58 protein-coding genes, 3 tRNA genes and 2 pseudogenes (2 of these 63 cut by a window edge) are annotated in these 54833 nt (G+C 73.8%); 33 read left to right on the plus strand and 30 right to left on the minus strand.

The annotated features are described in order from the left end of the window. Positions 1–226, plus strand: a pseudogene (locus DFQ13_RS25795) (Bcr/CflA family multidrug efflux MFS transporter); its annotated part reaches 929 nt to the left of the window's first position; the annotation flags it as partial. Positions 227–331: 105 nt separating this feature from the next. On the opposite strand, the gene DFQ13_RS25800 reads toward DFQ13_RS25795, so the two are convergent. Then, positions 332–2251, minus strand: coding sequence for an SDR family oxidoreductase (locus tag DFQ13_RS25800; protein WP_110081668.1), 1920 nt, complete (start codon positions 2249–2251; stop codon positions 332–334). Between the two features lie 53 nt (positions 2252–2304). Continuing rightward, positions 2305–2508, minus strand: a complete 204-nt coding sequence (locus DFQ13_RS25805; protein ID WP_110081669.1) for a hypothetical protein — start codon at positions 2506–2508, stop codon at positions 2305–2307. Between the two features lie 186 nt (positions 2509–2694). Between DFQ13_RS25805 and DFQ13_RS25810 the strand changes: the two genes are divergently transcribed. From DFQ13_RS25810 to DFQ13_RS25820, 3 genes are all read left to right on the plus strand, one after another. Then, positions 2695–3204, plus strand: a complete 510-nt coding sequence (locus DFQ13_RS25810; protein ID WP_110081670.1) for a PH domain-containing protein — start codon at positions 2695–2697, stop codon at positions 3202–3204. Next, positions 3201–4733 (plus strand): PH domain-containing protein, encoded by a 1533-nt coding sequence (locus DFQ13_RS25815; RefSeq protein WP_325050955.1) that lies wholly within the window; start codon positions 3201–3203, stop codon positions 4731–4733. Before DFQ13_RS25810 ends, DFQ13_RS25815 begins: the two co-directional genes overlap by 4 nt. A gap of 78 nt (positions 4734–4811) precedes the next feature. Then, the gene (locus tag DFQ13_RS25820) at positions 4812–5549 is read left to right on the plus strand and encodes a VOC family protein (protein WP_052020672.1); all 738 of its coding nucleotides are present in this window, start codon (positions 4812–4814) and stop codon (positions 5547–5549) included. Positions 5550–5601: 52 nt separating this feature from the next. Here DFQ13_RS25820 and DFQ13_RS25825 read toward each other — a convergent pair whose 3' ends face one another. Beyond that, positions 5602–7080: a glutamate--cysteine ligase family protein gene (locus DFQ13_RS25825; protein WP_035278938.1), complete on the minus strand. Its 1479-nt coding sequence runs from the start codon at positions 7078–7080 to the stop codon at positions 5602–5604. 125 nt (positions 7081–7205) lie between these two features. Between DFQ13_RS25825 and orn the strand changes: the two genes are divergently transcribed. The 3 genes from orn (at position 7206) to DFQ13_RS25840 (ending at position 8230) form a co-directional block, all read left to right on the plus strand. Beyond that, positions 7206–7811, plus strand: coding sequence for an oligoribonuclease (orn, locus tag DFQ13_RS25830; RefSeq protein WP_035278940.1), 606 nt, complete (start codon positions 7206–7208; stop codon positions 7809–7811). 67 nt (positions 7812–7878) lie between these two features. Next, positions 7879–7951, plus strand: a tRNA-His gene (locus DFQ13_RS25835). 63 nt (positions 7952–8014) lie between these two features. Continuing rightward, complete coding sequence (locus tag DFQ13_RS25840; protein WP_084175297.1) at positions 8015–8230, plus strand: RNA-binding S4 domain-containing protein; 216 nt, start codon at positions 8015–8017, stop codon at positions 8228–8230. A gap of 6 nt (positions 8231–8236) precedes the next feature. Here the strand turns inward: DFQ13_RS25840 and DFQ13_RS25845 are convergent, their stop codons facing one another. After that, on the minus strand, positions 8237–9436 hold the full coding sequence (locus DFQ13_RS25845; protein WP_084175298.1) for a L,D-transpeptidase: 1200 nt from the start codon (positions 9434–9436) through the stop codon (positions 8237–8239). 168 nt (positions 9437–9604) lie between these two features. Here DFQ13_RS25845 and DFQ13_RS25850 point away from each other — a divergent pair. Next, positions 9605–9680: transfer RNA gene (locus DFQ13_RS25850), tRNA-Lys, on the plus strand. A gap of 67 nt (positions 9681–9747) precedes the next feature. Here DFQ13_RS25850 and DFQ13_RS25855 read toward each other — a convergent pair. Further along, the gene (locus DFQ13_RS25855) at positions 9748–10842 is read right to left on the minus strand and encodes a glycoside hydrolase family 3 N-terminal domain-containing protein (RefSeq protein ID WP_110081722.1); all 1095 of its coding nucleotides are present in this window, start codon (positions 10840–10842) and stop codon (positions 9748–9750) included. A gap of 322 nt (positions 10843–11164) precedes the next feature. Here DFQ13_RS25855 and DFQ13_RS25860 point away from each other — a divergent pair, with 322 nt between their 5' ends. The 3 genes and pseudogenes from DFQ13_RS25860 to DFQ13_RS35290 all read left to right on the plus strand — a co-directional run bounded on the left by DFQ13_RS25860 (position 11165) and on the right by DFQ13_RS35290 (position 12071). Then, entirely contained in the window at positions 11165–11362 is a 198-nt protein-coding gene (locus DFQ13_RS25860) for a hypothetical protein (protein ID WP_035278943.1), read from the plus strand. 77 nt (positions 11363–11439) lie between these two features. Beyond that, positions 11440–11601 (plus strand): annotated as a pseudogene (locus tag DFQ13_RS36020) (DUF4184 family protein); the annotation flags it as partial. A 26-nt stretch (positions 11602–11627) separates the two neighbouring features. After that, the gene (locus tag DFQ13_RS35290) at positions 11628–12071 is read left to right on the plus strand and encodes a DUF4184 family protein (protein ID WP_084175299.1); all 444 of its coding nucleotides are present in this window, start codon (positions 11628–11630) and stop codon (positions 12069–12071) included. Here the strand turns inward: DFQ13_RS35290 and DFQ13_RS25875 are convergent. The 5 genes from DFQ13_RS25875 to DFQ13_RS25895 form a co-directional block, all read right to left on the minus strand. Beyond that, positions 12055–12273 (minus strand): hypothetical protein, encoded by a 219-nt coding sequence (locus DFQ13_RS25875; protein WP_035278945.1) that lies wholly within the window; start codon positions 12271–12273, stop codon positions 12055–12057. The two genes, DFQ13_RS35290 and DFQ13_RS25875, sit on opposite strands and share 17 nt — an antisense overlap. Continuing rightward, positions 12270–13418, minus strand: coding sequence for an inorganic phosphate transporter (locus DFQ13_RS25880; protein ID WP_035278948.1), 1149 nt, complete (start codon positions 13416–13418; stop codon positions 12270–12272). The genes DFQ13_RS25875 and DFQ13_RS25880 overlap by 4 nt, the downstream gene beginning before the upstream one ends. A gap of 111 nt (positions 13419–13529) precedes the next feature. Then, positions 13530–14768, minus strand: coding sequence for a GGDEF domain-containing protein (locus DFQ13_RS25885; protein WP_084175300.1), 1239 nt, complete (start codon positions 14766–14768; stop codon positions 13530–13532). Positions 14769–15016: 248 nt separating this feature from the next. Further along, positions 15017–15928 carry an SDR family NAD(P)-dependent oxidoreductase gene (locus DFQ13_RS25890; RefSeq protein ID WP_110081673.1) on the minus strand — a complete coding sequence of 304 codons (912 nt, stop codon included), beginning with the start codon at positions 15926–15928 and terminating at the stop codon, positions 15017–15019. 250 nt (positions 15929–16178) lie between these two features. Continuing rightward, positions 16179–19640, minus strand: a complete 3462-nt coding sequence (locus DFQ13_RS25895) for a tetratricopeptide repeat protein (protein ID WP_110081674.1) — start codon at positions 19638–19640, stop codon at positions 16179–16181. 388 nt (positions 19641–20028) lie between these two features. On the opposite strand from DFQ13_RS25895, the gene DFQ13_RS35690 reads away from it, so the two are divergent. The 3 genes from DFQ13_RS35690 (at position 20029) to DFQ13_RS25910 (ending at position 24828) form a co-directional block, all read left to right on the plus strand. Beyond that, positions 20029–22221: a phospholipase A2 gene (locus DFQ13_RS35690; RefSeq protein WP_110081675.1), complete on the plus strand. Its 2193-nt coding sequence runs from the start codon at positions 20029–20031 to the stop codon at positions 22219–22221. A 114-nt stretch (positions 22222–22335) separates the two neighbouring features. Then, the gene (locus tag DFQ13_RS25905) at positions 22336–24234 is read left to right on the plus strand and encodes an LCP family protein (protein WP_110081676.1); all 1899 of its coding nucleotides are present in this window, start codon (positions 22336–22338) and stop codon (positions 24232–24234) included. Between the two features lie 108 nt (positions 24235–24342). Further along, entirely contained in the window at positions 24343–24828 is a 486-nt protein-coding gene (locus DFQ13_RS25910) for a helix-turn-helix domain-containing protein (RefSeq protein ID WP_035278950.1), read from the plus strand. Positions 24829–24877: 49 nt separating this feature from the next. On the opposite strand, the gene DFQ13_RS25915 is transcribed toward DFQ13_RS25910, so the two are convergent. Continuing rightward, positions 24878–26377, minus strand: coding sequence for a flavin-containing monooxygenase (locus DFQ13_RS25915; RefSeq protein WP_035278952.1), 1500 nt, complete (start codon positions 26375–26377; stop codon positions 24878–24880). Positions 26378–26467: 90 nt separating this feature from the next. Between DFQ13_RS25915 and DFQ13_RS25920 the strand changes: the two genes are divergently transcribed. Further along, the gene (locus DFQ13_RS25920; protein WP_035278953.1) at positions 26468–27082 is read left to right on the plus strand and encodes a TetR/AcrR family transcriptional regulator; all 615 of its coding nucleotides are present in this window, start codon (positions 26468–26470) and stop codon (positions 27080–27082) included. Between the two features lie 62 nt (positions 27083–27144). Next, positions 27145–27429 (plus strand): hypothetical protein, encoded by a 285-nt coding sequence (locus DFQ13_RS25925; protein WP_052020689.1) that lies wholly within the window; start codon positions 27145–27147, stop codon positions 27427–27429. Between the two features lie 555 nt (positions 27430–27984). Here DFQ13_RS25925 and DFQ13_RS25930 read toward each other — a convergent pair. Then, a complete protein-coding gene (locus DFQ13_RS25930) occupies positions 27985–28206 on the minus strand; it encodes a DUF3618 domain-containing protein (RefSeq protein WP_035289431.1) in 222 nt (73 codons plus the stop codon). 113 nt (positions 28207–28319) lie between these two features. Here DFQ13_RS25930 and DFQ13_RS25935 point away from each other — a divergent pair. The 9 genes from DFQ13_RS25935 to DFQ13_RS25975 all read left to right on the plus strand — a co-directional run bounded on the left by DFQ13_RS25935 (position 28320) and on the right by DFQ13_RS25975 (position 33334). Continuing rightward, positions 28320–28393: transfer RNA gene (locus tag DFQ13_RS25935), tRNA-Leu, on the plus strand. 167 nt (positions 28394–28560) lie between these two features. Further along, positions 28561–29049, plus strand: coding sequence for a hypothetical protein (locus DFQ13_RS25940; RefSeq protein ID WP_035289434.1), 489 nt, complete (start codon positions 28561–28563; stop codon positions 29047–29049). Continuing rightward, on the plus strand, positions 29046–29402 hold the full coding sequence (locus DFQ13_RS25945; protein ID WP_035289437.1) for a hypothetical protein: 357 nt from the start codon (positions 29046–29048) through the stop codon (positions 29400–29402). The genes DFQ13_RS25940 and DFQ13_RS25945 overlap by 4 nt, the downstream gene beginning before the upstream one ends. A gap of 127 nt (positions 29403–29529) precedes the next feature. After that, complete coding sequence (gene smpB, locus DFQ13_RS25950; RefSeq protein WP_035289440.1) at positions 29530–30009, plus strand: SsrA-binding protein SmpB; 480 nt, start codon at positions 29530–29532, stop codon at positions 30007–30009. Positions 30010–30031: 22 nt separating this feature from the next. Next, positions 30032–30217, plus strand: a complete 186-nt coding sequence (locus tag DFQ13_RS25955) for a hypothetical protein (RefSeq protein WP_035289442.1) — start codon at positions 30032–30034, stop codon at positions 30215–30217. Positions 30218–30404: 187 nt separating this feature from the next. Further along, positions 30405–30938, plus strand: coding sequence for a hypothetical protein (locus tag DFQ13_RS25960; RefSeq protein WP_052022007.1), 534 nt, complete (start codon positions 30405–30407; stop codon positions 30936–30938). A 24-nt stretch (positions 30939–30962) separates the two neighbouring features. Continuing rightward, positions 30963–31451 carry a thioredoxin-dependent thiol peroxidase gene (gene bcp / locus DFQ13_RS25965; protein ID WP_110081678.1) on the plus strand — a complete coding sequence of 163 codons (489 nt, stop codon included), beginning with the start codon at positions 30963–30965 and terminating at the stop codon, positions 31449–31451. A 105-nt stretch (positions 31452–31556) separates the two neighbouring features. Next, complete coding sequence (locus tag DFQ13_RS25970) at positions 31557–32456, plus strand: serine hydrolase (RefSeq protein WP_110081679.1); 900 nt, start codon at positions 31557–31559, stop codon at positions 32454–32456. Between the two features lie 47 nt (positions 32457–32503). Beyond that, positions 32504–33334 carry a serine hydrolase gene (locus DFQ13_RS25975; RefSeq protein ID WP_110081680.1) on the plus strand — a complete coding sequence of 277 codons (831 nt, stop codon included), beginning with the start codon at positions 32504–32506 and terminating at the stop codon, positions 33332–33334. 7 nt (positions 33335–33341) lie between these two features. Here the strand turns inward: DFQ13_RS25975 and rdgB are convergent, their stop codons facing one another. From rdgB to DFQ13_RS26005, 6 genes are all read right to left on the minus strand, one after another. Further along, entirely contained in the window at positions 33342–33947 is a 606-nt protein-coding gene (gene rdgB / locus DFQ13_RS25980; RefSeq protein ID WP_035289448.1) for an RdgB/HAM1 family non-canonical purine NTP pyrophosphatase, read from the minus strand. Beyond that, the gene (rph, locus tag DFQ13_RS25985) at positions 33944–34729 is read right to left on the minus strand and encodes a ribonuclease PH (protein ID WP_035289450.1); all 786 of its coding nucleotides are present in this window, start codon (positions 34727–34729) and stop codon (positions 33944–33946) included. The genes rdgB and rph overlap by 4 nt, the downstream gene beginning before the upstream one ends. Before the next feature lie 23 nt (positions 34730–34752). Next, positions 34753–35523 carry an MBL fold metallo-hydrolase gene (locus DFQ13_RS25990; RefSeq protein ID WP_110081681.1) on the minus strand — a complete coding sequence of 257 codons (771 nt, stop codon included), beginning with the start codon at positions 35521–35523 and terminating at the stop codon, positions 34753–34755. Positions 35524–35560: 37 nt separating this feature from the next. Further along, positions 35561–36355: a glutamate racemase gene (gene murI / locus DFQ13_RS25995; RefSeq protein WP_035289455.1), complete on the minus strand. Its 795-nt coding sequence runs from the start codon at positions 36353–36355 to the stop codon at positions 35561–35563. Then, positions 36352–36987, minus strand: coding sequence for a rhomboid family intramembrane serine protease (locus DFQ13_RS26000; RefSeq protein ID WP_110081682.1), 636 nt, complete (start codon positions 36985–36987; stop codon positions 36352–36354). The genes murI and DFQ13_RS26000 overlap by 4 nt, the downstream gene beginning before the upstream one ends. Before the next feature lie 83 nt (positions 36988–37070). Then, positions 37071–37715: a response regulator transcription factor gene (locus DFQ13_RS26005; RefSeq protein WP_110081683.1), complete on the minus strand. Its 645-nt coding sequence runs from the start codon at positions 37713–37715 to the stop codon at positions 37071–37073. A 92-nt stretch (positions 37716–37807) separates the two neighbouring features. Here DFQ13_RS26005 and DFQ13_RS26010 point away from each other — a divergent pair, with 92 nt between their 5' ends. After that, positions 37808–38659 carry an oxidoreductase gene (locus DFQ13_RS26010; RefSeq protein WP_110081684.1) on the plus strand — a complete coding sequence of 284 codons (852 nt, stop codon included), beginning with the start codon at positions 37808–37810 and terminating at the stop codon, positions 38657–38659. Here the strand turns inward: DFQ13_RS26010 and DFQ13_RS26015 are convergent. From DFQ13_RS26015 to clpS, 8 genes are all read right to left on the minus strand, one after another. Continuing rightward, positions 38649–39374, minus strand: coding sequence for an aspartate/glutamate racemase family protein (locus tag DFQ13_RS26015; RefSeq protein WP_110081723.1), 726 nt, complete (start codon positions 39372–39374; stop codon positions 38649–38651). The two genes, DFQ13_RS26010 and DFQ13_RS26015, sit on opposite strands and share 11 nt — an antisense overlap. A 20-nt stretch (positions 39375–39394) precedes the next feature. Continuing rightward, positions 39395–39853 carry an SRPBCC family protein gene (locus DFQ13_RS26020; RefSeq protein ID WP_110081685.1) on the minus strand — a complete coding sequence of 153 codons (459 nt, stop codon included), beginning with the start codon at positions 39851–39853 and terminating at the stop codon, positions 39395–39397. Between the two features lie 45 nt (positions 39854–39898). Beyond that, a complete protein-coding gene (locus DFQ13_RS26025) occupies positions 39899–40849 on the minus strand; it encodes a PLP-dependent cysteine synthase family protein (RefSeq protein ID WP_110081686.1) in 951 nt (316 codons plus the stop codon). 22 nt (positions 40850–40871) lie between these two features. Continuing rightward, entirely contained in the window at positions 40872–41150 is a 279-nt protein-coding gene (locus DFQ13_RS26030) for a MoaD/ThiS family protein (protein ID WP_110081687.1), read from the minus strand. A gap of 94 nt (positions 41151–41244) precedes the next feature. Then, positions 41245–41709 carry a Mov34/MPN/PAD-1 family protein gene (locus DFQ13_RS26035; RefSeq protein ID WP_110081688.1) on the minus strand — a complete coding sequence of 155 codons (465 nt, stop codon included), beginning with the start codon at positions 41707–41709 and terminating at the stop codon, positions 41245–41247. Positions 41710–41765: 56 nt separating this feature from the next. Beyond that, entirely contained in the window at positions 41766–42377 is a 612-nt protein-coding gene (locus tag DFQ13_RS26040; protein WP_110081689.1) for a P1 family peptidase, read from the minus strand. 4 nt (positions 42378–42381) lie between these two features. Further along, positions 42382–42942 carry a DUF2017 domain-containing protein gene (locus DFQ13_RS26045; RefSeq protein ID WP_110081690.1) on the minus strand — a complete coding sequence of 187 codons (561 nt, stop codon included), beginning with the start codon at positions 42940–42942 and terminating at the stop codon, positions 42382–42384. Further along, positions 42939–43238: an ATP-dependent Clp protease adapter ClpS gene (gene clpS, locus DFQ13_RS26050; RefSeq protein ID WP_035289478.1), complete on the minus strand. Its 300-nt coding sequence runs from the start codon at positions 43236–43238 to the stop codon at positions 42939–42941. The genes DFQ13_RS26045 and clpS overlap by 4 nt, the downstream gene beginning before the upstream one ends. 127 nt (positions 43239–43365) lie before the next feature. Between clpS and DFQ13_RS26055 the strand changes: the two genes are divergently transcribed. Together DFQ13_RS26055 and DFQ13_RS26060 are read left to right on the plus strand one after the other, a co-directional pair. Beyond that, complete coding sequence (locus tag DFQ13_RS26055) at positions 43366–44664, plus strand: nicotinate phosphoribosyltransferase (RefSeq protein ID WP_035289481.1); 1299 nt, start codon at positions 43366–43368, stop codon at positions 44662–44664. Then, positions 44661–45236 (plus strand): isochorismatase family protein, encoded by a 576-nt coding sequence (locus DFQ13_RS26060; protein ID WP_110081691.1) that lies wholly within the window; start codon positions 44661–44663, stop codon positions 45234–45236. Before DFQ13_RS26055 ends, DFQ13_RS26060 begins: the two co-directional genes overlap by 4 nt. 10 nt (positions 45237–45246) lie before the next feature. Here the strand turns inward: DFQ13_RS26060 and wecB are convergent, their stop codons facing one another. Continuing rightward, the gene (gene wecB / locus DFQ13_RS26065; protein WP_110081692.1) at positions 45247–46365 is read right to left on the minus strand and encodes a non-hydrolyzing UDP-N-acetylglucosamine 2-epimerase; all 1119 of its coding nucleotides are present in this window, start codon (positions 46363–46365) and stop codon (positions 45247–45249) included. A gap of 463 nt (positions 46366–46828) precedes the next feature. Between wecB and DFQ13_RS26070 the strand changes: the two genes are divergently transcribed. Continuing rightward, positions 46829–48175: a glycosyltransferase gene (locus tag DFQ13_RS26070; protein ID WP_181400152.1), complete on the plus strand. Its 1347-nt coding sequence runs from the start codon at positions 46829–46831 to the stop codon at positions 48173–48175. Between the two features lie 14 nt (positions 48176–48189). Here the strand turns inward: DFQ13_RS26070 and DFQ13_RS26075 are convergent, their stop codons facing one another. Beyond that, positions 48190–48906, minus strand: a complete 717-nt coding sequence (locus DFQ13_RS26075; RefSeq protein ID WP_146241363.1) for a hypothetical protein — start codon at positions 48904–48906, stop codon at positions 48190–48192. Positions 48907–49038: 132 nt separating this feature from the next. On the opposite strand from DFQ13_RS26075, the gene DFQ13_RS26080 reads away from it, so the two are divergent. Together DFQ13_RS26080 and DFQ13_RS26085 are read left to right on the plus strand one after the other, a co-directional pair. Continuing rightward, complete coding sequence (locus DFQ13_RS26080; RefSeq protein ID WP_110081695.1) at positions 49039–51081, plus strand: ATP-dependent DNA helicase; 2043 nt, start codon at positions 49039–49041, stop codon at positions 51079–51081. Positions 51082–51116: 35 nt separating this feature from the next. Beyond that, positions 51117–51437: a hypothetical protein gene (locus tag DFQ13_RS26085; protein WP_035289494.1), complete on the plus strand. Its 321-nt coding sequence runs from the start codon at positions 51117–51119 to the stop codon at positions 51435–51437. Between the two features lie 25 nt (positions 51438–51462). On the opposite strand, the gene DFQ13_RS26090 is transcribed toward DFQ13_RS26085, so the two are convergent. After that, positions 51463–52056: an HdeD family acid-resistance protein gene (locus tag DFQ13_RS26090; protein WP_035289497.1), complete on the minus strand. Its 594-nt coding sequence runs from the start codon at positions 52054–52056 to the stop codon at positions 51463–51465. A 116-nt stretch (positions 52057–52172) separates the two neighbouring features. On the opposite strand from DFQ13_RS26090, the gene DFQ13_RS26095 reads away from it, so the two are divergent. Both DFQ13_RS26095 and dhaL read left to right on the plus strand, forming a co-directional pair. Then, complete coding sequence (locus DFQ13_RS26095; RefSeq protein WP_110081696.1) at positions 52173–53171, plus strand: dihydroxyacetone kinase subunit DhaK; 999 nt, start codon at positions 52173–52175, stop codon at positions 53169–53171. Positions 53172–53185: 14 nt separating this feature from the next. Next, positions 53186–53797 (plus strand): dihydroxyacetone kinase subunit DhaL, encoded by a 612-nt coding sequence (gene dhaL / locus DFQ13_RS26100; protein WP_110081697.1) that lies wholly within the window; start codon positions 53186–53188, stop codon positions 53795–53797. A 524-nt stretch (positions 53798–54321) separates the two neighbouring features. Here the strand turns inward: dhaL and DFQ13_RS26105 are convergent. Next, a protein-coding gene (locus DFQ13_RS26105) for an aminoacyl-tRNA hydrolase (RefSeq protein WP_110081698.1) crosses the window boundary here: on the minus strand, positions 54322–54833 show its 3' portion. Its footprint extends 256 nt past the window's final position; only the last 512 of its 768 coding nucleotides appear in the window; the start codon falls outside the window, past its right edge; the stop codon is at positions 54322–54324.

Raw genomic sequence — 54833 nt, forward strand, 5'->3', positions numbered from 1 at the left:
GCTGCCGGGGCTGTTCGTGGTGGTGGCCAGCGTGGGCATGGTGACGCCGAACTCGACCGCGCTGGCCCTGGCCGACCACGCGGGCCGGGCCGGGACCGCGGCGGCGCTGCTGGGCGTGCTCCAGTTCGTCATCGGCGGGCTGGCCGCGCCGCTGGTCGGCATCGGGCACGGGTCCGCGCTGCCGATGGCCCTGGTGATCGCCGCGCTGTCGGTGGGCGGGCTGGCGGCGTTCGCGCTGACCCGACCGACCCGGCGCAGGCCGGGCCGGTACGCGGCCTTCCGCGAGGCGCGCACGATGGAGATCGAGATCCCACTCGGCGCGCTCGTGCCCTCAGCGCAGGGCGCGCCACAGCGGTCGGACGATGGTCGAGGTGAGGACGGCCAGCGGCGGCTCGGCCCGGCGCCGGGCTTCCGGGGCCGATTCCGGGGAGAGTCGGTACGCGACGCCGAGAAGCTGCCGGGCCAGGCCGGGGGCGACGACGCGTAGCAGCTCCAGCGCGAACCCCTCCGGCCGCTGGACCACGTCGCCGCCTCGGGTGAGCGCGCGCAGGACCATCGCCGCGCCCTTCTCCGGGGTGGCCGCGGGCACGCCGCGGTAGACGCCGGTGGCTCCGATCATCGGGGTGCGCACCAGCGGCATCCGCACCGAGGTGACGGTGACCCCGTCGGCGACCAGCTCGCGCCCGGCCGCCCGGCCGAACGCCTCCAGCGCCCCCTTGGACGCCAGGTACGCGGAGAAGCGCGGCGTGTCCGACTGCAGGCCCATGGTGGTGACGTTGACGATCCGGCCGAAGCCGCGGGCCCGCATCCCGGGCAGCAGCCCGAGGGTCAGCCGCAGCGGGGCGAAGTAGTTCAGCGACATGGTGCGCTCGAAGTCGTGCAGCCGGTCGACCGACAGGTGCACCGCGCGGCGGATCGACCGGCCCGCGTTGTTGACCAGCATGTCGACCACGCCCAGCTCCTTGACCAGGGCGTCGACCGCGTCGCCGTCGGTCAGGTCGCACGGGTGCACCGAGGCCCGGCCGCCCAGCGCCTCGACCTCCCCGCGCACCTCCTCCAGCTCCGCGCGCCTGCGCGCGACCAGCAGCACGGTCGCCCCGCGCCGCCCGGCGGCGAGCGCGGTGGCCCGGCCGATGCCGGAGGACGCGCCGGTGACCACGACCCGCCGCCCGCGCAGCGACCCGGAGTCGACCCAGGCCCGGTCCGGGTCCAGGTGCTCGGCCCAGTACTCGACCAGGACCCGGGCGTAGTCGGCGAACCGGGGCAGGTCCACGCCGCTGCCCGCCAGTGCCACGGCGGTGGCGCCGGTCTCGAACTCGGTCGGCAGGTCCAGGTGCGGCAGCACCTCGGCCGGGATGCCCAGCTCGGTGAGCACCGCGGCGGCCGGGACGGGCACGGTGCGCACCGCGGGCAGCCGCACCGGCAGGGTGGCCGCGATCCGGGGGGCGCCGACGACCGCGGCCAGGGCGTTGTAGACCTCGCGCACGGGCTGCCCGCCCGGTTCGGTGAGGTGGTAGGTGGTGCCGGTGGGCGCTTCGAGGTGCATCAGGTGCGCCATGGCGTCGACCACGTAGTCGACCGGGACGACGTTGGTGCGGCCCAGCTCGGGCAGCACCAGCGGCAGCGCCCTGGGCAGCCGGGCGAGGCGGACCAGCGCGGGCAGGAAGAAGTAGGGGCCGTCGACCTTGTCCATCTCGCCGGTGGTGGAGTCGCCGACCACGGCGGCCGGGCGGTAGACCCGGAACGAGACCTCGTCCTGGTCGCGGACCAGCTCCTCGGCGGCGAACTTGGTCGCGTGGTACGGGCTGTGGTGGCGCTGGCCGAGGTCGAAGTCGGACTCGGCGAAGCGGCCCCGGTGGTCACCCGCGACCGCGATGGACGACACGTGGTGCAGCAGGCCCGCGCCGGTGGCGGCGGCGAACGCGAGCACGTTCGCGGTGCCGGTCACGTTCGCGGCGTGGTTGGCCTCGGCGGGGGCGGTGAAGTCGTAGACCGCGGCCAGGTGCACGACGTGGTCGACCGGTCCGGGCAGCGCGGCGGGGTCCACGCCCAGGCCGGGTTCGGTGAGGTCACCGGCGACCGGGACGACCAGGTCGGGCCGGGACCAGTGCGCCGAGGCGGCGGTGAAGCGGGCGGTCGACTCGGGGCGGACCAGGGCGTACACCCGGTCGCAGTCCGGACGGGCGACCAGCCGCTCGACGAGCCTGCGCCCCAGGAACCCGGTCGCGCCGGTGATGAAGTAGGTGGCCATGCCGTGCCTCCGTGCGGATTCCGCCAGTATCTACTCCACAGTAGTACCGTCGGTCAGTTCTCGGGCTCGATCGACGCGTCCACCACCGCGTCCCGCAGCGCCGCCCGCAGCCTGCCCACGTCCAGCGGGGTGAAGATGGCCGTCTCCCCCGGCGGGGACACCAGCATCACCCGCCCCGCCCGCACGAACACGGTCACCTCGCGCTTGCGCCCCGCCAGGTCACGACAGCTCACACTCCACTCCCTGTGGCTGGTCACTGCGGCCCACCTCTCATCCCCCGACTGTCCCCTCACCACTTCCGACGCGTGCCGCAACGAGACGTGACGCCGCAAGTCACGAGATAACGGAACTTCCCCGGGAGGGGTCCCGGGAGGGGGAACCCCGACCACCCCGTCCGACCCCGGGATGACGCCCGGTGACCTGCGAACCGGCAGACTGACCCGGTGAGTGAGACCACCAGCGGCGCGGGCCCCCGGCTGCGCGCACCCGTGAACCTGGTCAGCCGCCGCGCCATCGGCCACTGGGCGCTGCGCGCCGGTCTCGGCTGGCTGGTGGTCCTGCTGGCGCAGGCCGTCCCGGTCGTGCTCGCCGCGGGCGCGCCGACCTGGTTGCGGGTGACGCTGCTGGTGAGCGCGCTGGTCGCGGTGGCGCACGTGGTGGTCATGCCGCGGTGGCGCTACCGGGTGCACCGCTGGGAGACCACCCCGGACGCCGTGTTCACCCGCGGCGGCTGGGTCAACCAGGAGTGGCGGCTGGCCCCGATCTCGCGAATCCAGACCGTCGACACCGCCCGCGGCCCGTTGCAGCAGCTACTGGGGCTGGCGACCGTCACCGTCACCACCGCCTCGGCGCAGGGGCCGGTGACCATCGAGGGCCTCGACGCGGAGGTGGCCGCCCGGATCGTCGACGAGCTGACCGCCACCACCCAGGCCACCCCCGGGGACGCCACGTGACCCCGCCCCTGCCCGCCGCCCCGGAGTACGTCGAACCCGCCCCGGAGTGGGGTCGGCTGGACCCCAGGATGATCGTGGTGCGGCCGCTCAACGAGCTGGTCGGGCTGCTGCTGCCGCTGTTCGCGCTGGTCTTCGTCGGTGACGTCAACCTGGTGCGCACGCTGTTCGGCGCGGGCACGGTGGCCTTCGTGGTGCTCTACGGCCTGCTGTCCTGGCTGACCACCAAGTACCGGATCACCGACACCCAGGTGGAGCTGCACAAGGGCGTGCTGTTCCGCCAGCGGCTGGCCATCCCGCGCGACCGGATTCGCACCGTCGACCTGACCGCCAAGCTCGGGCACCGGCTGTTCGGCCTGGCCGCGGTCCGGGTCGGCACCGGCAAGCAGGAGCGCGGCGGCGGCGAGGGCGTGGCGCTCGACGCGGTCACCGCCGCGGAGGCCGACCGGCTGCGCCAGGTGTTCCTGCACCGCCGCGCGGGCGCCCCCGAGGACGGTGCGGGCGGGACCGCCGAGAACACCGCCGCCGACGACGGTGCGCCGATCGCGGCGCTGTCGGGCTCCTGGTACCGGTACGCGCCGCTGTCGCTGTCGGGGTTGATCGGTGTCGGCGCCTCGGTCGGTTTCCTGATGAACCTGGCCAACGAGCTGGACCTGGAGTTCTCCGAGTTCGGCGTGCTGCGGTCGGTCTACACGTGGTTCGCCGAGTCCGGCCCGGGAACGATCGTGCCGGTGACCGCGGTGGCCACCGTGGTGCTCGCGGCCCTGGCCTCGCTGCTGGGTTACCTGCTGCAGAACCACCGCTACCGGTTGACCCGCCAGGCCGACCGGACCCTGCGGGTGCGCCGCGGGCTGCTGACGACCCGGTCGGTGTCCATCGAGGAGGACCGGCTGCGCGGGGTGGACGTGCACGAACCGCTGCTGCTGCGCGCGGGCCGGGGCGCGCGGCTCAGCGCGGTGACGACCGGTCTGGGCCGGATGAGCGGCAGCGCGCTGCTGCTGCCGCCCGCGCCACGCGCGGAGGCGCACCGGGTGGCGGTGGAGGTCCTGGGCGAGCGGGTCGACGTGCCGCTGCGCCCGCACCCGCCCCGCGCGCTGGTGCGGCGACTGGTCCGGGCGGTGGCGCCCGCGGTGGCGGTCGCGGTGGTGCTGCTGGGGTTGGCGCTGCTCGTCGACTGGCCGCACTGGCCGTGGGTCGTGGCGGTGTTCCTGGTGCCGGTGGCCGCGCTGGTCGGGTACGACCGCTACCGGGGGTTGGGGCACGCGCTGACCGAGCGGTACCTGGTGAGCCGGTCGGGTTCGCTGGACCGGTCGACGGTGGCGTTGCGGCGCACCGGGATCGTGGGGTGGAAGATCAGCCGCACCCTGTTCCAGCGGCGCGCGGGCGTGCTGACGATCACCGCCGTCACCGCGGCCGGGTCCGGCGGCTACCGGGTCCTCGACGTCGGCGAGGCGCAGGGCCTCGCCCTCGCCGACGCGGCCGTGCCGGACCTGCTGGCCCAGTTCCTGGAGCACCGGGCACCCGAAAGTTGATCTTGGTCATGTGCGCCGACGCGCGCGCTGTGACAGCATCCGGCGTCGTCGACCGGAACGATCACTGGGGGACCGAGGATGCTGGACGAGACCGTACGACCCGATGAGACCGTGGTGCCGCTGCTGCACTGCACGGCACCGGAGGAGACGCTGGAGTTCTGGCGGGCGCTGGGGTTCACCGTCACCTACGAGCAGAAGAAGCCCTACCTGTACCTGGCGTTCCAGTGGAGCGGCTTCGCCCTGCACTACGGGCGCGCGGCGGCGTCGGTGGACCCTGCGCGGGAGGAGACCGGCGGCTGCCTGGTGATGGTCGGCTCCGTCGCCGCCTACCACGCGGCGTTCACCGAGGGGATGCGCCGCGCGTACGGCAAGGTGCTGTCCACGGGGCTGCCGAGGATCACCCGCCACCGTCCCGGCGCCTCGCGGTTCACGGTCATGGACCCCTCCGGCAACTCGATCATCTTCATCAACCGCGAGGAGCCGGAGGAGGTCGAGTACGGGGGCTCGAAGAAGCTGGACGGCCTCGCCAGGGTCCTGGACAACGCCCGCATCCTCCGCGACTTCAAGAACGACGACCGGGCCGCCTACCGCGCCCTCGACTCGGGCCTGCGCCGCCACGGCGAAGCGGCCCCGGCCGTGGAGCGGGCCGTCGCGCTGGCGGGCCTCGTCGAACTCGCGACGGCTCTGGGCAAGAACGACCAGGTGCCGGTCTGGGGTGCCCGCCTCCGCGAACTCGTCCTGACCCCTGAGGACCACCACCGCGTCGAGGAGTCGGTCGCCGACCCGGACCTCCTGGCCCCCTGGTTGCGCCCCTAGACCGCGTCCGGGTTCGCGGCGGCCCCCGGGGGCCGCCGCGAACCCGACCGGGTCAGTCGACCGGCCAGGTGTGCACGGGTTCGTTGCTGTGCATGAACTCCGCGTACCGGCGCACCATCTCCCGCAGCGCCTGCTCCCGGCTCACCGACCCCGCCGCCTCCAGCGACTTCACCGTCTCCACCTGCCAGGTGGCGCCGTTGCGCCCGGTGATGCAGCGCTGTTCGATGACGCCGAGCAACCGGTCCCGGTCGGCCGGGTCCACCCCCCACGCGTCCAGGCCCCGGTGGGCCATCGGCAGCAGGCGGCGCAGCACCAGCTCGGTGACCGGGACCTCGCCGACGTTGGGCCAGTACACCCGGGCGTCGATGCCGTTGCGGGCCGCGGCGTGGAAGTTGTCCTCGGCGGCGGCGAAGCTCATCTGCGTCCACACCGGACGGTCCTGGTCGGCCAGCGCGCGCACCAGGCCGAAGTACAGCGCGCCGTTGGCCATGGTGTCCACCACGGACGGTCCGGCGGGCAGCACCCGGTTCTCCACCCGCAGGTGCGGGCGGCCGTGCACCACGTCGTAGATCGGGCGGTTCCAGCGGTAGACCGTGCCGTTGTGCAGGCGCAGCTCGTGCAGCTCCGGGGTGTCGCCGCGGGCGAGGACCTCCACCGGGTCCTCCTCGTCGGTCAGCGGCAGCAGGGCGGGGAAGTACTGCGCGTTCTCCTCGAACAGGTCGAAGATCGAGGTGATCCACCGGTCGCCGAACCACACCCTGGGGCGCACGCCCTGGGCCTTGAGCTCGTCCGGGCGGGTGTCGGTGGCCTGCTCGAACAGCGCGATCCTGGTCTCGGCCCAGAGCTGCTTGCCGAACAGGTACGGCGCGTTCGCCCCGAGCGCCACCTGGATGCCCGCGGCGACCTGGCTGGCGTTCCAGTACTTGGCGAAGTCCTCCGGCGCGGTCTGCAGGTGGTACTGCACGCTGGTGCACGCGCTCTCCGGGGCGATCGAGTCGGCGTGCGCGACCAGCCGCTCCCGCCCGCCGATGTTGATCTCCAGGTCCTCGCCGCGGGCGGCGAACACCTGCTCGTTGAGCAGCTTGTAGCGCGGGTTCGTGCTGAGCACGTCGAGGCTGATGTGCTTTCGCTGCAACGTGGGCAGGATGCCCACCATCACGATCCGCGAACCGGCCCTGCGCGCCTTCTGCTCGGCCTCGTTGAGGTCGTCGCGCACCAGCTCCTCGAACGCGCGCAGGCCGTGCGGGCCCAGCGGCTGCGGCGGCAGGTTGATCTCGATGTTGAACCGCCCCAGCTCGGTCTGGAAGGCCGGGTCCGAGATCGCCGCCAGCACCTCGGCGTTGCGCATCGACGGGTCCCCGTCCCCGTCGACCAGGTTCAGCTCGATCTCCAGCCCCGCCATGGGGCGGCCCGCGTCGAACCGGGACTCGGCCAGCATCTGCGCGAACACGTCCAGGCAGCGCCGCACCTTCTGCCGGAACCGCTGGCGATCGGCCCGGGTGAACTCCGTCGACTCGACATCCTTGCCCATGCCCCCAAGCGTGATCCATCGCGGCGCCCGCCGCCACACGCTGGGCCATCCGGACGCGCCCACCGGAACCCGACACGGGCGCGCGGCGCTCGGGCGCGGCGGCGGCCCCGGCTAAGCTGCCACGCGTGACGGACCGCCTGGTATGGATCGACTGCGAGATGACAGGGCTCGACCTGGGCAAGGACGCCCTGATCGAGATCGCCGCCCTGGTCACCGACTCCGAGCTGAACGTCCTCGGGGACGGCGTGGACCTGGTGATCCACACCGATGACGACACCCTGGCGGGCATGCCCGACGTGGTGCGGGAGATGCACGCCCGCTCCGGGCTCACCGAGGAGGTCCGCGCCTCCACCCTGACCCTGGCCGAGGCCGAGCGGCAGGTGCTCGACTACGTCCGCGAGTGGGTCCCCGAGGTCCGCACGGCTCCGCTGTGCGGCAACTCCATCGCCACCGACCGCGGCTACATCACCCGCGACATGCCCGCCCTCGACGCGCATCTGCACTACCGGATGGTCGACGTGTCCTCCATCAAGGAGCTGTGCAGGCGCTGGTACCCGCGCATCTACTACGCGCAGCCGGACAAGGGCCTGGCGCACCGGGCGCTGGCCGACATCCGCGAGTCGATCCGCGAGCTGCGCTACTACCGCGGCACCGCCTTCGTCGCCCAGCCCGGCCCCTCCACCGAGGAGGCCAAGGCGGTCGCCGAGGCCGTCCTCGCCGCGGATGCCTAACCCGGTATGAAGCCCGCGCACGGGCACGCTATGCTGTGCGCGCACGGTGCTGAGAAGCGCCGCTGTGGTGGGTGTAGCTCAGTTGGTAGAGCACCTGGTTGTGGTCCAGGAAGTCGCGGGTTCAAGTCCCGTCACTCACCCGTACGAAGGCCGATCCCCGCTCCGCGGGGGTCGGCCTTTTCGGTTGCCACGGGAGGCGTGCGGTGCGCGAGGTCGAGATCCGGGACGACATGATCCGGCTGGGTCAGTTGCTCAAGCTGGCGGGCGCCGCCGAGGACGGCGCGCACGCCAAGGACCTCATCGACGGCGACGAGGTCACGGTGAACGGCGAGGTCGAGATCCGCCGGGGCAGGCAGGTGCGCCCCGGCGACGTGGTCGGGGTGGGCGGCGAGTCCTTCCGGGTCACCGCCCGCCCCTGAGCGCGGTCAGCGCTTGCCGCCCGCCTTCCACGTCTCCCACGGGATCTGCCAGTCGCTCTGGCCGTCCCAGGCTTCGAGCACCGGGCCGCCGGAGTTCTGCACCACGATCACGTCGCCCTTGTTGGAGATGCTCTGCAGCCAAGCGGCGTTCTCGGTCGACATGTTGATGCACCCGTGGCTGACGTTGCGCACCCCCTGGTCGCGCACCGACCACGGCGCGGAGTGGAAGAAGATGCCGCTGTTGGACATGCGGCTCGCCACCTCCACCTCCGTCCGGTAGCCCGCCGCCGAGTCCGTGGGCACGCCGTAGGTGGAGGAGTCCATCGTGTAGTCGGTGTGCTCGCTCATCACCGTGTAGGTGCCGACCGGGGTCTCGTGGGCCTTCTTGCCCAGGGAGATCGGGATGGTGCGGGCGGGGGTCCCGTTGACGGTCACCGTCATCTGGTGGGTGGTCCCGTCGGCGACGGCGATCACCGAGTCGCCCACCGTGACGGTGGCGGTGCGGTCGGCGCGGCCGTAGACGCCGTTGCCCAGGTCCTTGCCGTAGATGGCGGCGTTGATCGTGACGGTGCTGTGCGCCTTCAGGTACTCCTTGGGCCGCCAGTGCACCTCTTTGTCGCTGAACCAGTAGAAGGCCCCCTCGGCCGCGGGGGTCGGGGTGACCGTGATCGCCTTCTCGGCGGCGGCCTTGTCGGCCACGGCGGCGTCGAAGTAGAACGCGAACGGCTGGCCCACGCCCACGACCTGCCCGTCGAGCGGGTTCATCGACAGCGCGGTCTGACGGGCGGGCTTGACGGTGGTGAACGTCGAGGTCGACGTGGCCGTCCTGCCCGCGGGGTCGGCGGCGGTGGCCGTGGCGGTGTAGGTCTTGCCGTAGCCCAGCGCCTCGGTGGTCGTCCAGCTCGTGCCGTCGGCCGACAGCGCGCCCGCGACGACCTTGCCGTCGGCACCGGTGACCGCGGCCTCGGTGATCTTCCCGCCCGCGGCCGTGACCGTCACCGGGGCGCCCGGCGCGACCCCGGCGGCCTGGTCGGCCGGGGCGAGCGCCAGTGCCAGCGGAACGGGCGGCGCGGTGGACCGCGCACCGGCCGCCACCGCCTCCGGCGGCGTCCCACCCGGTGTGGCCGATCCCTCGGCGGTGCACGCCGCCACCGCGACCACCCCGACACAGGCGAGCACCGCCCGCGCCCACCGACCCCTCGTCATGTCCTACCCCCAAAAGCTTGACCGTCACCCGGGTGACCAGTGTGCCCGACAATCACCCGAAAGGGTGGGGGACCTCCGAAAACAGACAGGGGTACCCCCCGATTTTGGGCCTCCCGGGGGCCTGTGCTAACTTTTTCCCTGTCAGCGGGAGAGACACCCTCCCGGCGAGCGCCGCTAGCTCAACTGGCAGAGCAGCTGGCTCTTAACCAGCGGGTTCGGGGTTCGAGTCCCTGGCGGCGCACCACAAGACAGCGGAAGACCCGTCCACACCGGACGGATCTTCCGCTTTCACCGTCCTTTCGCGAGCGGGTTCAGCAGGCCGCCTTGGCGCGCAGCACGCGGCCCAGCGCCTCGGTCACCCGCGCGGGGTCGAGTTCCCCGGTGCCCAGCGCCGCCGTGAGCCGGTCGAGCACCTGGGGCAGGCGGGCGCCGGAGGACCAGAACGGGACGTCGGCCCCGGCCCGGAGCGCGGCGAGGACCGCCTCGGGCAGGTCGTGGCGGTCGGAGACGGCGCGCATGGAGCCCAGGTCGTCGGTCACCGTGAGGCCGGTGAACCCCAGTTCCCCGCGCAGCAACCGGTAGGCGGCGGGTGAGAGCGAGGCGGGGACGCCGTCGGTGAGGCCGGGGACGGTCAGGTGGCCGAGCATCACCGCGACCCGTCCTTCCCGGGGCAGGTCGCGGTAGGGGGCGAGGTCGACGGCGCGCAACTGCTCCAGCGGCGGCGTGGTGACGGCGGTGACGTGGGAGTCGCCGGTGGCGCGGCCGTGCCCGGGGAAGTGCTTGAGCACCGGCAGCAGGCCCGCGTCCCGCAGCCCGGCGGCGAAGGCACCGGCGTACCGGGTGGCGACGGCGGGGTCCGGGCTGAACGACCGGTCCCCGATCACCGCCGCGTCCGGCTGGTCGCCCACGTCGACCACCGGGGCGAAATCCAGCGTCACACCGCGCGCCCGCAGCCGGTCCCCCCGGGTGCGGGCGAGGTCGCGCACCTGCCGCTCGGAGAGGGTCGCGGCCATCGTCCGCGCGCTGGGCAGGTCCCCGTCGAGCGCGTCGACCCGCTGGACCCGCCCGCCCTCGTCGTCGACGGCCACGGTCAGCGGGAGCGCGGACGCGTCCCGCACCGGGGCCAGTCCCCCGTCCACCAGCAACGCGGTGGCCTTCCCGCCGAGGAAGATCCCCCCGACCTGCTCCTGCCCGACGGCCGCCAACGCGGCGGCCGGGCCCTTCGGGTCGACGCCGACGATCAGCAACTGGGCGAGCTGCCGCCGGGGAGGCAGGCTCGCGATCACCCCCGCGCACGGGTCGGTGGGGACCGCACCGCTCGCGGGCGACGGCCCGCCCCGGTCGCTCCGCGCCACCGGTGTGCCGGAGATCACCTGGTCGGGGACCAGCAGGGACGCGCCCAGCATGCCGCCGACGCCGATGGCGGCCAGCAACCCGCGCGCCCGACGCCGCCCGCGCACCACTCGGCGCGCCCGCGCGCGGCACGTCGACCCGCGCGCACCCTGCACCGGCAAGCCCGTCCCCTCCCGCTCGGAGGTGGGGTGCCCAACCGAGCAGCCCCCGAATCAATCCTCCTCGCCCGCACCGACACTTCCCGCCGACGAACGGGCATCCCTGTGGACAACCACCACGCGGGCGAACCGGGGCAAATCGGGTGGCGGTGGGATGGCCGTGCGGACGGCGCGCGCGGTGGGTGCGAGGATCGAGAACCCCAGGCGAGGAGTGCGGATGAACGAGGGCGAGGAGTCGGAGCTGGAGGTTCCGGCCGAGGTGCACACGGTGTGCCAGTACTGCGGTGGCGGCGGCATGATCGCCGACCCGAAGCTGGCAATCATCGGGGGCACCCCCCGGACCGTCGACAACGGGCGGCCGTGCGCGCACTGCGAGACGGTGGGGCACTTCGCGGGCATCGTGCCGCCGGTCTGACCCGCCGCGGGCCCGATCTCCACCAGGGCTTCACCCGCAGGGCGCGCGGTCCACACCGCGCGGGGACCGTCGGGGGCATGCCGTTCACGCTCGCGCACCCCGCCGCTGTGCTGCCGCAGGCCAGGACGCCGCTGGTGGCCTCGGGGCTGGTGGTGGGGTCCCTGTCGCCGGACCTGACGTACTTCGTGGCGCTGCGACCGCTCGGCGGGGACTTCACGCACAGCCCGCTCGGGTCGGTGGTCGTCGACCTGCGCCGGCGCAGGCGCTGCTCGCGCTGGTCCACGGGTTCGCCGCCCCCGCGCTGGTGTCGCAGGCGCCGCGGTGGGTCCGGGAGCGGGTCGTCGCGGTCGCCCGGCCGCCGCGGCCGGGCCCGCTGCCGGTGGTGTCGGTCCTCGTCGGCGAGGCGCCGCACCTGGTGTGGGACGCGTTCACCCACCACGACGGGTTCGCCGTGACGCGGTTGCCGTGGCCTGCCGGTTCGCTGTGGACGGACATGCCGGTCCACCAGTTCCTGCAACCGGGCAGCAGCGTCGTCGGGCCGGCCGTCGTGCCCTGGTGGTGCGCCCACTACCCGCGCGGCGCCGAGCCCACGCCGGCGCCCGCCCGCTTCGCGCCTGCCCGCCGCCCGTGGCTGCCGGTGACCGGGGCTTTCCTCGGGCTGCTCGCCCACGGCGTGGTCCGCCGCCGCAGGCTCACTTCGCCACGATGACCCAGATGCCGACGCCGACCAGGGCCACGCACAACGCGAAGCTCACCACCGCCAGGCCCAGCCCCATCGCGCTGGCGCCACCCGCCTGCCGGGCGTCGGCGTGGTCGGACCAGCCGCGCACCCCCAGCGCGAACAGCACCACGGCACCGATCCCGGTGCTCAGCGCGGCGACGACAACCTCGCCGAGAGATCCCCAGTTCACCGGTGGCCCCCCGCGACGGGGGCGGCGGATTCGGTGACCGGTTCCACCGGGATGTCGTTGACGTTGTGCGCGCTGACCGCGTTGCGGCGCGACAGCAGGAAGACCGCGCCGCCGAACACCGCCCCCAGCACGGCGACCGCGATCGTGCCGACCGTCCCGGACTCCGCGACCGCGCCCGCGAGCGCGCCCGCGACCCCGGCGGCGGGCAGGGTGATCAGCCAGGCCAGCACCATCCGCCCGGCCGTGCCCCACCGCACCACCGCCTGCGGGGTGCCCAGCCCGGCGCCGAGGATGCCGCCGGAGCAGACGTGCGTGGTCGACAGCGCGATCCCCAGGTGCGAGGAGGTCAGGATCACCGCGGTCGCGCTGGTCTGCGCGGCGAAGCCCTGCGGGGCGCCGATGTCGGTGATGCCGCGGCCCAGGGTGCGGATGATCCGCCACCCGCCCAGGTAGGTGCCCGCGGCGATGGCGAGCCCGGCGCTGACGATCACCCAGGTGGGCGGCCCGGAGCCGGTCGGCAGGCTGCCCGCGCTGATCAGCGTCAGCGTGATGATCCCCATGGTCTTCTGCGCGTCGTTCGTGCCGTGCGCCAGCGACAGCAGGGAGGCCGAGGCGATCTGCCCGATCCGGAACCCCCTGGGCGTGCGGCTCGCGGTGGCCCGGCGGGTGATCCGGAAGGCCAGGTAGGTGGCGATGCCGCCCGCGACCCCGGCGACCACCGGCGCCGCCACGGCGGGCACCAGCACCTTCTCCACCAGCTTGGCGAAGTGCACCGCGTCGCTGCCCGCCGCCACCCACGTCGCCCCGACCAACCCGCCGAACAGGGCGTGCGAAGAACTCGACGGCAGGCCGACGTACCAGGTCAGCAGGTTCCACACGATGGCGCCGATCAGGCCGCCGAACACCACCTCGGGGGTGATCGCGGCGTCGTCGACCAACCCCCCGGAGATCGTCTTGGCCACCTCGACCGACAGGAACGCCCCCACCAGGTTGAGGACCGCGGACAGCGCCACCGCCACCTTCGGCCGCAGCGCCCCGGTGGCGATGGACGTGGCCATGGCGTTCGCGGTGTCGTGGAAGCCGTTGGTGAAGTCGAAGACGAGGGCCGTGACGACGACGAGCGGGACCAGCACGGTCAGGTCCACCGAGAGACTCCCTCCCCGAAGGGTGCTCCGTTCGGAAACCGGAAAAGCAGGTGACGCCTACGTTAACGTCCGATGACCGCGACCCGCCCGCGCGGCGGTGTGCCGGGCCGGTCAGGGGGCGACGCGGATCTGGTTGCGGCCGGTGCTCTTCGCCTCGTAGACCGCCGCGTCGGCCTGGCGGAGCAGCGCTTCCAGGGTGGCGGTGGGGGCGGGGGCCGCCGCCACGCCGATCGAGGTCGTGCGGGCGGTGATGGTGACCGGGTTGCCGCGCTTGTCCTTGGCCGGGACGTGCATGGCGGCCACCCCCCGGCGGACGCGTTCGGCCACGTGGACGGCCTGGGCGGCGTCGGTGTCGGGCAGGAGCAGGACGAACTCCTCGCCGCCGAAGCGGCCGACGACGTCGCCCTGGCGGGTGGTCTCGTGCAGGACCGCGCCGACCGCGCGCAGGACCGCGTCGCCCGCCGGGTGGCCCCACGTGTCGTTCACCTGCTTGAAGTGGTCCAGGTCGAGGACCGCCACCGCCACGGGGGTGCCCCGGCGGCGGGCCCGGACGAGTTCGCGGTCGACCTGCTCGTGCCAGCCCCGCGAGTTCAGCAGGTCCGTCTTGTCGTCGGTGCGGGAGTCGCCGCGCAGGTTCTCCAGTTGCAACGCCCCCCAGTCGAGGGCGCAGAGGAGGGGGACGACCAGCAGGGGCGCCACCCAGGCGTGCGCCACCGCCAGGGCGACGAGGACGCCCAGGTTGACCGCGAGGGCGGCCATGGCGTTGTCGCGGCGGGTGCCGGTGACCCGGGCGCGGGTGGGGTGGGGGGTGGACAGGGCGATCACGCCCGCGATGGCGGCCGCGTTGAGTGCGAAGTAGACCGCCGCCGCGGTCAGCAGGACCAGGAACCCGCCCGGGGAGAAGCGGTGCAGCACGTCCAGGCCGGACACCCGGACCACAGACAGCGCCGCCAGCGCGGGCAGCAGGGTGCCCGCGCTGCCGAAGGTGAACCGGTGGAGGGGGCGGCGGGCGACCGGGTAGAGCTGCAGGCGCAGCAGCAGCATCGACAGCACCGCCATCCACGCGGGCAGCAGGACCGCGGCGGGCAGAATCCACACGACCGAGGTGTCGACGTGCGGGCCGCCGCGGTTGTCCCGGCGGGCCTCCTCGGTGCGCCGGGACAGCCACAGGTGCGCCGCCCCGGCGAGCACCAGCGCGCCGAAGCGGCGCCAGTCCGCCGCGGCCGCCGACCGGTCGGCGAGCAGCGCCGCCACCAGCGCCGCCGCGGTGAGGAGTTCGAACAGCAGGATGTAGGCGATCGCGGGTCGCGGCAGCGACCACAACCCGGTCGGCGGTTCGACGCCGGTCACCCCGGTGCCCGGAGCCGCGGTCCGGCTCCCCGGCGCCGCCGGGGCGTGGTCGTCGACCCCCTCGGGCGCCGGGCCCGGTGGGTGACCCGTGGGAGGTGGGGCCGATGCGCAGCCGTGACCGGTGATCGGACCCCGCGGCCCGCGTGCGTGCCGGACCAACGCCGCCGCCCCCCTTCTCCCCTCGGAACGGTGTCCTCAGGGGAAGGATACGTCGCGACCGGCAAGATATTTACTCTTCAACAACTCGATCAGGCGGGCGTGAGCCACTTGCGCAGCCTGGGCGGCAGCCGCTGCTCCAGCCCGTAGGGCTCCAGGTGGCCGCCGAGCACCTCGGTGAACGCCCGGTCGACGCTGTCGAGGTCCCACTCGTCGCGGCGCAGGATCGGGGCCTTGAAGTGCGGCCTGCCCACCACGTGCAGCTCCGTGCCGGTGCAGCGCACCACCTGCCCGGTGATGCCCGCGGAGCGGTCGTCGAGCAGGAAGTGGACCAGCGGCGCGACCAGGTCCGGTGTGCTGTCCGGACCGGTCACCCGCGAGGCGCGCTCGGAGGTCCACACCATCCTGGTGTAGGCGAGCGGGCAGACCGCGTTGACCCGGATGCCGCACTCCTCCAGGTCGAGCGCCCACGAGTAGGTCAGCGAGGAGACCGCGCCCTTGCTCGCCGCGTACGCCCCCAGGGTCCGCTGGCCCAGCGAGGCGCCGGAGGAGATGTTGACGATCGCCCCGCCGCGGCTCGCGGCGCGCATCCGGCGGATGGCGGCCATGCCGGTGTAGAGCACGCCGAGGACGTTGACCTCGACCAGGGCGCGGACCCGCGCCGGGTCGTCGTCCCAGGGCAGGGCCTCGTGGTTGAGGCCCGCGTTGTTGACCAGCCCGTCGACCGCGCCGAACTCGCGGGCGCACAGGTCCACGATCGCCTCGGCCTGCTCCGGGTCGGCGACCGAGTGGCCGCTGGCCACCACCGCCCCGCCGTCCGCGCGGATGTCGGCGGCCACCCGCCGGGCCGCCTCGTGGTCGACGTCGTTGACCACGACCGCGGCGCCCGCCCCGGCCAGGTGCGCGGCGAACGCCGCCCCCAGTCCCCGGCCCGCCCCGGTCACCACGACCGCCTTGCCGTCGAGAGTGCTGCCGCCGAGAATGCCGCCGTCCAGAGTGCTCATCGTCGTGCTCCCCTTCGCAGGCCCCGAATCCGCGCCGGGGGCTCCCGGCGGCCGCGGCGGTCGAGCGACCGCCACCTGCGGGGTCAGTCTCGGTGAGCGCGACCGCGGGAGCAGCCCGGTCGCGCCGAGCGGCGCGGCCGGTGCGCCGAACGCGGGGTCGGCCGTTCGGCCCAGCGGAACCACGAACTGGTCGCCCGCTCTGCGCCGAGCGGTGCCCGCCCGCACCCGGTCCGGGGGCGGGCGGAGCCGGTCAGTCGGCGGCGAACGCGGCCAGCAGCGCCCGGACGTGGTCGGCCTCGGGGACCGCGAGGCCCTCGAACACCGGCAGCGCCGCCCGCCAGTCGACCACCGCGCCCCGGCGGTCGCCGCCGTGCTGGCGGATCAGCGCGCGCACGTGCCTGGCCCGCGCCTCGGCCAGCCGCTGCCCGGAGCGCGCCGCCACCGACAGGCCGCGCTCGACGTGGTCGCCCGCGGAGTCCGGCTCGCCCGCGTCGAGGTGGGCGTGCGCCAGCTCGGTGAGGGCACGGGCCTCCAGCAGCCGCATCCCGGTGTCGCGCATCAGGGCCAGGGCGCCGAAGCCGTGGTGGATGGCGGCGCGGGGGTCGCCGGTGCGGCGGGCCAGCGCGCACAGGCCGGTGAGCACCGAGGCCTCGCCGTAGCCGAAGCGGATCTCCCGGGCCAGGTCCAGCGCCCTGGCGTAGTGGTCCGCCGCGGCCGACCACTCGCCGGTGCGCTGGGCGATGGTGCCCAGGATGTCCAGGCAGCTCACCTCGTGCCGCCGCTCCCCCAGTTGCCGGTTGGCCTCCATCGCGTGCCGGACCTGGGCCGCGGCCGCGGCGTGGTCGCCCGCGTCGCAGCCGGTCTCGGCCAGGCAGACCAGCATGCTGACCTCGCCGTGGCGGTAGCCGTAGCGCCTGCACACCGACAGCGCGTGCCGGTAGCGCTCGGTGGCCCTGGGCAGGTCGCCCATCGCCCAGTGCGCCAGGCCCAGCCCCTGGCAGGCGGCGGCCTGCACGTGCCGGTGCCCGACCCGGGTGCTCAGCTCCAGCGCCTCGGTGTGCCGGGCCAGGGCCTCCTCCGGCCTGCCCAGCGACAGCGCGGCGACCCCCAGGTAGTGCAGGGCGCCCGCCTCGCCGAACCGGTTGCCGATGGCCCGGTTGAGCTCCAGCGACCGCTCGTAGAACGCCGAGGCCTGCGCGGGCTGCCCGAGCTGGGAGTGCGCGCGGCCCAGGTTGTGCAGGGCGCCCGCCTCGACCACCCGGTTGCCGGTGCCCTGGCTCAACTCCAGCGCCCACCCGTGGTGCTCGATGGCGGCGGCGTAGTCGCTGAGGTTGCAGTGGACCAGCCCGAGCAGGTCGTGCACGGAGGCCTCGGCGTCGACGTCGGCGCAGGAGCGGGCGGCGGCCAGGGCGGCGCGGCCCACGGCGAGCCCGTCGGCGCCGTGGCCGCGGTTGAAGAAGAACGCCCGCAGCGCCTCGGCGAAGCGCCACGCGTACCGGGGCAGGCCCAGGCCGGTGGCCTCGGTGGCGGCGGCGACCAGGTTGCCCAGTTCGGCGTCGAGCCAGGCCAGGGCGGTGTCCTCGGCGCCCGCGGGGCGGGGCAGCCCGACCCGCCACAGCACGGCGCTGTGGGTCTCGACCTCGCGCAGGTAGTGGTCGAACAGCGCCACGAGGGCGGCGGTGTGCTCCCCTGCGCCCGCACCGCCTTCAGTGCTGCCTGCCGCGTCGCCTTCGGCGCGGTCCTTGGCGTAGTCGCGCAGCAGGTCGTGCAGGGCGTAGCGGCCCCGGCTCTGCTCGCGGATCAGGTTGCCGTGGTGCAGCACCCGCAGCAGCCGCGCCGCCTCGGGCACCGCCAGGCCGCCCAGGGCCGCCGCGGCGGCGGGGGTCAGGTCGGCGCCGGGCACCAGCCCGAGCAGGCGGAACAGCCTGCGCGCGCCCGGGGTGAGCTTGGCGTAGGACAGGTCGAACGCGGCGCGCACGGCGGCGGAGTCGTCGCCGGTGACCGCCAGCCCGCTGAGCCTGCCGCGGTCGCGCAGCTCGCGGGTGTAGTCGGCGATGCTCACCAGCGGCCGCACGGCCAGGTTCGCGCCCGCGATGCGCAGCGCCAGCGGCAGGTGCCCGCACACCCCGGCCATCTCGGCGGTCGCCTCGGGCTCGCGGCGCAGCCGGGCCGAGCCGACCATCCGCCCCAGTAGCTGCACCGCCTCGGCCGGGCCGAGCACGTCCAGCGGGAGCTGGTGCGCGCCGTCCTGGGCGGTGAGGCCGGTGAGCCGGTCGCGGCTGGTGACCAGGACCAGGCAGCCGGGCGAGCCGGGCAGCAGCGGGCGGACCTGCTCGGCGGTGGCGGCGTTGTCGAGCACGACCAGGACCCGCCTGCCGGTGAGCAGGGTGCGGTACAGGCCCGCCGCCTCGTCGGTGTCGACCGGGACCCGCTCCGGCGGCACGCCCAGCGCGTGCAGGAACCGGACGAGGACCTGGTGGGTGCTCAGCGGGGTGCCCTTGGCGTACCCGAGCAGGTTGACGCAGAGCTGCCCGTCGGGGAAGCGGCCGCGGGCGCGGTGCGCCCAGCGCAGCGCCAGCGCGGTCTTGCCGACCCCGGCGGTGCCGGACACCACGACCGGGACCACCCCGGTGTCGACCCGGCCGAGCAGGGCGTCGAGGTCGGCCAGCGGGGTGTCGCGGCCGACGAACCCCGGCGACTCGGCGGGGAGCTGCGCCGGGACCGGCGGCCCCGGCGGGGTCCGCGGGTCGGGCCGCGGCGGCTGGGCGCGCAGCACCCGCAGGTGCGCCTCCCGCACCTCCCGACCCGGTTCGACGCCGAGGTCCTCGTCGAGGCGGGCGCGCAGGTCGGTGAACACCCGCAGCGCCTCGGCCTGCTCGCCGGTGCCCGCCAGGCCCAGCATCAGCCGGGCGTGCAGGCCCTCGTGCAGCGGCTCGTCGGGGACCAGCGCGCGCAGGGCGCCGACCACGCCCGCGTGCTCGCCCAGCGGCAGCGCCAGGTCGGCGTAGGTGAGCGCGGTCGCCTTGCGGCACACCCCGAGCGCCACCGCGGTCGGGTGCCCGCGCAGGCGCTCGGGCAGGTCGGCCAGCACCGGGCCGCGCCAGCAGGCCAGCGCCTCGGCGTGCAGTTGCGCGGCGGTGGCGCCGTCGGCGGTGCGGGCGCGGGCGACCAACTCCTCGAAGCGCAGCAGGTCGAGCTGCTCGGGGGTGGCGCCGAGCCGGTAGCCGCCGGGGACCGAGGCGATCGAGCGGCCCCCGGGGTCCAGGGTGCGGCGCAGCCGGGAGACGTAGGTGTGGACCAGGCCGAGGCAGCTCGCGGGCGGGTCCTCGCCCCAGAGCACGTCGACGACCTCCTCGTGCGAGACCCGGTGGTTGGCGTTGAGCGCCAGCAGGGCCAGCAGGGACCGCTGCTTGACCGCGCCCGGCCGCAACTGCTGCCCGCCGTGGGCGACGCTGAACGCGCCGAGCACCCCCAGCCGCAGCGGCGGGGCCGCGTCGGCGTGGGTGTCGAGGGCGTCCGGGGCGACCCCGACGGCGGCGGCGAGCCTGCGCACCGATTCCACCCTCGGCCTGCCGACGCCGCCGCGCTCGATGTAGCGCAGGGCGCGCACGCTGAGCCCGGACCGGGCGGCCAGCTCGCCCTGGGTCAGCCCGGCGCGCAGCCGGTGCGCGCGCACCGCCGCGCCGAACGAGCCGGGGGCACCGGGGTCCATCGCGTCCTTTCCGCCTGCGCGGGGGCCTCTTGCCGCCACCGGCGGCCGAAGTTGCCGCCCGCACCGAAGGTAGCGCACCAAAAAACGTTGTCGTCCCAGGTGGAGGCCATGATCACAAACCGGCCCCGGTCGTCGCGGCAGTACAGATCCGTTGCCAAGTGCGAACACTAGCGTGTGTCGTCGGGTCCGGTCCGCGCTTTCGCGCGCGTGGGCGGACCCGTTTCGTGGCGCGGCGTTCTGGGGGTGCGCCGCGCCACGCGGGCCGTGGGGTTCCCGCCGCGGGTTGCCGCCCGCGGTCCGCGCGGGGGCGAACTCGGCAGGAGTCGGGAACCGGCCACCGGTAGCCTCCCGGAGGTGGGGGCGGCACTCGACACATGACCATCCGGCGATGAGCGGCGGCGCGCCGCCCGAGCGCGATCCGGCTGGGCGCCGGGTCCGGTCCCGGCTGGGCTGGCTGGTGCTGGTCGTGCTGGCCGCCGCCGGGTTCGCGGTGGTCGCCTCCCGCTCCCCGGCCCCGGCGGAGCACCCGCCCACCGGCGACGTGGCCCGCGCGGCGACCGCGGTGGACGCCCTGCTGCACCCCGGTTCCGGCCGCGACCCGCTGGCCGAACTGCCCGCCGACTTCACCGCCGAGGTGGGCGTGGTGCCCGACCGGCTCCCCGCCCCCGACGGCACCACCCGGTCGGTGCACGTCGACGGCGGCTGCTCGACCCCGTGGGGCGACGACGACACCCGGTGGGACTTCTCGGTCGGCTGCAAGGCCCACGACCTGGGCTACGACCTGCTGCGCTACGCCGCGGCGAAGGGGCAGCCGCTGCCCCCGGACGCGCGCCGCGACCTCGACGCGCGGCTGTCGGCGGACATGCACCGGCAGTGCGAGCTGAACCCGCGCGGCTCCGGCGGCACCTGCCGGGTGGTCGCCTCGCTGTACTCGGCGGGCCTGGTGGCCAACTCCTGGCACCAGCGCTGGGGTCCGCCGGTGAGCGAGCCGATGGGCGGGTGGGCGATGGCGGCGCTGGTGGTGGTCGTGCTGCTGGCGGTGCGGGTGCCCGCGTTCGCCCGGCGCCGGGTGCCGCGCGAGGACGCGCACCGGTTGACCGAGGCCGAGGGCGACCGGGCCGCCTACCTGGGCCTGGTGCGGCTGCTGAGCCTGGGCGGGATCGTGCTGGCGGAGTCGGTGCTGGCGTTCGGCCCGCTGCTGTCGGTGCCGGTGGCCGACCTGTGGCCGGTGACCTGGCTGCTGCAACTGGTGCCGCTGTTCTTCTTCGCGGGCGGCAACTCCAACCTGCTGGCCTGGCGCGCGGCGCGGGCGGCGGGCACCGGCTACGGCGGGTACCTGGCGCGGCGGGTGTCCTGGCTGATCCGGCCGGTGCTGGCGTTCGTCACCGCGTGGCTGGTGGTGCCGCTGTCGCTGGACCTGCTCGACGCCCCGGACGCGGTGGTGGCCGCCTTCGGCAGGCTCGTCGCGCAGCCGCTGTGGCTGCTCGGGCTGTACCTGCTGGTGGTCGGCGCGGCCCCGGTCGCGCAGTGGGCGCACGAGCGGGCGCCGCTGCTCACCCCGGCCGCCCTGGCCGCGGGCGTGGTCGGGCTCGCGGTCGCCGGGTCCGGCTCGGTCGCCGCGCACCTCGGCGGGATCGTGCTGGCGCTGTTCTTCGGGCAGCTTTCGTTCCTCTACGCCGACGGCACGCTGTGGCGGCCGCGCAGGCGGGTGCCCGCGGTGGTCGCCGCGGCCGCGCTGCTCGGGCTGGTGCTGCTGACCACGCTCTTCGGCTCCTCCCCCGGCCTGATCGCCGAACCCGCCGAGACGGCCAGCTTCGTGCCGTCGGCGCCCGCGGTGCTGCTGCTCGGGCTGGCCCAGGTGTGCCTGGTGGTGGCGCCGGGCCCGGCCGGGGTGCGGGCGGTGGCGCGCGGGGCGGCGGTGCGGGCGGTGCGCTTCGCCCGGTCGGCGCCGATGACGGTCTACCTGGTGTACCTGTGCGCGCTGCTGCTGCTGGCCGGGGTGGTCGGCGCGCTGCGCTGGACCAGGGCCGCCGGGTGGGTGCCCTCCCCGCGCACGCTGGCCGCGATCGGGCTGCTGGCGGTGCCGACGGCGCTGGCGTTCCTGCTGTTCGAGCGGCACCGGCACACCCCGGAGCCGGTGGCGGAGCACCCGCGCCCGGGCAGCCGCTGGGAGGTGGTGGCCGCGACGCTGGGCACCGCCTACGGCGCGCTGGGCATCGTCGGGTTCGCGGTGACCGGGCTGACCGGCACCGGGCACGGCGCGGTGGTGCTGGGGATGCCGATGGACCCGATGGCGGGGGTGATCCACCTGCTGCTGGGCTGGTACCTGCTGCACTCGGTGCGGGTGGGCACCGGCGCGACGCCGTGGCCGTGGCTGCTGGCGGCGGTGGCCTGCGTGCCGCCGATGGTCACCACGGTCAGCGACACCGGCGACGCTGTGCACTCGATCACCATCGGCGTGGCGCTGCTGGCGGCCGTGGCCACCGCGTGGCCGCGGCGCGGACCGGGGCGTCCGGGCAGCTCGGAGCCGGTGTCGCGGCGACCGGCACGGGTGAACGGGGGTTCCGGGGTGCCCGGCTGAGCCCGTGCCGTGGCAAGCTCCCCGGAATCGTATGTCACAGTACGGACAACCTGGGCGGCCCTGTTCGCGTCTGTTCCGAAGACGGGGCAGAACGGCCGCCGCTTTCGACACGACGTGCGCGACGGCGTGCCGCGCGCCGCCGACGGGGAGGAGCAGGGCGTGGAGTACCGGCCGCCTGGGTCAGGCAGCGCCGCGGGCCGGGAGCGGTCCGCCCAGGCACGTGCCGACCGCGGGAGAGGCGCCGAGCCCGGCGCCGCCCGGTCGGGGCGCCCGGCCGACCGCGTGCGCCAGTCCGCCGACCGCACCCGCCAGCCCGGGGACCGGGGCCGCCAGCCGGGCGAGCCCGCCGACCGCCGCCAGCCCCCGCCGGACCGCCGCGGTCGCGCCGCCGAGCCCGCCCGCGAACCCCGGGAGCGCCGCGGCGCCGCGGCGCGCGGCCGGGCGCCCGAGCGCGCAGCCCGCCCCACGGCCGCCCGCGCCAACGCCGCGGCGCCCACCGAGAAGATCGCCCCGCGCGCCCGACCCGCCGCCGCACCGGTCGCCGACCGGCGCCCCCGGTACGTCGCGGGCAAGTCCCTGGTGACGCTGCTGTCGGCGGCGATGGTGGTCACCCTCGGCTACTACTGGAAGGTCACCGACGACTTCTCCGACGACCTGACCCGGGCGAACGTGATCGACGGCGCCTCGGTGGAGAAGCCGGCCGACGGCGCGATCGACATCCTGATGGTCGGCATGGACAGCCGAACCGACCCGCAGGGCAACCCGCTGTCGAAGGAGCGGCTCGCGGAGCTGCACGCGGGCGTGGCCGACGGCGAGGTCAACACCGACACGCTGATCCTGATCCGGATTCCCAACGACGGCGGCAAGGCCACCGGCATCTCGATCCCGCGCGACTCCTACGTGGACATCCCCGGCCACGGCAAGCACAAGATCAACTCCGCCTACGGCCGGGCGAAGCTGCAGGCGTACGCGGGGTTGAAGGAGGACGGCGTCGGCGGCCGGGACCTGGAGGTGCGGTCGAACCTGGAGGGCGCCAAGAGCGTGATCGCCACGGTCAACAAGCTCACCGGCGCCACCGTCGACCACTACGCCGAGATCAACCTCTTCGGCTTCGCCGACATCACCCAGGCCATCGGTGGCGTCGAGGTCTGCCTGAACAAGGCGACCAAGGACAAGTTCTCCGGGGCGGACTTCCCCGCCGGGGTGCAGACCATCTCCGGGGTGCCCGCGCTGGCGTTCGTCCGGCAGCGGCACGGCCTGCCCAACGGCGACCTGGACCGGATCGTCCGCCAGCAGACGTTCATGGGGGCCATGGCGAAGAAGGTGTTCTCCCAGGACGTCATCGCCCCCGGCTCGGAGACCCTGCCCAAGCTGCAGGAGGCGATCTCCAAGTCGGTCGTGCTGGACGAGGACTGGAACATCATGCAGTTCGCCCAGCAGATGACCGGCATCACCGGCGGCAAGGTCGCCTTCGAGACCATCCCGCACGGCACCATCGACCTGCAGACGCCCAACGACGGCTCGGCGATCGAGATCGACCCGGACGACGTGCGCGCCTTCGTCCGGCACCTGCTCACCCCGGACGCGCCGACCAGCAGCGCGGGCCCGAGCAGCGCCCCCGCGGGCGGCACCACGGAACCGGGGTCGACCGAGGCGGAGTCCAAGCCGACCGTCAACGTCCTCAACGGCTCCGGCAGGACCGGCCTGGCCGCGGACGTGGTGAAGACGCTGACCGGCAAGGGGTTCACCGAGGGCAGCACCGGCAACGCCGCGGCCCGCGCCAAGACCGTGATCCGCTACGCCACGGGCCAGCAGGACCTCGGCACGATGGTCGCCGACGCCCTCGGCGGCGACTACACCGTCGAGCAGGACTCCGACCTGGGCAAGGGCAAGGTCTCGGTGATCCTCGGCAAGGACTACACCACCGCCGACGGGTTCGGCGGCGCGCCCGCGCTCGACCTGGGCGCCCCGGCGCGCGCCGCGCTCCAGCCCGCGGTGCCCTGCATCAACTGACCCCGCCCGGCTCACCCGTTCGGCGCAACTTCGGGTGAGTCGCGTCAGGGTGCGGTGACCTCGCCTTCTCTCCAGTGGAACCCGGCTGGAGAGGGGCGTGCGCGGCGCATGGATGGAGCGGCGTACCAGCGGGTGCTGGGGGACGAGATCCGGAAGCTGCGCAAGAGCCGGGGCTGGACCCGCAAGGAGCTCAACGCCCGGCTGCCCAGCGGCATCTCGTTGCAGACCCTGGCGACCTACGAGCTGGGCACCCGGCGGTGCTCGGTGCTGCGGTTCGTGGAGATCTGCCTGGCCCTGGGCGAACCGCCGCACCGGCTGCTGGCCCGGGTGCAGGCCCGCGTGGTCCCCGACGACCCGGCGGGCGGGGTCCGCCTCGACCTGCGCCGGGTCGCCCGGGAGCGGTCGCCGGAGCTGGCCCCGCTGCGCCGCTGGGCGGTCGAGCGGCTCGGCGGGCGCGACGGGGCGCGGCCGGTGCCGGTGCACCTGGACGTGGACGCGGTGGCGCGGATGGCGGAGCTGTGCGGGCTCCCGGCGCCGGACCTGCTCGCGCGGCTGCGCGACCTGTCGGACGCGCCGGAACCCCCGCACGGCTGAACCCCGCCGCCGGGTGGGGCTCAGCCGTGCGGGGTTCAGCGTCGGGGGCTCAGCTCGCGGTGAGCTGCGGGGTCCGGCTGCGGGTGATCAGCTCGAAGTCGGCCGCGTCGACCTTGCGGGTCTTGAGCCAGTAGCGCCAGGTGAACCCGGGCCACAGGGTGCGGTTGACGCCCTGGGCGTCGAGGTACCAGCTCTTGCAGCCGCCCTGGGTCCAGACGCCCTCGCGGAGCTTGCGCTGGATCTCGACGTTGAACTTCTCCTGCGCCGCCGGGCGGACGTCGATGGCCTCGACGTTGTGCCGCTCGGCGAGCTTCATCGCCTCGCGGATGTGGTTGAGCTGCGACTCGATCATGAACACGACCGAGTTGTGGCCCAGGCCGGTGTTCGGGCCGAGCAGGAAGAACAGGTTCGGGAAACCGGCGACGTTGATGCCGTTGTAGGTGGTGATGCCCGCCTCGGCCCACATCTTGCCCAGCTCGACACCGTCGCGGCCGGTGATGTCGAGGTGCTCCATGGAGTCGATGACCTGGAAGCCGGTGCCGTAGATGATGGCGTCGACCTCGATCTCGCGGCCGTCGTTGGTGACGATGCTCCTCGCCTTGACCTCGGCGACGCCGGAGGTGTCGAGGGAGACGTTGTCGCGGCGGAAGGCCGGGTAGTAGTCGTTGGAGATCAGGACGCGCTTGCAGCCCATGACGTAGTCCGGGGTGAGCTTGGCGACCAGCTCCGGGTCCCGCACGGACCGCTTGATGTTCCACGCGGCCAGCCTGGACGCCGCCTTGAGCATCCCCTGGTGGCCGTTGAAGCCGATCGCGCGGGCCTCGTTGAGCCAGTACAGGAAGTTGCGGTAGCCGCGGTGGGCGCCGGGGACCTTCGCCAGCGCCGTCTTGGCCCAGCCGGGCATGGCGTGGTCGGGCTTGGGCATGACCCACGGCGGAGTGCGCTGGAACAGGGTCAGCTCGGCGACCTGCTTGGCGATGCGCGGCATGAACTGCACCGCGCTGGCACCGGTGCCGATCACGGCGACCTTCTTGCCGGTGAGGTCGTAGTCGTGGTCCCAGCGCGCGGAGTGGAAGGCGGTGCCCTCGAAGTTCTCGATGCCGTTGAGGTGCGGGACCTGCGGCAGGTGCAGCGCACCAATGCCCGCGACGACGTACTGCGCGACGTAGGTGTCACCGCCGGTGGTGGCGATGTACCAGCGGTTCTCCTCCTCGTCCCAGCGCCCGCCCGCGACCTCGACGCCGAAGGTGGTGTTGCGGGCGAGGTCCCACTTGGCGGCCACGTCGCGCATGTACTGGTAGATCTCCGCCTGCGGGGCGAACGCGCGCGACCAGTCGGCCTTGGGCTCGAAGGAGAACGAGTACATGTGCGACTGGATGTCGCAGGCGCAGCCCGGGTAGCTGTTGTCGCGCCAGGTGCCGCCGAAGTCGTCGGCCTTCTCCAGCACGACGAAGTCCTCGCGGCCCTCCTTGCGGAGCTGGATGGCCATGCCCATGCCGGAGAACCCGGTGCCGACGATCACCACACCGGTGTGGATGAGTTTGCCCATGGGCCGCGCCTCCGTGACTAGTATGTACCTGTTACCCGGAGTCAAGCTTACTCTGAGTAGGTTACTTGCGGTAGAGTCAATCCCGTGACAATGACCGGTGGCAAGGTTGAGCGCAAGCGACGAATGCCCCGCGCCGAGCGCGAGCGGCAGATGATGGCCGTCGCCGAGGAGATCTTCGCCGACCGGGGCTACCTGGCCGCCTCCATGGACGACATCGCCGAGCTGTGCGGGGTCTCCAAGCCGATGATCTACGAGTACTTCGGCTCCAAGGAGGGCCTGCTCGTCGCCTGCATCCGCCAGGCCCGCACCGAGCTGGCCAAGGCCACCACCGAGTCGGTCGTGGGGTCCACCAGCGCGGAGGAGGCCCTGCGCCGCGGCCTGGTCGCCTTCTTCGAGTTCACCGACACCCACCGCCGCGCCTGGTCGCTCATGCTGCGCAGCGAGGCCGCCGTGGCCGGACCGGCCGCCGCCGCGGAGATCGAGGCGGGCCGCCAGGAGCAGGTGGAGATCGACCTCGCCCTGTTCAAGGCCTTCCTGCCCGACGCCCCCCACCAGGACCTGGAGGCGGCCGCCCAGATCGTCGTCGGCGCCTGCGAGCGCCTGTCGCTGTGGTACGTCAACCAGGACGAGGTCACCGCCGAGCAGGCCGCCGACCACCTGATGCGGGCACTGTGGACCGGGCTGTCCAGCATGGTCGAGAACTGAATTCCGGCACCGCGCCGACACCGGGCCTACGCTGGTCGGTGAGCAGAACAGGAGGGCCAAGGATGTTCGAGCCGATCCTGGCGAACTACACCCGCGACGGCGACGACTGGAAGGTCGAGGTCACGGGCGGGGACGAGGTCCTCACCGCGACCGCCCCCGGCCTCATCGCGGCCCGCGACCAGGCCGACCAACTCGCCGAGCGCATCGCCCCCGGCGACCAACCCCGCACCGTCGTCCACACCCTGGACGGCGACGCCCTGGGCTTCACCACGGCCTACCTGACCGCCCGCCTGGCCACCCCACCCCCAGGCCCACCCCCCGCCACCGACGAGGCGACAACCGCCTGAGCCGACACCACCGGCACCAGTCCCGAGCAGGCAGGCCACCAGAACACCCCGAACCCCACAGGCGGGCGGGCAACCACACCGAACCCACCGAGCGCAGCAGGCGACCATCCCCCGCCAACCGCCGGTCTGGCGGCTGGCCACCCGCAACCTCACCGGCGCAGCGAAAGCCAGCCACCCAACAAACCGCCGGCCCGGCGCCGGAATGCCCGGGTGGGTGGATGTGCTTGGGTGGGGGAAGCGATCATGTGCAAGCCTGCCTGGGCAGTGGGGCACTCTTTTCGCCCCACTCGGTCACACCAGGCACATGATCGCTGTAGGGGCCCCGCCCAAGCAGATCCACCCACCCGGGCACGCCCCAAAAAGTCCCGGGCTTTGAAACCACGGCACGGCTGAGCAGATCAGCCCACCCCCAGCACCCGCAACAAACCCCGGTGCTGGAAACACAGCCAAGCGGAGCCACAGAGGCACCGCCAAGGGGACCAAGACACCGCCGAGAGAAACCCCGGCAGGCAGAGCGAGTCGTCCTCAGCCGCCGAAGCGGCTGAGGACCTCCCACTAGCTGAAGATCCTGCGCACCACGAGCAGGCCCACCAGCACACCCACGCCGATGAGGGCGTACTTGACCTTCGGTTCGTCGAGCTTCGAGCGGGCCTCGGCCTTGGCGTTGTCCACCAGCCGCTTCGGGCTCGCCTTGGTGCCCAGTTGGTCCAGGGTCGCGGCGAGCGCGTCACGCGCCTGTTCGATCTCGCGCTGGATGGTGTCGGGGTCGCGGGCCACGTGTCCTCCTAGGAAACCGCCGTCGGCGGGCACCACGGTAGATCACCCACCGGCCGCCCCGCGCGCCGGCCACGCCGTTACCCTGGGGCGTGGCCGTCGACACAGGCGGCCCCGGGACCGTAGCCCAATTGGCAGAGGCACACGGTTTAGGTCCGTGCCAGTGAGAGTTCGAGTCTCTCCGGTCCCACCCTTCCGCACCGACCCGCGTCAGCCTCAGTGCCGTGGCCACGGCACTGGATTCAGACACAGGTCCGACCTGGCCCGATCCCACTGCGGTCGCCCACCGCAGCGGGCACGCACGAGATCGACCGGTGACCACTGGACCGGAGACTAGTTTTAAACTAGTTTGCAACTATGCCTTCTACTGCGTCCGAGATCAACTTCAGCGACTTGTCCAACAAACCGGCCGACTCGGTGCGCAAGCTGCAGGAGGCGCCGAACCAGACACTCCTCGTACACCGGCGGGGCGGTGAAGAGGATCTGGTGCTCACGACGGCCAGCCGGGCGAACGAAGTGCGAGAGGTCGTGGCGACCACCACCACCCTCTTCATCGCCCTGATGCAGCAGCACGCGGAGGTCCGCGGGCTCGTCACGGACGTCATGCCGAAGGCCTTCCCGTGGGTGCGATTCCTGCCTCGTGAGGACATGCAGGCCTTCGTCGTCGAATTGGTCCACACCCTCGAGGCCGCGAACTCGCTCGGCACGCCTGCGCCGGTCACCCGACTGATCGCCGAGTGGCAGCACACCGCTGAGGTCCACGCCGATCCGCGACTGCTGAAGATCCTGCGCCAGGAGGGCGAGGACCTGGGTGACGTTCCCGCACCCGGGGCAGCCTCCGCGTGAGCCCGAAGAGGAACGACCCGGTCGCACCGCCGACCGTCGGCGGTGAATGGCGCGTGAGGTACAGCAAGAGCGATGCCGTCGACGGGTGGGGCGAACTGGAGAACCGTGCGGCCAACAACCTGCGTGACGCATGGGAGACCATGCGTCACGACCCCGGCCCGGGGCCGGGCAAGCCGACCGACAGACATCACCAGTTGAAAGGCAACCTGGCCGACGGCACCCACGGCGGACGACTCCTACCACGCTGGCAGATCGAGGTCACCGGCGGAGATCGCGTCTGGTACCTGCTCGACGTCGAGAAGCACACGGTGTGGGTCGAGTACGCGGGCCCGCATCCGAAAGTGACCGACTAGCAGGACTCCGGGCAGCGGCGACGACGATCGCCGGAGCCCGCGAGAACTGGTCGGCCTCGCGCAGATGCCGGGTCGAACGCCCGCGGACGGCAAACAGGTCGTCCGTCCCTCGAAGTAGGCTGGGGGCATGGCGAAGAAGCCGCAGCCGGGGACGATCGCGTCGAACCGGAAGGCGCGGCACGACTACCTGGTGCTCGACACGGTCGAGGCCGGGGTGGTGCTGGTCGGGACCGAGGTGAAGAGCCTGCGGTTGGGGCGGGCCTCGCTCGTCGACTCCTTCGCCACGATCGACGACGGTGAGGTGTGGTTGCGCGGACTGCACATCGCCGAGTACGCGTTCGGGACGTGGACCAACCACACGCCGCGGCGGGTGCGCAAGCTGCTGCTGCACCGGCGGGAGATCGACAAGCTGGCGCTGCGGGTGCACGAGGGCGGGTTGTCCCTGGTGCCGCTGTCGATGTACTTCGCCGACGGGCGGGTGAAGGTGGAGTTGGCGCTGGTGAAGGGCAAGAAGTCCTGGGACAAGCGGGCGAGCCTGGCCACCCGGGACGCCGAGCGGGAGATCGCGCGGGCGTTCTCGAACCACATCAGGGGGCGCGGGCGCTGAGCGCTGTGGGACGATTCACAGCGTGCGCGCGCCCCGACCCCTCGCCGCGCTCCTGCGGCTGGTGGACCGGTTCGAGGAGCGGGGGGTGCACGTGCCCGGGGCCGACGACAACCGGGCCGTGGCGCCGTGGCGGGACTTCGGCTGGTTGATCGCCGCCTGGCTGGTCGGGGTCGGGCTGTTCGTCCTGTTCTTCGCCTTCGCCGCCTGAGGAACCGGGGAACCGCGGATCGCGGCCGTGGCGTCGATCACCCGGTGTGCGCCGCTGGTCACGGCTCGGCCACAGCACGACACCAGGTCCGACTCAACCCCGCATCCGCTGCGGCGGTGGACCGCGCCTGCCGTCATGGTGGAGTGCGCACACCCCCGCGTCCCCCTCCGCGAGAAAGGCACGTCCGGTGAAGCTCGCCCGTCTGACCGCGGCCGCCTGCGCGGCGCTGGTGGCCGTCGCGGGTTGCGGTGCGGACGACTCCGCCCCCACCCAGGCCCCGACCCCGCCGCCGACGACCCTCAGCGACAAGGTCGCCCGGTCCGGGGGCCCCGCCTCCCGCGGCGGCGAGCGGACCTCCCTCGGCTCCGGTCTGACCATCACCGTGTCCGAGGCGAAGTCGTTCGTGCCGACGAACTCGGCCTCGCCGCCCGCCGTGCGGGCGGTCGGGTTCGACATGGCGGTGGAGAACGACGGCCCGGCCCCCTACAAGCCGACGCTGCTGTCGCTGTCGGCCACCGCCAACGGCACCGCCACCCAGCAGGTCATCGACTCCACCCAGGGCTACACCGGCGTCGTCGGCGGCCCGGAGGTGAAGCCGGGTGAGACGCTGCGGTTCTCGGTGGCCTTCGCCGTGCCACAGGAGAAGACCTGGGTGCACATCGGCGCCGCGCCGGAGCCGGGGGCCGGGAGCGCGGTGACGGTGTTCAGCGAAACCGCCTGAGCCGGGCCCGCTAGCGTCCACGCCATGAGCGAGACAAAGCCGGTCCCCCCTGGACGACTCTCCGCGGGCGACCCCGCCCCCGACTTCACCCTCCCCGACAGCGAGGGCAACCAGGTTTCGCTGTCGGACTTCCGCGGCCGGTCCGTGGTCGTGTACTTCTACCCGGCCGCGGCGACGCCGGGGTGCACCAAGCAGGCGTGCGACTTCCGCGACAACCTGGCCGAGCTGGGTGAGGCGGGCTACGCCGTGCTCGGCATCTCCCCGGACAAGCAGGCGAAACTGGCCAAGTTCGTCGCCGACGAGGGCCTGACGTTCCCGCTGCTGTCCGACGCGGACAAGGCGGTCATGAACGCCTACGGCGCCTTCGGCGAGAAGACCATGTACGGCAAGACGGTCACCGGCGTGATCCGCTCCACCTTCGTCGTCGACCCGGAGGGTGTGCTGAGTCACGCCCAGTACAACGTGCGGGCCACCGGTCACGTCGCCAAGCTGCGCAAAGACCTCAAGATCTGATCCGGGGCAACCTCCCGGCCCGCCGCGGCGTAACGGCTCGCAGCACGGGGAAGTTGGGTTCCGGACGGGTCAACTTCCCCGGCCGGGGGTCGCGTTCTTCCGGGCATGCGCCGTTGGCTCCTGCTCCCCGTCCTCGCCCTCGCGGTCGGTTGCTCGACCACCCCGGACCCCGGCCCGACCGTGCTGGCCGCCCCGGTGATCGCCCTGCCCGCCCCGGCCGAGCAGGACACCGCCGCCCCGCTCCCACCCGCGACCACGGCGCCACCGCCGTCCGACAGACCCCGGCCGACGCCGTCCGGGCCCGCTCCGACGGCGTCGGCGGTGGTCGGTGCCGTGCGCGGGGTGGACCGGGCCGCCGAGGTGGGGCTGCTCGTGCTGGACCGGGAGACCGGCACCGAGGTCGTCTCGGCGCTGCCGGACCGGCGGTTCCGGTCGGCGTCGCTGGTCAAGCTGCTGATCGCGGTGGACGTGCTGGAGGCCGGGGCGGACACCGCGACCCGGAAGCAGGTCGCGCGGATGCTGCGGTTGTCCGACGACGACATCGCCAGCGCCCTGTGGGTGCGGCGGGGCGGCGCGGCGCTGGTCACCCGGGCCGCCCGGGCGATGGGCCTGCGCGACACCCGCCCGCCCGCCATCCCCGGCCGCTGGGGCGACGTGCTGCTGACCGCCCGGGACGTGGCCGGGATCTACACCCACGTGCTGGAGGCGCTGCCCGCCGCCGACCGCGCGCTGGTCGTCGACGCGCTGGCCGCCGCGCCCCGGTCCGCGGCGGACGGGTTCGACCAGCACTTCGGCATCCCGGACGGGCTGAGCGCGCCGTGGGCGGTGAAGCAGGGCTGGTCGGATTCGACGCGGGACATCGTCGTGCACAGCACCGGTCTGGTGGGGGCGGGGTGGCGCTACGTCGTCGTGCTGCTGACCGAGCACCCGCTGCGCACGGCCTGGTCCACGGCCGCGAAGTCGGTCACCGCCGGAGCCCGGACCCTGGACGCGGTGCTCCGATAAATTAGTTGTCAGTTGAACTATTTTTCTCGGTCGAGCGTTGTACCCGCATGAGCGGGTGGCGGAAGCGGCTGTCGGTGGCGAGCGTGGTGGTCGCGATCGCCGCGGGCCTGGGTGGTTCCACGGCCGAGGCGTGCCAACCGCCCGCTGCCGCCGTGGCTCCTGAGCAGGCCGCACCCGGCGCGGGGGCACCGGTCCCCCAAGCCCGAGCGCTCTCCGCCGACCCGGTGGTCCACGCCGTGCGGGGCGCGGTGGCGGGCGCCTCGGTGGGGCTCGTGGTGTGGGACGCGGAAACCGGTCAGACCGTGCTGTCCACCGGCGCGGACCGGGCGTTCCACTCGGCGTCGCTGGTGAAGCTGCTCGTGGCCGTGCGGGCCGCGGGCCACCCGGAGTACGCCACCCGCGTCGAGCGGATGCTGCGCGACAGCGACGACGACGCCGCCAGCGCCCTGTGGGGCCTGCTCGGCGGCGACGCGCTCCCCACGACCGCCGCGGCCGAGATCGGCACCGCAGGCGTCACCGACCCGGACATCGCGGGCCGCTGGGGCAACACCCTGCTCACCCCCGACGCCGTGCTGGCCACCTACCGGTACCTGATGGCGGAACTGCCCGAACTGCTGGCCCCGCTGGCCGCCGCGCCGCAGCTCGCCGCGGACGGCTTCGACCAGCACTTCGGCATCCCGGCCGCCTTCGACGACTGGGCGGTCAAGCAGGGGTGGGGCAACGGCAGCGGCTTCACCGCCGTGCACTCCACCGGTGTCGTCGCCGACCGGTACGTGGTCGTGCTCATGGCCGAGTTCCCGGCGGGCACCGGGTTCAGCGCCGGGGCGGCAGCCGTGACCGCCGGGGCGCAGGCCCTGGCCGCGCTGCTGAGCGCCTAGCGCGCGATCACTGGGCCAGCACGCGCAGGTACGGGACCAGCAGCCGCAGGGCGCGGCCGCGGTGGGAGACGGCGTCCTTCTCCTCCGGTGCCATCTCCGCCGAGGAGCGGGTCCCGCCCTCGGGCACGAAGATCGGGTCGTAGCCGAAGCCGTTGGTGCCGCGCGGTTCCCGGCTGATCGTGCCGCGCCACTCGCCGCGCAGGGTGGTCTCGGTGCCGTCCGGGAGGACGAAGGCGACCACGCAGACGAAGCCGCCGCCGCGCCGCTCGTCGGGCACGTCGGTGAGCTGACCCAGGAGCAGGTCGAGGTTGGCCTGGTCGTCGCCGTGCCTGCCGGACCAGCGGGCGGAGAGGACCCCGGGCATGCCGTTGAGGGCGTCGACGGTGACGCCGGAGTCGTCGGCGATGACCGGGAGGCCGGTTTCGCGGACCGCGTCGCGGGCCTTGGCCAGGGCGTTCTCCTCGAACGTGGCCCCCGTTTCGGGGGCGTCGGGGAACTCGGGGAGGTCGGCGAGGCCGACGATCTCCACCCCGTGCACGTTCTCGGCCACCAGGATGCGCCGCAACTCGGCCAGCTTCTTCTGGTTGCGGGTGGCGAGCAGGACCCGGCTCACTTGCCCGCCTTCGGCTGGGTGGACTTGGCGGGCTTCGGTTCGGGCAGGGTGCCGGGATACGGCAGGGCCAGTGCCTCGGCCTGCACGCGGTTGATCTCCGCGCACCCCTGCAGCGCCAGGTCGACCATCTTGTCCAGGGTGGAGCGGGCGAACGTGGCGCCCTCGCCGGTGCCCTGCACCTCGATCAGGGTGCCCGCGTCGGTGGCGACGACGTTCATGTCGACCTCCGCGCGCGAGTCCTCCTCGTAGGGCAGGTCCAGGCGGATGCGGCCGCCGACCACGCCGACGCTGACCGCAGACACCGCGCAGGACAGCGGCTGCGGGTCGGCGAGCCTGCCGCCCGCGGCCAGCCAGGTGACCGCGTCGGCGAGGGCGACGTAGGCGCCGGTGATGGCCGCGGTGCGGGTGCCGCCGTCGGCCTGGATCACGTCGCAGTCGAGGTGGATGGTGTTCTCGCCGAGCGCGGCCAGGCCGATGCAGGCGCGCAGGGAGCGGCCGATGAGCCTGCTGATCTCGTGCGTGCGGCCGCCGACGCGGCCCTTGACCGACTCGCGGTCGCTTCGGGTGTTGGTGGCCGACGGGAGCATCGCGTACTCGGCGGTGACCCAGCCGAGCCCGGAGCCCTTGCGCCAGCGCGGCACGCCCTCGGTGACGCTGGCCGCGCAGAGCACCCTGGTGCGGCCGAACTCCACGAGCACCGAGCCCGCGGGCCAGTCCTGGTAGCCGCGGGTGATCTTGATGTCCCGGAGCTGGTCGTCGTTCCTGCCATCGCTTCTCACCACGTCGGCCAGCCTAGATGGGCCACTCAGACCTCGTAGCTCGCGCCCTGCCGGACGATCACCACATCGCCCCGGTAGGCCGCCCTGGCCTCGGCGAGGACGGCCGCGGAGTCGGTCCACGGGGGGATGTGGGTGAGCAGCAGCCTGCCCACCCCGGCCTGCGCGGCGATCTCGCCCGCCTCCCGGCCGGACAGGTGCAGGTCGGGGATCACCGCGCCGGAGTGCGTCCAGGACGCCTCGGCGAGGAGCGTGTCGACGTCGTGCACCAGGTCGGGGAGCACGGCGTTGACCCCGGTGTCGCCGGTGTAGCCCAGGCTCCGGCCGCCGTGGCTGATCCGGAAGCTGTAGGACTCGCACGGGTGCGCGGCCGGGGCCGCGACGACCTCGAACGGGCCGACCTGGAACTTGCCGGTGTTCAGCGGCACGAAGTCGTAGACGTCGGACAGGTTGGTGACCTGCCGGTCGGCCTCGTCGGTGCCGTACTGCGCGCTGAACCGGGTCGGTGCCTCCGCGGGGGCGTGCACCGGCAGCTTGTTCGCCCGCGGGTCGATCGTCGGCGCCGGGTGGTAGCGGCGGTAGACGCTCAGCGCGGAGAAGTCGGCGCAGTGGTCGGCGTGCAGGTGCGAGAACAGCAGGGCGTCGAGCTCGAACGGGTCGCGCAGGGCTTGCAGCGCGGAGAAGGTCCCGTTGCCGAGTTCGACGCCGAGCAGGAACCCCTCGGCCTCCAACAGGTAGCCGGAGGCGGGGGCACCGGGTCCGGGGACGCTCCCGGAACAGCCGAGGACGGTCAGCAGCACGTCGGACAGCCTGTCACACGCGGGGCCCTCCGCACGATCACCGGATGGCCGAGGGGGCCACCCCGGCCAGTTCCGGGCCGAGGAACCGGCGGGCCAGGCGGTGGAACGGTTCAGCCTCCCCGGTGGTCCGGAACTCGTGCGGCCCGGGGTCGCCCTCCTCGGCCACCTGACCACGTTCGGTGAGCACCCGGAAGACGTCCTTGGCGCACTCCTCGGCGCTCGACACCAGGGTCACGTCGGGTCCCATCACCACTTGGATGAGGCCGGTGAGCAGCGGGTAGTGCGTGCAGCCGAGGACCACGGTGTCGACCTCGGCCTGCTGGAGGGGTTCGAGGTAGGTCTGCGCCAGGCCGAGGATCTGGCGGCCCGCGGTCACACCGCGTTCCACGAAGTCGACGAACCGGGGGCAGGCCGAACCGGTCACGGTGATGCCCGCGGCGGCGGCGAACGCGTCGTCGTAGGCGCGGGACCGAATCGTTCCAGCGGTTCCGATCACTCCGACCCGCCCGGACCGGGTGGCGGCCGCGGCCCGCCGGGTGGCCGGGACGATCACCTCGACCACGGGCACGTCGTAGCGTTCGCGGGCGTCACGCAGGCAGGCCGCCGAGGCCGTGTTGCAGGCGATGACGAGCATCTTGACCCCGTCGGCGACAAGGCCGTCGGCGATGTCCAGCGCGCGGGCGCGGACCTCGGCGATGGGCTTGGGGCCGTACGGGCTGTGCGCGGTGTCGCCGACGTAGCGCAGCCGCTCGTGCGGGAGCTGGTCGAGGATGGCGCGGGCGACGGTCAGCCCGCCCACCCCGGAGTCGAAGATCCCGATCGGCGCGCTCACGCCGGGAACACCGGGGGCGCGGTGGCCTGCCGCTTGGCGACCCCCTTGTTCGCCCGCGCGACGAACCAGGCCGCGAGGACACCGCCGACCGCCCCGAACAGGTGCCCCTGCCAGGAGATCCCCTGGTTGCCCGGCAGCACCCCGAACAGCATCGTGCCCCAGTACAGCAGCAGCGCGGCGGCGACGCCGAGCTGCACCGCGCTGCGGTTGAACAGGCCGCGGACCAGCAGGAACAGCAGCCAGCCGAAGCAGATCCCGGACGCGCCGACGGTGACGCCCGGCGCGCCGGTCAGCCACACGCCGACCCCGGAGACGACCCAGATGGTGGCGGTCACCGCGACCCACTGGCCCAGCCCGTTGGCCATGGCCAGGAAGCCGAGCACGAGGAACGGGAGCGTGTTGCCGATCAGGTGCCCCCAGCCGCCGTGCAGCAGGGGCGCCCACAGGATGCCGTCGAGCCCGGACACCGAGCGCGGGATGATCCCGTTCTGGTCGAGCTGCGCGGGCAGGATGACGTCGACCAGCTCCACCAGGTAGAGCAGCGCGGTGAACGCCCCGATCACGATCCCGGCCTGAGCCGGGTTCGGCGGCAGGACGCGGGCCGAGGGGGCCTTGACGGGCGAAGTGCTCACGGTTCGAGGCTACGTGTTTTCCGCACCCCGGGTATCCGGGACGATCCCGAGACCGGCCCCGGGGCGCACCGCTCCCCGACGCGTCAGATCAGGCCCAGTTCGCGGGCCCGGACACCCGCCTGGAACCGGGTCTCGGCGCCGAGGGCGGCCATCAGCTCGGCCACCCGGCGCCGGTAGGTGCGCACGGACAGGCCGACGGTGCGGGCGGCGGTCTCGTCCTTGGCGCCCGCGGCCAGCGCCTCCAGCACCCGTGGCGCCAGCGCCCGCAGGTCGGTCCGGTCGGCGTCCCACAGCTCCAGCGGGGCGGCGGTGGCCCACGCGGTGTCGAACAGCGAGGCGATGCCCTGCACGACCTCGGGCACCGTGACGACGCTGTAGCCGCGCGGGCCGTGCGCGGTGTCGCCCGCCAGGACGGCCACCCTGCGGTCGATCAGGACCGTCTCGTTCACCTCGCGCTCGGGCACCCGCACTTCGGCGCCGAGGTCGGCCATGGTGTGCGCGTAGCCCGCGAAGGCCGGGTCGAGCAGCAGGCCCGCGCGGTAGAGCTTGCAGACCCGCACCCCCGGCGGGAACCGGGTGGCGGGCACCGACGCGGTGCGCGTGACCACCCAGGAGAAGAGCTGGTCGACGGCGCAGCTGATCTCGGTGCGCGCGTGCGCGAAGGCGTGCGCCAGCCACGGGTACAGCTCCTGCTCGCCGCGCACGACGGTGATCCCCGATGTCGTCATCACCTCCAGTCTGCACCTGGAGCGGCACCAGGTCGGGAGCGAGTCCGGTGGCAGAGTCCTGCCAAAGCGAGCCCTCCCGCGCGGGAGGGGGCATGGTGGAGGCCATGCAGAAGAACGGGAAGCTCGGGGCGGCCGAGGTCGGCCGCATCGGGTACGGAGCGATGCAGTTGGCGGGCCCGCACGTGTTCGGGCCGCCGGAGGACCGCGACGCCGCGGTGGCCGTGCTGCGGCGGGCGATCGAACTGGGTGTGCGGCACCTGGACACCTCGGACTACTACGGCCCGTACGTGGTGAACGAGATCATCGCCGAGGCCCTGCGGCCCTACCCCGACGACCTGGTGCTGGTCACCAAGGTGGGTGCGCGCCGCGACGCGCAGGGCGGGTGGCCGGAGGCGCTGGAGGCCGACGACCTGCGGCTGGCCGTCCGGGAGAACCTGGACCGCCTCGGGGTGGACAGCATCGACGTGGTCAACCTGCGGATGCCCGGGTTGACCGGCCCGGTGGAGCGCTCGCTCGCCGAGCCGTTCGGGGTGCTGGCCGAGCTGCGCGAGCAGGGGCTCATCAAGGAGCTGGGTGTCAGCAACGTCACCGCCGCGCAGCTCACCGAGGCGCGGTCGATCGCGCCGGTGGTGTGCGTGCAGAACCTGTTCAACGTCGTCGACCACGGCGACGACGCGCTGGTGGACGAGACCGCGGAGCTGGGCATCGCCTACGTGCCGTTCTTCCCGCTCGGCGGGTTCACCCCGATCCAGGCCGAGGCCCTGAACCGGGTCGCCGCGCGCCACGGCGCCACCGACCGGCAGGTCGCGCTGGCCTGGCTGCTGCACCGGTCGCCGAACATCCTGCTGATCCCGGGCACCTCGTCGATCGCGCACCTGGAGTCCAACCTGGCCGCGGGCGACATCGAGCTGACCGAGGATGACCTGGCCGACCTCACCCTGTGAACCGACGACCCGGCCCTGGCCGCTGGTCGGCCAGGGCCAGGTCGACGGCGAGTTCGGCGTGCAGGCGGGTGGTCGGGAACACCGGCACCGGGCTGTCCCGGGCGGACACCAGCAGCTCGATCTCGGTGCACCCCAGGACCACCCCCCGCGCGCCCCGCTCGACCAGCCTGCCGATCACCTCGCGGTAGACCTGCCTGGACGACTCCTCGACGACCCCGAGCACCAGCTCCTTGTAGATGATCCGGTGCACCTCGGCGCGGTCGGCGGCGCCCGGGGTGAGCACGTCGAGGCCATGCGCGGCGAGCCTGCCGGTGTAGAAGTCCTGCTCCATGGTGAAGGCGGTGCCGAGCAGGCCGACGGAGGTCAGGCCCGCCGCGGTCACGGCCTCGGCGGTCGCGTCGGCCAGGTGCAGCAGCGGCACGCCGAGCCCGTCGGTGATGTGGTCGGCGACCTTGTGCATGGTGTTGGTGCACAGGACGACGACCTCGGCCCCCGCCCGCACCAGCGCCCGGGCCGCGTCCGCGAGCACCGCGGCGGCGTCGTCCCAGCGGCCCTCGACCTGCATCCGCTCGATCTCGGCGAAGTCCACCGAGTACAGCACGCACCGCGCCGAGTGCAGCCCGCCCAGCCGCTCCCGCACGCGCTCGTTGACGATCCGGTAGTACTCCGCCGAGGACTCCCAGCTCATCCCGCCCAGCAGGCCGATCACCTTCATGGCGGCCATTGTGCCCGGGTTCAGGCCAGGGATCGGGACAGGCGCACCAGGCTCTCGGCCATGGTCCGCCCGATCGCCGCCGCGCCGAACAGGTGCAGGGCGATCGCCCGGCCCGCGCCCGCCGGGGTCAGGGTCTGCGCGAGGCGCACCCGGGTCGCGCCGCCCTGCGCGGTCAGCTCCACCCGGAACACCACGCCGGTGGCCCGCACCGGGGCCGGGTCGCCGTCGAGGCGTTCGGCCCGGTGCGCCCAGGCGATCACCCGCTCCGGGGTGAACTCCACGACCTCCTGGTCGACCTCCTGCCTGCGCCCCTCGAACCGGGCGTGCTGCACCCGCGCCTCACCGAGGCCGGAGCCGGACACCACGTCCACCCGGTCGGCGAAGCTGAACCAGTCGGGCAGGCGTGCCGCGTCGGAGACCACCGGCCACACCTCGGTGACCGGGGCGTCGACCACCGCGGTGCGGGAGATTGTCGGCATGACCGGCCACCCTAGGACACGGCGGGCGACCCCGGGGCACGGCGGTCAGGCCCAGAGGTGCCCGTCCAGCCGCTCGGCAGCCTCGTCGAGGCTGCCGCTGTAGGCGCCGGTGGACAGGTACTTCCAGCCGCCGTCGCAGACGATGAAGACGATGTCGGCCTCCCCGCCCCGGTTGGCGACCTTCTCCGCGACCGACAGCGCCGCGTGCAGGATCGCGCCGGTGGAGATGCCCGCGAAGATGCCCTCGGTCTCCAGGAGCTGGCGGGTGCGGCGCAGCGCGTCGTAGGAGCCGACCGAGTAGCGGCCGGTCAGCACCTCGGGGTCGTACAGCTCCGGCACGAACCCCTCGTCGAGGTTGCGCAGGCCGTAGACCAGCTCGCCGTAGCGCGGCTCGGCCGCCACGATCTCCACGTCCGGCTTCTGCTCACGCAGGTACCGGCCCACCCCCACCAGCGTGCCGGTGGTGCCCAGCCCGGCGACGAAGTGGGTGATCGACGGCAGGTCGCGCAGGATCTCCGGGCCGGTGCCGCGGTAGTGCGCGCCGACGTTGTCCGGGTTGCCGTACTGGTAGAGCATCACCCAGTCCGGGTGCTCCTTGGCCAGCTCCTTCGCCCGGCGGACGGCCTCGTTCGAGCCGCCCGCCGCGGGCGAGAAGACGATCCTGGCCCCGTAGGCCTGCAGGAGCGTCCTGCGCTCCTCGGAGGTGTTCTCCGGCATCACGCAGACCAGCCCGTAGCCCTTGAGCTTGGCGGCCATGGCCAGCGAGATGCCGGTGTTGCCCGAGGTGGGCTCCAGGATGGTGTTGCCGGGCAGCAGCACCCCGTCGCGCTCCGCGGCGGTGATCATGGCCAGCGCGGGCCGGTCCTTGATCGAGCCGGTCGGGTTGCGGTCCTCGAGCTTGGCCCACAGCCGCACGTCCGCCGACGGCGACAGCCGCGGCAGCCCGACCAGTGGGGTGTCGCCGAGCGCGTCGAGCAGTGAGTCGTAGCGGGCCATCGGAACAACCTCCCGGCGGGGTTTAGCGCGAGCCGCCGGCCACGGCGGGGAGGATGGTCACGTTGTCGCCGTCGGCGACCTTGGCGTCGAGGCCACCGGCGAAGCGCACGTCCTCGTCGTTGACGTAGACGTTGACGAACCGGTGCAGGGCGCCGTCCTTGACCAGGCGCTGCTTGAGGCCGCCGTGGTTGGCCTCCAGGTCGTCGATGACCTCGGCGAGGGTGGTGCCCGCGGCGGGGACCGACTTCTCCCCACCGGTGTGCGTGCGCAGGATGGTCGGGATCGAGACCGTGATGGCCATGGTGGAACCTCCGGGGTGTGCCAGTGCTACAGGGGAAGACGTGCGGGACCGCGCCCGGTATTCCTGGGTGCGCGGTTGATCACTGCGCGGTTGATCACTGTTCGGGTGCGTCGTCCGGGCCGGTGTGGGCGAACCGGTAGGACTCGACCACCTCGATCGGCTCCTCGGTGATCTCCCCGTCGACGATCCGGTAGGACCGCAGTTCGTGCTCCTGCGGGTCCCGGGTGGAGACCAGCACGTAGTGGGCGAACGGCTCGGAGGCGTAGGAGACGTCCGTGCGCGACGGGTAGGCCTCGGTGGCCGTGTGCGAGTGGTAGACCACCACCGGCACCTCGTCGTTGGCGGCCATCTCGCGGTACAGCCGGAGCAGGTCCGCGGAGTCGAACTCGTAGAACGTGGGCGAGCGGGCGGCGTTGAGCATCGGGATGAACCGCTCGGGGCGGTCCGAGCCGTCGTCGGGTCCCGCGATGACGCCACAGGCCTCGTCCGGGTGGTCCCGGCGGGCGTGGGCGACCAGCGCGTCCACGAGGTCTCGGCGGATCGTCAGCACGGCGCCCATCCTACTGGGTGGTTACCGGTCTCCCAGTCCGTGAGAGTTCATCACGTCGGCGCAGCTCAGCGGCGCAGCGCCTGGTAGGCGGCCGTGACGCGGTCCGCCGCGGCGCCGCACAGGGCGTCCAGCTCCAGCGGCCCGGTCGGCGGCCCGGTGCCGGTGGCGGCGGCGAACACCGTGGTCGCGGCGTCCGGCGCCCCGGCGCGGACCAGGCCGTCGCGGGCGGAGATGGCCACCCGCCTGCACCGAGCCTTGTCCAGCTCGGCGTCCACCACCACGACCACGACAGCGCCCTCGACCAAGGCCGACACCCCGTCGACCGGCCACTCCCCGGCCGCCTGGCAGGCCAGGTACCCCGCCTCGGCGTCCGGCGCGGGCCCGCCGGGGTTGGTCGCGGCGGGCACGATCGGCACCACCTGCCCCGGCCCCTCCCCCACCCGGAAGCCCCGGTCGCGCTCGCGCAACCAGCGCAGCACCCCGTCGGCGGCGGCCAGCCCGGCGGGTCCGCCGGAGGCCACGCACACCGCGTCGACCCGGCCCACCAGGTTCTCCGGGGCCAGCACGTCCAGCTCCCGGGTGCCGGGCGCCCCGCCACGGGCGTCGACGCCGCCGACGGTGCCCTCGTCGAAGAGCACCACCAGCGCGCCGCCGTGCCTGCCGAGCCGGGCGGTCACCGGGTCAGTCCGACGAGAGGGCTTGCACCAGCGACTCCTGCACCCAGGTCAGCCAGTGGTAGACGGCCAGGTGCGGGCTGCGCGGGTCGTCGTCGGGCAGCTCCTCGGGCATGTCGTCGGTCACCTCGATGGCGGTGCCCAGCGCCAGCCGCACGTCGTTGAGCGCGCTGAGCCACGCGTCGGCCTGCTCCAGCGACAGCCGGACCTCGCCGCCGTGGGTCGGGCAGGTCCCCAGCACCACCGCGGCCACCCCGACCTTGACGTCGAGCAGGCCCGGCTCGTGCAGCGAGCGCAGCATGGCGGCCGAGTCCAGGTCCTCCTTCGACGGGTTGTCGTCGTCGAGGCGGTGGAAGTCGGGCAGCAGCCGCGACAGGATCGGGTCGTCCGGGGAGCTGGTCGGCCCGGTGCGGATGCCGGTCAGCTCGGCCAGCTCGTCCTGCGGGGTCTCCTCGACCCTGGCGCGCAGCATGTCGTCGATCTGCGAGACCAGGCCGCGCAGCACGGCGGCCTCCTGCTTGTCGATGTCGGCGAAGAGCTTGTCGCCCTTGCGCTTCCACGGCTTCACGAGGTGTGCTCCATCGTCGCCCACAGGCCCGCGGCGTGCAGCTTCGCCACGTCGCCCTCGACCTTCTCCTTGCTGCCCGAGGAGACGATCGCCTTGCCCTCGTGGTGCACGTCGAGCATCAGCTTGGTCGCCTGGTCGCGGCTGTAGGCGAAGAGTTTCTGGAACACGTAGGTCACGTACGACATCAGGTTGACCGGGTCGTTCCACACGACGGTCTGCCACGGGCGGTCCTCGGCCACCACCTCGGACCCGGCCGGGTCGGCCTGTGTCTGCTCCATGTCGACTGGCGCGGTCATGGGTCAATGGTGGCACGACCGGATTCACCGGGTTCAGCGGATCTTCATTCGAACGGAGTAGAACGTCACAGATCACTTCGGCGTCCACCGGACACACCGGACCGTTCGGCGCCCTAGGCTGCTCCGCATGGCTGGGACCACGGCACTGCTGACCGACCACTACGAGCTGACGATGCTGTCCGCGGCGCTGGCCGACGGCACGGCCTCCCGGCGCTGCGTCTTCGAGGCGTTCGCCCGCAAGCTGCCCGAGGGCAGGCGCTACGGGGTCGTCGGCGGCACCCGGCGCGTGGTGGACGCCATCACCGACTTCCGCTTCGGCCCCGAGGAGGTGGCCCACCTGCGGGCGACGGGCGTGGTCGACGAGACCACCCTGTCGTGGCTGGCGGACTACCGGTTCGGGGGAGACGTCGACGGCTACGCCGAGGGCGAGCTGTACTTCCCGGGCTCCCCGGTGCTGACCGTGCGCGGCACGTTCGCCGACGCGGTGGTCCTGGAGACGGTGGTGCTCTCGATCCTCAACCACGACAGCGCGATCGTCTCCGCGGCGGCGCGGATGGCGGGGGCGGCGAACGGGCGGCCGATCATCGAGATGGGCGGTCGGCGCACGCACGAGCGGGCCGCGGTGTCCGCGGCGCGGGCGGCGTACCTGGCCGGTTTCGGCACCACCTCGAACCTGGAGGCCGGGCGGAGCTGGTCGATCCCGACGTCGGGCACCTGCGCGCACGCGTTCACCCTGCTGCACGACAGCGAGAAGGAGGCGTTCGAGGCGCAGGTCGCCGCCCTCGGGGTGGGCACGACCCTGCTCGTGGACACCTACGACATCACCGCGGGCATCGAGACCGCGGTGGCGGTGGCGGGCCCGGAGCTGGGCGCGGTGCGCATCGACTCCGGCGACGTCGGCGTGCTGGCCCGCCAGGCCCGCGAGCAGCTCGACGCGCTGGGCGCCACCGGGACCCGGATCGTGGTCTCCGGCGACCTCGACGAGTACGCGATCGCCGCCCTGCGCGCGGAACCGGTCGACGCCTACGGCGTGGGCACCTCGGTGGTCACCGGCTCGGGCAGGCCGACCGCGGGCATGGTCTACAAGCTGGTCGAGGTCGAGGGGCGGCCGGTGGCCAAGCGCAGCTCGCACAAGGAGTCGCGCGGCGGCCGCAAGCTGGCCCTGCGCAGGCACAAGCCCACCGGCACCGCGCTGGAGGAGGTCGTCTACCCGGCCGAGGGGCCCGCCCCGGAGGCGGGCGAGCACGACCGGCCGCTGCAGATCCCGCTGATCAGGGGTGGACAGGTGGTCGAGGACCTGCCCACCCTGGAGGACAGCCGCAACCGGGTGCGGCAGGGGCTGGTCAGCCTGCCCTGGGAGGGCCTCAAGCTCTCGGCGGGCGAACCCGCCATCCCCACCGTCCACCTCACGCGGGAGCAGTCATGAACCGGCCGGGCAAGAACGCGCTGATCGTCGTCGACGTGCAGAACGACTTCTGCGAGGGCGGCTCGCTGGCAGTGCCGGGCGGGGCCGCGGTGGCCGCGGCGATCAGCGCGCACGTGGCGGCGGGCGGCTACGACCACGTCGTGGCCACCCGCGACTACCACGTCGACCCGGGCGGGCACTTCAGCGAAACCCCGGACTTCGTCGATAGCTGGCCGGTGCACTGCGTGGCCGGCACCCCGGGCAGCTCGTTCCACCCGGAGCTGGACGTCAGCCCGGTCGAGGCGGTCTTCTCCAAGGGCGCCTACGCCGCGGCGTACTCCGGTTTCGAGGGCGAGGGCCCCGGCGGCGCGTCGCTGACCGACTGGCTGCGCGCCCGGGGGGTGGACCGGGTGGACGTGGTCGGCATCGCCACCGACCACTGCGTCCGCGCCACCGCCCTGGACGCCGCCGCCGCGGGCTTCGCCGTCACCGTCCGCCTCGACCTCACCGCGGGTGTCGCCCCGCCCACGGTCGAGTCGGCCCTGGCCCAGCTCCGCTCCGCCGACGTCACCCTGGTGGGCACCGTCGGCTGACCCGCTCCCGTCAGGAGGCCGTTGCCATCGGCGGCCGGGCGCGCAGCACCCGGTCGAGCGCCGCGCACACCCGCGCGGCGGCGTAGCCGTCCCCGAACGGGTTCGCCCGGTCGCGGACGCGCAGCTCCCCGGAGAGCACCCGGTCGGCCGCGTCGAGGACGCGGGCCCGCTCGGTGCCCACGAGCCAGGCGCAGCCCGCGTCCACGGCCTCCCGGCGCTCGGTGCTGTCGCGGGTGAGCAGCACCGGCACGCCGAAGGTGGGCGCCTGCTCCTGGATGCCGCCGGAGTCGGTCAGCACCAGCTCGGCGCGGCGCAGCAGCCAGACCAGGTCGGGGTGGTCCAGCGGCTCGGTGACGGTGACCGCCGGGTGCCCGCCGAGCGCGGCGGCGACCTGCGCGCGGACGCCCGGGTTGGGGTGCGCGGGCAGCACCGCGCGCACCCCGCGGTGGCGTTCGAGCAGCGAGCGCACGGCGCCGAGCACCCCGTCGAGCGGCGCCCCCCAGGACTCGCGGTGGTGCGGGGCGAGGAGCACCAGCCGGTCGGCCGTGCCCTCCAGCCCCCGCAGCACCGGGCTGGTGGGGCGCAGCCCGGACGCGGCGATCAGCCGGGCCGCGTCGACGGCCGTGCCGCCGGTGACGACGGTGGTGTCGGCGGGGACGTTCTCCGCGCGCAGCGCCGCCGCGGCGGCCGCGGTGGGCGCCAGGTGCAGCGCGGCGAGGCGGGCGACGAGCAGGCGGTTGCCCGCCTCCGGGGACGCGGTGCGCGGTCCCGCCTCCAGGTGCGCCACCGGGACACCGCGCCAGAACGCGGCGAGGGTGCCGCACAGGGCCGTGGTGGTGTCGCCCTGCACGACCACGGCGGCGGGGCGCACCCCGGCCAGCAGCGCGCCCAGCCGGGGCAGCAGCGCCGAGACCAGTTCGGCCTGCCCGCCCGCGCCCCGGCGCACCGGCAGCACCGCGTCGGGGGCCAGGCCGAACGGGGCCAGCGCCTGCTCGACCACGCCGACGTGCTGCCCGCTGTGCACGAGCACGGGACGCCTGCGCGGGTGCGCGGCCAGCTCCAGGGCGACGGGCGCGGCCTTGATCGCCTCGGAGCAGGTGCCCACCAGCACCAGGACGTCCTCACGCATGGCTCTTCCTCACCTCGCACGACAAGGCGCGGCCCCGGGCGGCCACCGCGTCCTCCCGAGGGGAACCGATCCATCCACAGTGGACATCCGGTCCGGGACCGCTCTTGCCCGGATCAACGACGGGACCCGGGTTGCGGAACGGGGTTTCGCCCGGAGGTGTGGTCCCCCGGCACGGGGTGCCGGGATTGCCCGGATCACCCCGCCGCACTACACGCACCGCTACCGCGCGCGTCACCCGATCCAGCGATGTTTTCCGGGTTCGCCGCACCACGATGATGTCGGACACACGCGTCACACGGGTGACGCCGACCCGTGGAGGACCCGTGGCACACCCGGAACCGGGCCCACCCCGGCGCGCGGCGGCCGAACCCCCGACCACCGCGCGCCCATCCCTCCACTTCGGACTTGACTGGCCCGGGTCGCGGACACCACCGCGGGCGACGCGCGAACCGGGGCGCGGGCGGTGAGCCCCGCGCTCCTCCTCGGCCTGACCCAGGCGCTCACGCTGGCGGCGGGCATCGCCTTCCTCTGCCACGCGGGCCTGGTCCTGCTCCCCCACCTGCGGCGCGGGCGTTCGGCCACCGGCGACGCGGACGCGCTGGAGTGGCACTTCCTGATCCCCTGCCGGGACCGCGAACCCGCCCTCGGCGACACGATCGGGTACCTCCGCGCCACGTTCCCCGCCGCCCACGTCTGGGTGATCACCGACCCCGGGGACGACACCGCGGCCGTCGTCACCCGCCTGCGCGGTCCCCGCCACGGCGGCGACCGCCACCTGCACCTGGCCCGCGGAGCGCGCACCGGCGGGGGAGCCGCCCTCGACACCGCCCACCGCGAACTGAAGTCCTGGATGGGCGCCCACGCCGACACCGACCGCACCGTCGTCGTGGTCCTCGACGCCGACAGCCGCCCCGCGGCGAACTCCCTCGATGTCTGCGCCGCCCACCACCTCTTCGGCGACCCCGCTGTCGGCGCCGTCCGGGTCGACGTGCGGGTGGTCGACCGGCGCACCCCGCCTGCCGTGGACAGCACCCTCCGCCACCGCTTCGGCTCAGCCCTGGCTCGCGTGCAGGACCTGGAGTCCCGCGGCCCCGTCGCCGCCCACCTGCGCTCCCTGGACCGCACCGGCACCCCGGGTCTCCCCGGCCAGTTCATCAGGATGACCGCCCTGGACTCCACCGCCGACGGCCCCGGCCCGTGGCGCGGCACGACGTCGGAGGACTCCGAACTCGGCACCCGCCTGGCGGGCAAGGGCTGGAAGACCGCGTTCACCGCGGACACCCACGTCGAGCAGGAGGCGCTGCCCGACCTGCGCCACCTCCTGGCCAAGCGGACCCGGTCCAACCAGGAAGCGCTGCGGCACATCCGCCACCTGCGCCGAATCCGGAACTCCGACCTGGGCCCCCTGACCACGGCGAAACTGGTGCGCCACCTCATCCGGCCGTGGACGAGCCCCCTCGCAGGCCTGGTCCGCCCGATCCCGTACCTGCTCCTGCTCGGCCACGTGGTGGGCAACCCGGCAGGCACCTGGACCTGGCTGACCGAAGGCGCGTGGGTCGCGTTCGCGGTGTACGGCGCCTCGGGCCTGCTGCCGTTCGCCGTCTGGGGCCCGATCCACCGCCACCACCACGAACCCGGCACCGGCTTCCCCAGGTCACTCGCCCACGGCTTGGCCTACGCGGTCTACGCCCGCACCGTCGACCTCACCTCGTGGCGAGCCGCGATCCGCCTGGCCCGGAGCCACAGCGGCGCACCGGGGACCCGAACCGCCAAGCGCCCGAACCTGGCGGCCGTGGCGCTCGAGCACTGAGCGGTGCCCGACCGTCAGCCCTGCGCGGCCGGGGTGCAGGTGACCGTGCCGACCAGCAGGGTGCCGCTCTCCGGGCCGCCCTCGGGGAAGAAGCGGATCTTGAGCGCGCTCACCGTGACCGACCTGTCCTCGCGGTCCGGGGCGCTCACCGCGTTGACGGTGACGGCCGCCAGCGGCGGGTCGGCGGCGGTGGCGCCCGGGACGGTGATCGTGTGGTTGACCGGGAAGAACCACGGCGTCGACAGCCCGCTGACGCCCGCCAGGGTCGCCGCGGAGCTGACGCTGCGGCCCATCGTGGTGCAGCCCGCGCTGAACCGGCGCACCGTGATCGTCGGGCCGCCGTGCGCCCGCAGCGCGTCGATCCGGAAGTCGCGCCCCTCGGCGAACGCCTTGGCCACGCCGGTGCCCCGGTCGGGGGTGCAGGTGGTCTTGCCGGGGCCGAAGCCGACCGGGCCGCTGTCCGCGGCGGTGCCCCCGGTCGTGGCGGTGGGCGGGCCGCCCGCGGTGGACGCGCCGTCGGAGGTGCACGGCGCCAGGGGCTCCACCTCCACCGCCTCGGCACCGAGGGTGGCGGTCCCGCCGCCCACCGAGGCTTCGGCGCGCGCCGGGGCCGGGGCGGCCGCGGCGGTCGGGGGTGCGGGCGGGGCGGCCACCGGGTCCGCCGCCGCGATCGCCGGGGCGCAGAACAGGGTGGACGCCAGGAACAGGGGCATCACAGCTCGCCGTGCCATTGCGGGTACCTCCATTCGGACCAGTGCCCCCAGTGCAGCCGAGCGACCACCCCGGCGCAGTGCCAGCCGAGCGGGACAACCCGGTCGGGGGACGCGGTCGGGTTGTCCGACCCCACCGGTACCGTCTGCGCTGTGCCGGACTCCCTGCCTCCCCTCGGTGAGCTGCTGGCCACCGCGGTCGGTGCCGTCGGTGGCGCGGAACGACCTGGGCAGGTCAAGATGGCCGAGGCGGTGCAGGCGGCGATCCGCACCGGCGAGCACCTGGCCGTGCAGGCGGGCACCGGCACCGGCAAGTCGCTGGCCTACCTGGTGCCGTCCATCCGGCACGCGGTGGAGAAGGGCTCCACGGTCGTCATCTCCACCGCGACCATCGCCCTGCAACGGCAACTGGTCGACCGCGACCTGCCCCGCCTGGCCAAGGCCCTCGCCAAGCCGCTGAAGCGGACGCCGACCTTCGCCATCCTCAAGGGCAGGCGCAACTACCTGTGCCTGCACAAGCTCGACGGCGGCCCGGCCGACGACCCCGACGACCAAGTGCTGTTCGACCCGTTCGCCATCTCCCGCCTGGGCCGCGAGGTCACCCGGCTGCGGGAGTGGGCGAGCGACACCGAACTGGGTGACCGCGACGAGCTGGTGCCCGGGGTGTCCGACCAGTCGTGGCGGCAGGTGTCGGTGTCGGCGCGGGAGTGCCTGGGGGCCGCGCGCTGCCCGATCGGGACCGACTGCTTCGCCGAGAAGGCGCGGGCCGAGGCCGGGCGCGCGGACGTCGTGGTCACCAACCACGCCCTGCTGGCCATCGACGCCCTCGGCACCGCCCAGGTGCTGCCCGAGCACGACGTGGTCGTCGTCGACGAGGCGCACGACCTGGTGGACCGGGTGACGTCGGCGGCCACCGGCGAGCTGTCCGCCTCCGCCGTGTCCGTCGCCGCCCGGCGGGTGGGCAGGCTGGTGGAGGAGGACATCGCCGACCGGCTCGCCGAGAGCGGGGACGGGCTGGCCATGCTCCTGGAGGACGTGGCGGTCGGTCGGGTGGACGCGCTGCCCGACCCGCTGCGCGTCACCCTCACCGCCCTGCGCGACGCCGCCCAGCACTGCGTCACCGCGATCGGGCCGGAGAAGCGCGGCGGCGAACCGGACGCGGTGAGCGCCCGCAAGCAGGCCCTGGCCGCCCTGGAGGACGTGCACGACACGGCCGTGCGGGTGTTGGAGGCCTTCGAGACCGACACCGCCCACCAGCGCGACGTGGTGTGGGTGACCGGCGACTTCGGGTCGCAGAACCCGCGCCCGCCGACGATGCGGGTGGCCCCGCTGAACGTGGCCGGGCTGCTGCGGGAGAAGCTGTTCGGCGAGAACACCACGGTGCTCACCTCGGCGACGCTCACCCTCGGCGGGTCGTTCGACGCCCTGGCCCGGCAGTGGGGGCTGCCGGTGGCGCAGAGCAGCGGCGTGAAGGTCGAGGGCGCCGCGATCGACAGGGAAGCCCCCGCCGACGAGGGCAAGGTCCGGTGGACCGGCATGGACGTCGGCTCCCCCTTCGACCACGCCAAGTCCGGCATCCTCTACCTGGCCAGGCACCTCCCCCCGCCGGGCCGCGACGGCCTGCCCCCGGCCTACCTCGACGAGCTGCGCGAGCTGGTCGAGGCGGCGGGCGGGCGCACCCTGGGGCTGTTCTCCTCGATGCGCGCGGCCAAGCAGGCCGCGGCGCAACTGCGGGAGGTCGTCGACGGCGAGATCCTCTGCCAGGGCGAGGACTCGACGTCACTGCTGGTCGGGAAGTTCGCCGAGAACCCGGCGACCTGCCTGTTCGGCACCCTGTCGCTCTGGCAGGGGGTGGACGTGCCCGGACCGTCGCTGTCGCTGGTGGTGATGGACCGGATTCCGTTCCCCCGGCCGGACGACCCGCTCGCCTCGGCCCGCCAGCGGGCGGTGGAGGCCAGGGGCGGCAACGGTTTCCTCACCGTCGCCGCCACCCACGCGGCCCTGCTGCTCGCCCAGGGCGCGGGCAGGCTGCTGCGCTCCATGGACGACCGCGGGATCGTGGCGATCCTCGACCCGCGCCTGTCCACGGCCCGCTACGGCGGGTTCCTGCGGGCCTCCCTGCCGCCGTTCTGGTCGACGACCGACCCGGCGGTGGTGCGCGGCGCCCTGCGCAGGCTGGCCGCCGCGGCGAGCTGATTCCCCTGTACGGCAAGACATCCCACGGAGGACGTGTGTCAGGCATTCCCGGCGAGGCGGACATCACCGTCGACGACGACGGTGTCCGGCGGCTGCTCGCGGACGGCACGGAGGAGTCGGTGTCGTGGGCGGACCTGGCCGAGGTGGCGATCCGCATCATCCCCGAGAGCGCCTGGAAGGAGGACACCTTCTTCATGCTGATGCGCGAGGGCGGCGGCGGCTGCGCGGTCCCCGCGGGCCACCCCAGCGCCGACGACCTGATGTCCCGCCTGCAGTCCCTCCCCGGCTTCGACAACGACGCCTTCGTCGAGGCGATGACCACCGACGAGGGCTTCTTCGTGGTCTGGCAGCGCTGACAAGGCCGGGCTTCGAGGGCGCGCCCTAGCGTCCCGTGGCGGTGTGCAGCCTGCGCAGGGTGAACCCGAACCACACCATGCCGATGCCGCGCAACAGCAACGCCACCCCCAACCACACCGCCAGCGTCAGGATCGTCAACCCGGGCAGCACCAGCGCGAGCACCCCCACGACGAACGTCACCACCCCCAGCGCCAGCCACAGCCCCCACATCGGCAACCGCTTGCGCGCCGACAGCGCGGCGCCCACCTGCACGACCCCGCCGAGCACGAACCCGATGCCGACGCACACGGCCAGCGCCAGCAGCGTCATCCCCGGCCAGACCAGGGCGAGCACGCCGAGCACCAGCCACAGCCCGCCGAGCAGGTAGGCGGGCCACCCGGCCCGGTGCCTGCCCGCGGTGGCGATCTCGGCGGCGCCGTCGAAGATCAGCCCGATGGCGACCAGCACGGCCAGCGTCCCGGCGGCGGCGGCGAGGTCGGCCAGCAGGACGACGCCCAGCACGGCGACCAGGAAGCCCAGCACCGCGACCACCCACCACCGCCCGGTGAGCCGGTGCAGGACGCGGGTCGATTCGTGATCGGCCTTGATGGTGAACGCCCGGGGCGGGACCACGGTCATGGCGGACTCCTCTCCTCCCTCCCAGGATGGGACCGCGACGGCCCGCGCGCCTCCCGAACCCCGCCTCACCACCTCACCGACTCGACGGCGGGCGGCGCGGGGTCGACGATGGGGGCATGAGCCGCTACTTCGCCGAGTCCCCGGACGACCTGGTCGACGCCGGGCTGGCCGGGTTCGCCCTGGCGCACGCCGACCTGGTCGAGTTCACCCCGGACCCGGGCCACGTCACCGCCCGGTCGCCCGACCCGCGGCGGGTCGTCGGCCTGGTTTCCGGTGGCGGGTCCGGGCACGAGCCGCTGCACGCGGGTTTCGTCGGCGCCGGGATGCTGGACGCGGCGTGCCCGGGGCGGATCTTCGCCTCACCGCACAACCGGCAGGTGTACGCGGCGTCGAAGGCGGTGGCCAAGCCCGGCGGCGTGCTGCACGTGGTGAAGAACTACACCGGCGACAAGATCAACTTCGGCATCGCCGCCGAGCGCCTGCACCACGACGGCATCCGCTGCGCCCGGGTCCTGGTCGACGACGACGTGGCCACCGACTCCGCCGACATCGCCGTGGGCCGCCGCGGCACCGGCGCCACCGTGGTGGTGGAGAAGCTGCTCGGCGCCGCCGCCGACCAGGGCCGCGACCTCGACGCCCTGGTCGCCCTGGGCGAACGGGTCGTCGCGGGCAGCCGCAGCGTGGCGGTGGCCGCCGCCGCGCACACCTCCCCCGCCACCGGCACCCCCGCCTTCGACCTCCCCGACGACGGCATCGAGTACGGAGTCGGCATCCACGGCGAGCGCTCCGGCGCGGTCCGCCCCCACGGCCCGGTCGACGACCTGGTGCGCGACATGACCGGCAGCCTCGTCACCGCCCTCACCCTCACCCGGGGCGACCGGGTCATCGGCCTGGTCAACGGCCTCGGCCGCACGACCCCGCTGGAGCTGTACGGCCTGCACCACCGGTTCGCGACCGCACTCGCCGAACACGGGGTCGCACTGGAGCGCCACCTGGTGGGTTCGGTGGTGACCGCACTGGACATGCACGGCTTCTCCCTGTCACTCACCCGCACCGACGACGAGCTGACCGCGCTCTGGGACGCCCCCGCGCACACCGCCGCGTGGCGAGCCTGAGGAAGGACGAGCAGATGACCGACTCCCCCGCCGCGGACTGGCTCCGCCGCTTCACCACCACCGCCCTCGACCGCGAGCCCGACCTGACCGCCCTCGACCAGGCCGCGGGCGACGGCGACTTCGGCGCCAACATCGCGGGCGCCGCCCGCCTCATCCAGTCCGAACTGGACGGCTTGGTAGCGGGAACCCCGGCAGCCGAGGTGATCGCCGCCGCGGCCCACGTGTTCCTGGACAGGGTCGGCGGCACCAGCGGCCCACTCTTCGGCCTCCTGCTGCAAGAGTTCGCGGCCGCGACAGCAAAAGCAGGCGACCTCACCCCAGCCGCCCTCACCGAGGGCACCACCAACGGCCTCGCCGCCATCCAACGCGTCGGCGAAGCCCAGGTGGGTGACAAAACCCTGGTCGATGCCCTGTCCCCCGCCGCAGACGCGCTCAAGGCCCTCCCACCGTCGACACCACTCGCGGAGGCCTTCGCGGTCGCCGCTCGGGCAGCGGAGGAAGGAGCCGAGGCCACGGCGGGCATCCGCGCCCGCCGCGGCCGCGCCAGCTACGTGGGCGACCACGCCATCGGCGTCACCGACCCGGGCGCGATGACCATCGGCCTCCTGTTCGCCGCAGGCACCTGACCACTCGGAACCGGCCAGGCCAGGCCAGGGCAGGCCAGGCCAGGGCAGGGCAGGGCGAACCGAACCAGGTCGAACCAGGGCCTGTCCTCAAAGCCAGCCCCCACGAACCGCAGGCCCGGCCAAACAGACGCCCGGTGGGTGGATGTGCTCGGCGGCCAACCAGCCAACCTGAAAACCGCCGACCCGGCGAGCCAACTGCCCGGGTGGGTGGATGTGCTCGGCCAGCCGACCACCCAACAAACCGCCGGCCCGGCGAGCCAACTGCCCGGGTGGGTGGATGTGTTTGGCCGGGGGTAGCGATCATGTGACAGCCTCTCTGGGCGGTGGGGCATCTTTTCAGCCCCACCTGACGCACTGGAGCACATGATCGCCATAGGGGCCCCGGCCAAACACATCCACCCAGCCGGGCACCACCCACACAAAGACCGGGCCTTGAAGACACGGTCAAGCCGGGTCGGGCCGCAACCGGGACGGCGAGTCAGACGGGGTACGTAGATCGAATGCCGCGAGACCGATAGGTGGGGTCAGGGCCAGCGGGCCAGAACCGTGACCGTGCCGGGGGCAACTTCGGTGAAACCCGCGTCCCGAACAGCGACCACGCCGTGGTCGCGCCAAGCCGCCTCGGGATCGGCGCCGGGGTGCGCAGCGGCCCAGGCGGCGGGGGTCGGCGTGCGGACGGCGGTGCGGTGGTCGAGGGCCGCCCAGTTCTCAAGGGCCTCATGCTGGCCGGAGGCGTGCATCAGTGCGGCGAGGAGCATGGTGGCGTGGCCGACCTGGGCGGCGGCCTTCCCCGCGGTCATCGGCACGTCCGGGTTCAGCCACAGCACGGGTGCGCCCGCCGGAACGGGACCGGGGGTGGAGGCGGGCAGTTCGCTGCCGGAGATCTGGAGGCGGGAGACCTCCTTGGGCGTCTGGCTGACCCGCATCGGCACCAGGGCGCGGGCTTCGGCGCCGTCGACCTCGACGGTGACGCCCGGCAGGTCGTGGACCGCCGCCCAGTGGGCGCCGCGGGCGCGGCGGGAGACCTTGCGGATGC

This window comes from Actinokineospora spheciospongiae (genome assembly GCF_003182415.1).
Lineage (GTDB): Bacteria > Actinomycetota > Actinomycetes > Mycobacteriales > Pseudonocardiaceae > Actinokineospora > Actinokineospora spheciospongiae.

Coding starts and splice junctions, on each gene's coding strand:
- DFQ13_RS25800 (WP_110081668.1), bottom strand. CDS start 2,251: ATGGCCACCTACTTCATCACCGGCGCGACCGGGTTCCTGGGGCGCAGG.
- DFQ13_RS25820 (WP_052020672.1), top strand. CDS start 4,812: ATGCTGGACGAGACCGTACGACCCGATGAGACCGTGGTGCCGCTGCTG.
- DFQ13_RS25825 (WP_035278938.1), bottom strand. CDS start 7,080: ATGGGCAAGGATGTCGAGTCGACGGAGTTCACCCGGGCCGATCGCCAG.
- DFQ13_RS25845 (WP_084175298.1), bottom strand. CDS start 9,436: ATGACGAGGGGTCGGTGGGCGCGGGCGGTGCTCGCCTGTGTCGGGGTG.
- DFQ13_RS25855 (WP_110081722.1), bottom strand. CDS start 10,842: ATGCTGGGCGCGTCCCTGCTGGTCCCCGACCAGGTGATCTCCGGCACA.
- DFQ13_RS25860 (WP_035278943.1), top strand. CDS start 11,165: ATGAACGAGGGCGAGGAGTCGGAGCTGGAGGTTCCGGCCGAGGTGCAC.
- DFQ13_RS25890 (WP_110081673.1), bottom strand. CDS start 15,928: ATGAGCACTCTGGACGGCGGCATTCTCGGCGGCAGCACTCTCGACGGC.
- DFQ13_RS25895 (WP_110081674.1), bottom strand. CDS start 19,640: ATGGACCCCGGTGCCCCCGGCTCGTTCGGCGCGGCGGTGCGCGCGCAC.
- DFQ13_RS35690 (WP_110081675.1), top strand. CDS start 20,029: ATGAGCGGCGGCGCGCCGCCCGAGCGCGATCCGGCTGGGCGCCGGGTC.
- DFQ13_RS25910 (WP_035278950.1), top strand. CDS start 24,343: ATGGATGGAGCGGCGTACCAGCGGGTGCTGGGGGACGAGATCCGGAAG.
- DFQ13_RS25915 (WP_035278952.1), bottom strand. CDS start 26,377: ATGGGCAAACTCATCCACACCGGTGTGGTGATCGTCGGCACCGGGTTC.
- DFQ13_RS25920 (WP_035278953.1), top strand. CDS start 26,468: ATGACCGGTGGCAAGGTTGAGCGCAAGCGACGAATGCCCCGCGCCGAG.
- DFQ13_RS25925 (WP_052020689.1), top strand. CDS start 27,145: ATGTTCGAGCCGATCCTGGCGAACTACACCCGCGACGGCGACGACTGG.
- DFQ13_RS25940 (WP_035289434.1), top strand. CDS start 28,561: ATGCCTTCTACTGCGTCCGAGATCAACTTCAGCGACTTGTCCAACAAA.
- smpB (WP_035289440.1), top strand. CDS start 29,530: ATGGCGAAGAAGCCGCAGCCGGGGACGATCGCGTCGAACCGGAAGGCG.
- bcp (WP_110081678.1), top strand. CDS start 30,963: ATGAGCGAGACAAAGCCGGTCCCCCCTGGACGACTCTCCGCGGGCGAC.
- DFQ13_RS25970 (WP_110081679.1), top strand. CDS start 31,557: ATGCGCCGTTGGCTCCTGCTCCCCGTCCTCGCCCTCGCGGTCGGTTGC.
- DFQ13_RS25975 (WP_110081680.1), top strand. CDS start 32,504: ATGAGCGGGTGGCGGAAGCGGCTGTCGGTGGCGAGCGTGGTGGTCGCG.
- DFQ13_RS26005 (WP_110081683.1), bottom strand. CDS start 37,715: ATGACGACATCGGGGATCACCGTCGTGCGCGGCGAGCAGGAGCTGTAC.
- DFQ13_RS26010 (WP_110081684.1), top strand. CDS start 37,808: ATGGTGGAGGCCATGCAGAAGAACGGGAAGCTCGGGGCGGCCGAGGTC.
- DFQ13_RS26015 (WP_110081723.1), bottom strand. CDS start 39,374: ATGAAGGTGATCGGCCTGCTGGGCGGGATGAGCTGGGAGTCCTCGGCG.
- DFQ13_RS26020 (WP_110081685.1), bottom strand. CDS start 39,853: ATGCCGACAATCTCCCGCACCGCGGTGGTCGACGCCCCGGTCACCGAG.
- DFQ13_RS26025 (WP_110081686.1), bottom strand. CDS start 40,849: ATGGCCCGCTACGACTCACTGCTCGACGCGCTCGGCGACACCCCACTG.
- DFQ13_RS26030 (WP_110081687.1), bottom strand. CDS start 41,150: ATGGCCATCACGGTCTCGATCCCGACCATCCTGCGCACGCACACCGGT.
- DFQ13_RS26035 (WP_110081688.1), bottom strand. CDS start 41,709: ATGGGCGCCGTGCTGACGATCCGCCGAGACCTCGTGGACGCGCTGGTC.
- clpS (WP_035289478.1), bottom strand. CDS start 43,238: ATGACCGCGCCAGTCGACATGGAGCAGACACAGGCCGACCCGGCCGGG.
- DFQ13_RS26055 (WP_035289481.1), top strand. CDS start 43,366: ATGGCTGGGACCACGGCACTGCTGACCGACCACTACGAGCTGACGATG.
- DFQ13_RS26060 (WP_110081691.1), top strand. CDS start 44,661: ATGAACCGGCCGGGCAAGAACGCGCTGATCGTCGTCGACGTGCAGAAC.
- wecB (WP_110081692.1), bottom strand. CDS start 46,365: ATGCGTGAGGACGTCCTGGTGCTGGTGGGCACCTGCTCCGAGGCGATC.
- DFQ13_RS26075 (WP_146241363.1), bottom strand. CDS start 48,906: ATGGCACGGCGAGCTGTGATGCCCCTGTTCCTGGCGTCCACCCTGTTC.
- DFQ13_RS26090 (WP_035289497.1), bottom strand. CDS start 52,056: ATGACCGTGGTCCCGCCCCGGGCGTTCACCATCAAGGCCGATCACGAA.
- DFQ13_RS26095 (WP_110081696.1), top strand. CDS start 52,173: ATGAGCCGCTACTTCGCCGAGTCCCCGGACGACCTGGTCGACGCCGGG.
- dhaL (WP_110081697.1), top strand. CDS start 53,186: ATGACCGACTCCCCCGCCGCGGACTGGCTCCGCCGCTTCACCACCACC.